44 protein-coding genes and 2 pseudogenes are annotated in these 48,837 nt (G+C 67.5%); 25 read left to right on the top strand and 21 right to left on the bottom strand.

Going from position 1 to position 48,837, the window contains the following annotated elements:
• Nucleotides 1–442 (top strand): annotated as a pseudogene (locus AWC08_RS00815) (PE family protein); the annotation flags it as partial.
• Between the two features lie 53 nt (nucleotides 443–495).
• On the opposite strand, the gene AWC08_RS00810 reads toward AWC08_RS00815, so the two are convergent.
• Genes AWC08_RS00810 through AWC08_RS00800 form a run of 3 tightly spaced genes read right to left on the bottom strand, consistent with a single transcriptional unit; the run spans nucleotide 496 to nucleotide 2,517 of the window.
• On the bottom strand, nucleotides 496–954 hold the full coding sequence (locus tag AWC08_RS00810; RefSeq protein WP_065134227.1) for a nitroreductase family deazaflavin-dependent oxidoreductase: 459 nt from the start codon (nucleotides 952–954) through the stop codon (nucleotides 496–498).
• 8 nt (nucleotides 955–962) lie between these two features.
• Nucleotides 963–1,349, bottom strand: a complete 387-nt coding sequence (locus AWC08_RS00805; protein ID WP_065134226.1) for a DUF8021 domain-containing protein — start codon at nucleotides 1,347–1,349, stop codon at nucleotides 963–965.
• A 4-nt stretch (nucleotides 1,350–1,353) separates the two neighbouring features.
• Entirely contained in the window at nucleotides 1,354–2,517 is a 1,164-nt protein-coding gene (locus tag AWC08_RS00800; RefSeq protein ID WP_069435209.1) for a steroid 3-ketoacyl-CoA thiolase, read from the bottom strand.
• 131 nt (nucleotides 2,518–2,648) lie between these two features.
• Here AWC08_RS00800 and AWC08_RS00795 point away from each other — a divergent pair, with 131 nt between their 5' ends.
• From AWC08_RS00795 to AWC08_RS00750, 10 genes are all read left to right on the top strand, one after another.
• On the top strand, nucleotides 2,649–3,899 hold the full coding sequence (locus tag AWC08_RS00795; RefSeq protein WP_065134224.1) for a cytochrome P450: 1,251 nt from the start codon (nucleotides 2,649–2,651) through the stop codon (nucleotides 3,897–3,899).
• 5 nt (nucleotides 3,900–3,904) lie between these two features.
• A complete protein-coding gene (locus AWC08_RS00790) occupies nucleotides 3,905–4,909 on the top strand; it encodes an acyl-CoA dehydrogenase family protein (RefSeq protein WP_085087292.1) in 1,005 nt (334 codons plus the stop codon).
• Complete coding sequence (fadE29, locus tag AWC08_RS00785) at nucleotides 4,910–6,073, top strand: acyl-CoA dehydrogenase FadE29 (protein WP_069434964.1); 1,164 nt, start codon at nucleotides 4,910–4,912, stop codon at nucleotides 6,071–6,073.
• The gene (locus tag AWC08_RS00780) at nucleotides 6,070–7,023 is read left to right on the top strand and encodes a bifunctional MaoC family dehydratase N-terminal/OB-fold nucleic acid binding domain-containing protein (RefSeq protein ID WP_069434963.1); all 954 of its coding nucleotides are present in this window, start codon (nucleotides 6,070–6,072) and stop codon (nucleotides 7,021–7,023) included. Before fadE29 ends, AWC08_RS00780 begins: the two co-directional genes overlap by 4 nt.
• Entirely contained in the window at nucleotides 7,020–7,421 is a 402-nt protein-coding gene (locus tag AWC08_RS00775; RefSeq protein ID WP_065134220.1) for a MaoC family dehydratase, read from the top strand. Before AWC08_RS00780 ends, AWC08_RS00775 begins: the two co-directional genes overlap by 4 nt.
• The gene (locus AWC08_RS00770; protein ID WP_069434962.1) at nucleotides 7,422–8,579 is read left to right on the top strand and encodes a lipid-transfer protein; all 1,158 of its coding nucleotides are present in this window, start codon (nucleotides 7,422–7,424) and stop codon (nucleotides 8,577–8,579) included.
• Nucleotides 8,580–8,689: 110 nt separating this feature from the next.
• A complete protein-coding gene (locus tag AWC08_RS00765; protein ID WP_065134218.1) occupies nucleotides 8,690–9,529 on the top strand; it encodes a hypothetical protein in 840 nt (279 codons plus the stop codon).
• A 146-nt stretch (nucleotides 9,530–9,675) separates the two neighbouring features.
• Nucleotides 9,676–10,398 carry a FadR/GntR family transcriptional regulator gene (locus tag AWC08_RS00760; RefSeq protein ID WP_065134217.1) on the top strand — a complete coding sequence of 241 codons (723 nt, stop codon included), beginning with the start codon at nucleotides 9,676–9,678 and terminating at the stop codon, nucleotides 10,396–10,398.
• On the top strand, nucleotides 10,395–11,090 hold the full coding sequence (locus tag AWC08_RS00755) for a sterol desaturase family protein (protein ID WP_065134216.1): 696 nt from the start codon (nucleotides 10,395–10,397) through the stop codon (nucleotides 11,088–11,090). Before AWC08_RS00760 ends, AWC08_RS00755 begins: the two co-directional genes overlap by 4 nt.
• 157 nt (nucleotides 11,091–11,247) lie before the next feature.
• Nucleotides 11,248–12,093, top strand: a complete 846-nt coding sequence (locus AWC08_RS00750; RefSeq protein WP_069434961.1) for a hypothetical protein — start codon at nucleotides 11,248–11,250, stop codon at nucleotides 12,091–12,093.
• Nucleotides 12,094–12,151: 58 nt separating this feature from the next.
• Here the strand turns inward: AWC08_RS00750 and AWC08_RS00745 are convergent, their stop codons facing one another.
• Together AWC08_RS00745 and kstD are read right to left on the bottom strand one after the other, a co-directional pair.
• Entirely contained in the window at nucleotides 12,152–13,012 is an 861-nt protein-coding gene (locus AWC08_RS00745) for a MaoC family dehydratase (RefSeq protein WP_069434960.1), read from the bottom strand.
• A gap of 1 nt (nucleotide 13,013) precedes the next feature.
• Nucleotides 13,014–14,696, bottom strand: coding sequence for a 3-oxosteroid 1-dehydrogenase (gene kstD / locus AWC08_RS00740; protein ID WP_065135096.1), 1,683 nt, complete (start codon nucleotides 14,694–14,696; stop codon nucleotides 13,014–13,016).
• A gap of 72 nt (nucleotides 14,697–14,768) precedes the next feature.
• Between kstD and AWC08_RS00735 the strand changes: the two genes are divergently transcribed.
• From AWC08_RS00735 to AWC08_RS36955, 5 genes are all read left to right on the top strand, one after another.
• Nucleotides 14,769–15,554: a 2-keto-4-pentenoate hydratase gene (locus AWC08_RS00735; protein ID WP_069434959.1), complete on the top strand. Its 786-nt coding sequence runs from the start codon at nucleotides 14,769–14,771 to the stop codon at nucleotides 15,552–15,554.
• A gap of 21 nt (nucleotides 15,555–15,575) precedes the next feature.
• Nucleotides 15,576–16,490, top strand: a complete 915-nt coding sequence (locus AWC08_RS00730) for an acetaldehyde dehydrogenase (acetylating) (RefSeq protein WP_065135092.1) — start codon at nucleotides 15,576–15,578, stop codon at nucleotides 16,488–16,490.
• Complete coding sequence (dmpG, locus tag AWC08_RS00725; RefSeq protein ID WP_065135093.1) at nucleotides 16,487–17,542, top strand: 4-hydroxy-2-oxovalerate aldolase; 1,056 nt, start codon at nucleotides 16,487–16,489, stop codon at nucleotides 17,540–17,542. Before AWC08_RS00730 ends, dmpG begins: the two co-directional genes overlap by 4 nt.
• Nucleotides 17,543–17,649: 107 nt before the next feature.
• A complete protein-coding gene (locus AWC08_RS00720) occupies nucleotides 17,650–19,434 on the top strand; it encodes a PPE family protein (protein ID WP_065135094.1) in 1,785 nt (594 codons plus the stop codon).
• A 193-nt stretch (nucleotides 19,435–19,627) separates the two neighbouring features.
• Nucleotides 19,628–20,671 (top strand): hypothetical protein, encoded by a 1,044-nt coding sequence (locus AWC08_RS36955; RefSeq protein ID WP_167544926.1) that lies wholly within the window; start codon nucleotides 19,628–19,630, stop codon nucleotides 20,669–20,671.
• A gap of 8 nt (nucleotides 20,672–20,679) precedes the next feature.
• Here the strand turns inward: AWC08_RS36955 and AWC08_RS00705 are convergent, their stop codons facing one another.
• Nucleotides 20,680–21,306: a hypothetical protein gene (locus AWC08_RS00705; RefSeq protein ID WP_142283336.1), complete on the bottom strand. Its 627-nt coding sequence runs from the start codon at nucleotides 21,304–21,306 to the stop codon at nucleotides 20,680–20,682.
• Nucleotides 21,307–21,364: 58 nt separating this feature from the next.
• On the bottom strand, nucleotides 21,365–21,868 hold the full coding sequence (locus tag AWC08_RS00700) for an MTB12 family secreted protein (protein ID WP_065137313.1): 504 nt from the start codon (nucleotides 21,866–21,868) through the stop codon (nucleotides 21,365–21,367).
• Nucleotides 21,869–22,031: 163 nt separating this feature from the next.
• Here AWC08_RS00700 and AWC08_RS00695 point away from each other — a divergent pair, with 163 nt between their 5' ends.
• From AWC08_RS00695 to AWC08_RS00680, 4 genes are all read left to right on the top strand, one after another.
• A complete protein-coding gene (locus AWC08_RS00695; protein ID WP_069435217.1) occupies nucleotides 22,032–22,331 on the top strand; it encodes a hypothetical protein in 300 nt (99 codons plus the stop codon).
• A 91-nt stretch (nucleotides 22,332–22,422) separates the two neighbouring features.
• Nucleotides 22,423–23,550 (top strand): hypothetical protein, encoded by a 1,128-nt coding sequence (locus AWC08_RS00690; RefSeq protein WP_069435216.1) that lies wholly within the window; start codon nucleotides 22,423–22,425, stop codon nucleotides 23,548–23,550.
• Nucleotides 23,547–24,329 carry an SDR family oxidoreductase gene (locus tag AWC08_RS00685; RefSeq protein ID WP_065137316.1) on the top strand — a complete coding sequence of 261 codons (783 nt, stop codon included), beginning with the start codon at nucleotides 23,547–23,549 and terminating at the stop codon, nucleotides 24,327–24,329. The genes AWC08_RS00690 and AWC08_RS00685 overlap by 4 nt, the downstream gene beginning before the upstream one ends.
• Complete coding sequence (locus AWC08_RS00680; RefSeq protein WP_069435215.1) at nucleotides 24,329–25,474, top strand: sulfotransferase family protein; 1,146 nt, start codon at nucleotides 24,329–24,331, stop codon at nucleotides 25,472–25,474. The genes AWC08_RS00685 and AWC08_RS00680 overlap by 1 nt, the downstream gene beginning before the upstream one ends.
• A 152-nt stretch (nucleotides 25,475–25,626) precedes the next feature.
• On the opposite strand, the gene AWC08_RS00675 is transcribed toward AWC08_RS00680, so the two are convergent.
• Both AWC08_RS00675 and AWC08_RS00670 read right to left on the bottom strand, forming a co-directional pair.
• Nucleotides 25,627–26,079, bottom strand: a complete 453-nt coding sequence (locus AWC08_RS00675; RefSeq protein WP_065137318.1) for a hypothetical protein — start codon at nucleotides 26,077–26,079, stop codon at nucleotides 25,627–25,629.
• Nucleotides 26,080–26,084: 5 nt separating this feature from the next.
• Nucleotides 26,085–27,281 carry a 3-ketosteroid-9-alpha-monooxygenase, oxygenase component gene (locus AWC08_RS00670; RefSeq protein WP_065137319.1) on the bottom strand — a complete coding sequence of 399 codons (1,197 nt, stop codon included), beginning with the start codon at nucleotides 27,279–27,281 and terminating at the stop codon, nucleotides 26,085–26,087.
• Nucleotides 27,282–27,394: 113 nt separating this feature from the next.
• On the opposite strand from AWC08_RS00670, the gene AWC08_RS00665 reads away from it, so the two are divergent.
• Nucleotides 27,395–27,919: a gamma carbonic anhydrase family protein gene (locus AWC08_RS00665; protein ID WP_065137335.1), complete on the top strand. Its 525-nt coding sequence runs from the start codon at nucleotides 27,395–27,397 to the stop codon at nucleotides 27,917–27,919.
• Between the two features lie 7 nt (nucleotides 27,920–27,926).
• On the opposite strand, the gene AWC08_RS00660 is transcribed toward AWC08_RS00665, so the two are convergent.
• Genes AWC08_RS00660 through AWC08_RS00630 form a run of 7 tightly spaced genes read right to left on the bottom strand, consistent with a single transcriptional unit; the run spans nucleotide 27,927 to nucleotide 33,816 of the window.
• The gene (locus tag AWC08_RS00660) at nucleotides 27,927–28,853 is read right to left on the bottom strand and encodes an NHL repeat-containing protein (protein ID WP_069435214.1); all 927 of its coding nucleotides are present in this window, start codon (nucleotides 28,851–28,853) and stop codon (nucleotides 27,927–27,929) included.
• A gap of 7 nt (nucleotides 28,854–28,860) precedes the next feature.
• Nucleotides 28,861–29,232: a hypothetical protein gene (locus tag AWC08_RS00655; RefSeq protein WP_069435213.1), complete on the bottom strand. Its 372-nt coding sequence runs from the start codon at nucleotides 29,230–29,232 to the stop codon at nucleotides 28,861–28,863.
• Between the two features lie 36 nt (nucleotides 29,233–29,268).
• Nucleotides 29,269–29,673 (bottom strand): nuclear transport factor 2 family protein, encoded by a 405-nt coding sequence (locus tag AWC08_RS00650; protein WP_069435212.1) that lies wholly within the window; start codon nucleotides 29,671–29,673, stop codon nucleotides 29,269–29,271.
• Entirely contained in the window at nucleotides 29,670–30,551 is an 882-nt protein-coding gene (locus tag AWC08_RS00645; protein ID WP_069435211.1) for a TIGR03619 family F420-dependent LLM class oxidoreductase, read from the bottom strand. The genes AWC08_RS00650 and AWC08_RS00645 overlap by 4 nt, the downstream gene beginning before the upstream one ends.
• The gene (locus tag AWC08_RS00640; protein WP_065137324.1) at nucleotides 30,548–31,741 is read right to left on the bottom strand and encodes a thiolase domain-containing protein; all 1,194 of its coding nucleotides are present in this window, start codon (nucleotides 31,739–31,741) and stop codon (nucleotides 30,548–30,550) included. The genes AWC08_RS00645 and AWC08_RS00640 overlap by 4 nt, the downstream gene beginning before the upstream one ends.
• Nucleotides 31,741–32,802, bottom strand: coding sequence for a thiolase domain-containing protein (locus tag AWC08_RS00635; RefSeq protein ID WP_065137325.1), 1,062 nt, complete (start codon nucleotides 32,800–32,802; stop codon nucleotides 31,741–31,743). Before AWC08_RS00635 ends, AWC08_RS00640 begins: the two co-directional genes overlap by 1 nt.
• Nucleotides 32,803–32,817: 15 nt before the next feature.
• Entirely contained in the window at nucleotides 32,818–33,816 is a 999-nt protein-coding gene (locus AWC08_RS00630; RefSeq protein WP_065137326.1) for a Zn-ribbon domain-containing OB-fold protein, read from the bottom strand.
• Nucleotides 33,817–33,885: 69 nt separating this feature from the next.
• Here AWC08_RS00630 and AWC08_RS00625 point away from each other — a divergent pair, with 69 nt between their 5' ends.
• Nucleotides 33,886–34,917 carry an LLM class F420-dependent oxidoreductase gene (locus tag AWC08_RS00625; RefSeq protein ID WP_065137327.1) on the top strand — a complete coding sequence of 344 codons (1,032 nt, stop codon included), beginning with the start codon at nucleotides 33,886–33,888 and terminating at the stop codon, nucleotides 34,915–34,917.
• 57 nt (nucleotides 34,918–34,974) lie between these two features.
• On the opposite strand, the gene AWC08_RS00620 is transcribed toward AWC08_RS00625, so the two are convergent.
• Nucleotides 34,975–35,685, bottom strand: coding sequence for an acetoacetate decarboxylase family protein (locus AWC08_RS00620; RefSeq protein WP_065137328.1), 711 nt, complete (start codon nucleotides 35,683–35,685; stop codon nucleotides 34,975–34,977).
• A gap of 45 nt (nucleotides 35,686–35,730) precedes the next feature.
• Between AWC08_RS00620 and AWC08_RS00615 the strand changes: the two genes are divergently transcribed.
• Nucleotides 35,731–36,951, top strand: a complete 1,221-nt coding sequence (locus tag AWC08_RS00615) for a cytochrome P450 (RefSeq protein WP_065137329.1) — start codon at nucleotides 35,731–35,733, stop codon at nucleotides 36,949–36,951.
• Here AWC08_RS00615 and AWC08_RS00610 read toward each other — a convergent pair.
• Complete coding sequence (locus tag AWC08_RS00610) at nucleotides 36,923–37,789, bottom strand: type IV toxin-antitoxin system AbiEi family antitoxin (RefSeq protein WP_065137330.1); 867 nt, start codon at nucleotides 37,787–37,789, stop codon at nucleotides 36,923–36,925. The genes AWC08_RS00615 and AWC08_RS00610 overlap by 29 nt on opposite strands.
• A gap of 103 nt (nucleotides 37,790–37,892) precedes the next feature.
• Nucleotides 37,893–38,702: a crotonase/enoyl-CoA hydratase family protein gene (locus AWC08_RS00605; protein ID WP_065137331.1), complete on the bottom strand. Its 810-nt coding sequence runs from the start codon at nucleotides 38,700–38,702 to the stop codon at nucleotides 37,893–37,895.
• Nucleotides 38,703–38,766: 64 nt separating this feature from the next.
• Between AWC08_RS00605 and AWC08_RS00600 the strand changes: the two genes are divergently transcribed.
• Nucleotides 38,767–40,407, top strand: coding sequence for an acyl-CoA synthetase (locus AWC08_RS00600; RefSeq protein ID WP_065137332.1), 1,641 nt, complete (start codon nucleotides 38,767–38,769; stop codon nucleotides 40,405–40,407).
• A 16-nt stretch (nucleotides 40,408–40,423) separates the two neighbouring features.
• Here AWC08_RS00600 and AWC08_RS37295 read toward each other — a convergent pair whose 3' ends face one another.
• On the bottom strand, nucleotides 40,424–46,363 hold the full coding sequence (locus AWC08_RS37295) for a PE family protein (protein ID WP_159459943.1): 5,940 nt from the start codon (nucleotides 46,361–46,363) through the stop codon (nucleotides 40,424–40,426).
• On the opposite strand from AWC08_RS37295, the gene AWC08_RS00590 reads away from it, so the two are divergent.
• A complete protein-coding gene (locus tag AWC08_RS00590) occupies nucleotides 46,352–47,140 on the top strand; it encodes a hypothetical protein (RefSeq protein WP_085087284.1) in 789 nt (262 codons plus the stop codon). The genes AWC08_RS37295 and AWC08_RS00590 overlap by 12 nt on opposite strands.
• A 308-nt stretch (nucleotides 47,141–47,448) precedes the next feature.
• Here the strand turns inward: AWC08_RS00590 and AWC08_RS36190 are convergent.
• A pseudogene (locus AWC08_RS36190) lies at nucleotides 47,449–48,837 on the bottom strand (hypothetical protein); the annotation flags it as partial.

Below are 48,837 nucleotides of genomic sequence, written 5' to 3'. Positions count from 1 at the left end.
CCGGACGGCTGGAAGCCGAGCTGGCCCAGCGGGCCCAGAACATCGCCGTCACGGCGGCAACGCCGGCCTGCTGTTCTCGAGTGCCGGTGGCGGTGGTGCTGGTGGTAATGGCGTCACCGGCGGCGCCGGGGGTAATGGCGGCGATGCCGGCTGGCTCGGCTGCGGCGGTATCGGTGGCGCCGGCGGGCATGCGGACGTCAGCGCCGGTGCCGGGGGCAAGGGCGGTACGGGCGGGCGGCTGTTGGGTGTCGGTGGCGCCGGCGGTGCCGGCGGGGACAGCGCAACCGCCGGCGGCAAAGGCGGCGACGGCGGCAATGCGGTGTTGTTCGGCAACGGCGGCAACGGCGGCAATGGCGGCCTGGGTCCGACCAAGGGCGCCGCCGGAGCCGGTGGCACCGGCGGGACAGTGCTCGGCGTCGACGGGTTGGCCGGGTTGACCTAGCCGGCGGGTTCGATGCGATAGCGCCGGATTACGTTCCAGCGCTTACGGTGTCGTCAGGCTGGGTCGCAGATGACGATCGGGATCGTGCGATCGGTCCAGGCCTGGTAGTCCTCGTAGCTCGGATACATGTCCACTAGCTGTGGCCAGTACTTGGCGCGTTCCTCGTCGGTGGCGTCGCGGGCGGTGAGGTCGAGCACTTCCTTCTTGATCTGCACCTGCACCTTTGGATTGGCCTTGAGGTTGAGATACCACATCGGGTTCTTGGCCGCCCCTCCCTTGGAGGCCGCAACGATGACCCGGTCGCCGTCGCGCAGGAAGTACAACGGGCTGACGCGGGGTTCACCGGTTTTGCGGCCGGTCGTGGTCAGCAGGGCGACGGGGATCTTCTGGAACGTGCCGCCCAGGCCCTCGCCGCCGTTGCGGCGGTACAACCACGTGTTGAGGCGCGACATCCACTTGATGAGAACGTCGGTGACGGGCGAATCCTGAAAGCGCGGGCGGGGTTTGGGCATAAGGGATCCTAGTGCTTGATGAATGGCGTGAAACTGGCCCTGATGTGGTGTATCTCGGCCTTGCCGGTGACACTTTCGGCCGGAATGACGAAGGTTTCCGTGACCCGCGCGGCAACTCGCCGTCCGCCGAACGCGGCCTTGCTCAGGACGTCGTAGCTGGCATGCACCTCGTCGCCGTCGATGCGGTATTGCGGCGGGGTGGCGTCGGCGATGACGCGGTACTGCAGGCCGCGATTAAGGCCGCGCCGCAGATGATTTCCGGAGAAGCCGTTCTTCAAGCCCAGCTCGATGCGGGTGCAGCCGGCCGCAAACGGAACGGCCTCGGCGTCATGGCTCACCAGCGCGTCAATGTAGCTCTGGGCCGCCGCGATGCGACTTTCCTCGGAGACGTGCACAGGCCTAGATGCGCTCGATGATGGTCCCAGTCGACAGGGCACCGCCGGCGCACATGGTGATCAGCGCGGTGCTCTGGTCCGTGCGCTCCAGCTCGTGGAGCGCGGTGGTGATCAGCCGGGCGCCGGTGGACCCCACCGGATGGCCCAGGGCGATGGCGCCGCCGTTGACGTTGACCCGGTCCATGTCGGGCTCATGCACCCGTGCCCAGGACAACACCACCGACGCGAACGCCTCGTTGATCTCGACGACGTCGATGTCGCCCATCTTCATGCCGGCCTTCTCGAGCACCCTGGCTGTGGACTGGACGGGACCGTCCAGGTGGTAGTACGGCTCGGCGCCGACGTTGGCCTGGCTGACGATGCGCGCCCGTGGCCGCAACCCGAGCGCCTTGGCCTTGTCCTCGTCCATCCAGAGCACCGCAGCCGCGCCGTCGGAAATCTGCGAAGAGGTTCCCGCGGTGTGGATGCCGCCCTCCATCACTGGCTTGAGCTGGCTCAGTCCTTCTAGCGTGGTCTCGCGCAGCCCCTGGTCGCGGGTGACCGGTGCCCGCTCGTCGGTGGGCCGCTTGTTCTCATCGAGCACCGGCGCCACGATCGGGGAGATTTCGCGCTCGAACCGGTTCTCCTCCCAGGCCCGCTTGGCTTTGGCCTGTGAGGCGAAGCCGAACGCGTCGATCTCCTCGCGGGTGATGCCGCGGCGCTTGGCGATGCGCTCGGCAGCCTCGAACTGATTGGGCATGTCGATGTCCCAGGACGCCGCGCGGATCGCCGCACGGTCGGGGCCGGCGTTGGCGCCCAGTCCCACCCGGCTCATCGCCTCGATGCCGCAGGCGATGCCGATGTCGATGGCGCCGGTGGCGATCAACCCGGCGACGAGGTGGTTGGCCTGCTGACTGCTGCCGCACTGGCAGTCGATGGTGGTGGCGCCGACGTGCTCGGGCAGACCGGCCGTCAGCCAGGCCACCCGGGTGATGTTGTTGGACTGCTCACCGAACTGCGTCACGCAGCCGCCGACGAGTTGTTCGACGTCCCCGGCTTCGATACCGGCCTTGTCGACCAGTGCCTTCTGCACCGCCCCGAGCAGTTCGGTGGCGTGCAGTCCTGATAGCCATCCATTGCGCTTGCCGATGGGGCTGCGGGTGGCTTCGACGATTACCGGGTTACCCATGAAGCCAGGCTAGAACACGTTTCATTACTATGACAAGCGAGGACGGTTACCTGCCTTTTATCTGCGGAGGAGCCGTGTTTTACTGGCACTAGAACACGTTGCAATTGGTGTTGCAAAAGGAGCGCATATACATGGCACCCCCCCACATTCCCGCCGACTTCGATTTCCTGGACCCTGACGTCAACCTGGCAGGCTTGCCCGTCGAGGAGCTTGCCGCGCTGCGGAAGGCCGAGCCGGTCCACTGGGTCGACATCCCCGGTGGCGCCGGTGGCTTCGAGGACCACGGATACTGGCTCGTCACCAGGCACGCCGACGTCAAGGAGGTGTCGCGCCGCAGCGATGTGTACTCCAGCTGGATGAACGGCGCCATCCCGACCTGGCCACCGGAGATGAAGCGCGAGCAGGTCGAACTGCAGCGCAGCGTCATGCTCAATATGGACGCGCCGCACCACACCCGGTTGCGCAAGATCATCTCCCGCGGCTTCACGCCACGGGCCATCGGACGGCTGGAAGCCGAGCTGGCCCAGCGGGCCCAGAACATCGCCAAGACGGCGGCGACCGCCGGCAGCGGTGACTTCGTCGAGCAGGTGGCGTGCGAGCTGCCGCTGCAGGCCATCGCCGGCTTGCTCGGCGTGCCGCAGGAGGATCGCGACAAGCTGTTCCGCTGGTCCAACGAGATGACCGGCGGCACCGACCCGGAGTACGCCGACATCGATCCCGCGCAGTCGTCGATGGAACTGATCACCTACGCCATGGCGATGGCCGCGGAGCGAAACCAGAATCCCACCGACGACATCGTCACCACGCTCATCCAGGCCGACATCGACGGCGAGAAGCTTTCCGATGACGAGTTCGGCTTCTTCGTGATCATGCTCGCGGTGGCCGGTAACGAGACTACGCGCAACTCGATCACCCACGGGATGATCGCGATGGCGAACAACCTCGATCAGTGGGAGCTGTTCAAGAAGGAGCGGCCCTCGACCACCGCCGACGAGATCATCCGCTGGGCCACTCCGGTTTCTGCCTTCCAGCGCACCGCGAACGAGGACACCGAGTTGGCCGGCGTGCAGATCAAGAAGGGGCAGCGGGTGGTGATGTCCTACCGCTCGGCCAATTTCGACGAGGACGTGTTCGACGACCCGCACACCTTCAACATCCTGCGCGACCCGAATCCCCATGTCGGTTTCGGCGGCACCGGTGCCCACTACTGCATCGGCGCGAACCTGGCCCGCATGACGATCAACCTGATCTTCAACGCCATCGCCGACCACATGCCGGACCTCACGCCTGTGTCGGAGCCCGAGCGGTTGCGGTCGGGCTGGCTCAACGGGATCAAGCACTGGCAGGTCGACTACGCCGGCAACAGCGCGGCGGCGCACTGATCGCGATGGACTTCAATCTCAGCGCAGAGCAGGAGGCCGTCGCCGACGTCGTCACCTCGGTTCTGGACCGGGAACTGAGCTGGAAAGCGTTGGCGGACGGCGGCGTAACGGCATTGGCGGTGCCGGAGCGGCTTGGCGGCGACGGGGTGGGCCTGGCCGAGGTGGGCACCGTGCTCACCGAAGCCGGCCGGCACGGCGCCATCACGCCGGCACTGGTCACCCTCGGGTACGGCGTGGTGCCACTGCTCGACCTGGCGTCGCAGGAGCAGCAGGACCGTTACCTGGCCGGGGTTGCGGGCGGCGGGGTGCTGACTGCCGCCCTCAACGAACCCGGGTCCGCACTGCCGGACCGACCGGCTGTGTCTTTCGCGGGGGGCGTCCTGTCGGGCGTGAAAGTCGGTGTCGGATACGCGGAGTCGGCTGACTGGATGCTGGTTACGGCGGACAGCGGCGTTGTGGTGGTGTCGCCCAAGGCCGACGGTGTGCGGCTGGTCCGCACTCCGGCGTCCAGCGGATCCGACGAGTACACGGTGACCTTCTCCGACGTCGCCGTCGAAGACGCGGATGTGTTGGCGGGCGCTTCCGCGGAGCGGGTAAACCAGTTGGTGCTGGCGATGATCGGCGCCTATGGCGCCGGATTGGTAGCCGGGGCGCTGCGGTTGACCGCCGACTACGTGGCGAACCGCAAGCAGTTTGGTAAACCGCTGTCGACGTTCCAGACGGTGGCCGCTCAGTTGGCGGAGGTGTACATCGCCTCGCGCACAATCGATCTCGCGTCCAAGGCCGTACTGTGGAAGCTGGCCGAGGGGCGCGACGCCGGCTCCGATCTCGACGTGCTCGGGTACTGGCTGGCTTCGCAGGCACCGCCGGTGATGCAGACCTGCCACCACCTGCACGGCGGCATGGGTATGGACATCACCTACCCGATGCACCGGTACTACTCCACGATCAAGGACCTGACCCGGCTTCTGGGCGGGCCCTCGCACCGTCTCGATTTGGTTGGAGTTTAGATGTTTATCGACCTCACCCCCGAGCAGCGGCAGCTGCAGGCGGAACTACGCGAATACTTCACCAACCTGATTTCGTCCGACGAGGCGAAGGCGATGGAGAAGGACCGCCACAACGAGGCGTATCGGGCGGTAATCCGCCGGATGGGCAAGGACGGCAAGCTCGGCGTGGGCTGGCCAAAAGAATACGGCGGTCTGGGTTTCGGGCCGATCGAGCAGTCGATCTTCGTCAACGAGGCGCACCGGGCCGACGTGCCGCTGCCCGCGGTGACGCTGCAGACGGTGGGTCCAGTGCTGCAGCAGTTCGGCACCGAGGCGCAGAAGAAGAAGTTCCTGCCGGCGATCCTGGCCGGTGAGGTGCACTTCGCGATCGGTTACAGCGAACCGGAGGCCGGCACCGACCTTGCGTCGTTGCGCACTTCCGCGGTGCGCCAGGGCGACGAGTACATCGTCAACGGCCAGAAGATGTGGACCACTGGCGGACACGACGCCGACTACGTCTGGCTGGCCTGCCGGACCGATCCGGAAGCCGTTAAGCACAAAGGCATTTCCATCCTGATCGTGGACACCAAGGATCCTGGTTACTCCTGGACACCGGTGATCCTGTCCGACGGCGCGCACCACACCAACGCCACCTACTACAACGACGTTCGAGTGCCGGTCGACATGCTGGTCGGCGAGGAGAACGGTGGATGGCGGCTGATCACGACCCAGCTCAACAACGAGCGGGTGATGCTCGGGCCGGCGGGTCGCACCGCCGGCATCTATGACCGCCTGCACGCCTGGGCGTCCAAGCCGGGCGGCAACGGCGTCACGCCAATCGATCATCACGACGTCAAGCGGGCGCTCGGTGAGATCTACTCGCTGTGGCGGGCCAACGAACTGCTGAACTGGCAGGTCGCAGCCGCCGGGGAGGACATCAACGTGGCCGACGCTGCGGCGACGAAAGTGTTTGGCACCGAGAAGATTCAGTACATCGGGCGGCTGGCCGAGGAGATCGTCGGCAAGTACGGGAACCCGGCCGAGCCGGAAACCGCGGAGCTGCTCGAGTGGCTGGACTCGCAGACCAAACGCAACCTGGTGATCACCTTCGGAGGCGGTGTCAACGAAGTCATGCGCGAGATGATCGCGGCTTCGGGCCTGAAGGTGCCGAGGGTGCCTCGATGAGCGGACTCCAGGACGCTATCGCGGAGATCGTCGCGGGTGGCGGTGGTAAGCCGCGCGTCGGCCGGGATCCGGTGAACCAGCCGATGATCAACAACTGGGTCGAGGCCATCGGCGACCGCAACCCGATCTACGTGGACGAGGCCGCGGCGCGCGCGGTGGGACACCCCGGACTGGTGGCGCCACCGGCAATGATCCAGGTGTGGACGATGTTCGGACTGAACGGGGCACGGCCGGACGACGACCCCATGGGTCCCATGATGAAGCTGTTCGACGACAACGGGTACATCGGAGTGGTCGCCACCAATTGCGAGCAGACCTACCACCGTTATCTGCGGCCGGGCGAGGAAGTCAGCATCACCTCAGAGATGGGTGATGTGGTGGGCCCGAAGCACACCGCGCTCGGTGAGGGCTTCTTCATCAACCAGCACATCGTGTGGCGGGTCGGCGATGAAGATGTCGCCGAGATGAACTGGCGCATTCTGAAATTCAAGCCGACGGCCGCGGCGTCTACCGAGTCGGCGGTGCCGGATGACTTGGACGCGGACGCCATGATGCGGCCGGCTTCCTCGCGTGACACCGCGTTCTTCTGGGAGGGCGTCAAGGCGCACGAGCTGCGGATCCAAAAGCTCGCCGATGGTTCGTTGCAGCATCCGCCGGTGCCTGCGGTGTGGCAGGACCCGGCCGATCCCGTGGACTATGCAGTGGCCAGCGGGCGCGGCACCGTGTACAGCTTCGTCGTGCATCATGCGCCGAAAGTGCCTGGCCGCACTTTGCCTTTCGTGATCGCGTTGGTGGAGTTGGAGGAAGGCGTCCGGATGCTGGGCGAGTTGCGCGGTGTCGAGCCTGCCGCGGTGGAGATCGGAATGCCGGTGCGCGCAACGTATATCGACTTCCCGGCGGGTGATTCCGGTCCGGAGTGGACGCTGTACGCCTGGGAGTTGGACGCATGAGCGCGCCGGTGATTGAGGTGGGGTTGCAACTGCCCGAGCTCAAGCTGTATGGCGACCCGACGTTCATCATCTCAACGGCATTGGCCACCAGGGACTTTCAAGATGTGCACCACGACCGGGACAAGGCCCAGGCCAAGGGATCCAAGGACATCTTCGTCAACATCCTGACCGACACCGGCCTGGTGCAGCGCTACATCACCGACTGGGCCGGACCGTCGGCGCTGATCAAGTCGATCGGGCTGCGGCTCGGGGTGCCGTGGTACGCCTACGACACGGTGACCTTCTCTGGCGAGGTGACTGCGGTGGAGGACGGGTTGATCACGGTGAAGGTGATCGGCGCGAACAGCCTTGGCAACCATGTCATTGCGACGGTGACCCTGACGATGGGGGACGCATAGATGTTGTCCGGTAAGGCGGCCATCGTCGGGATCGGTGCCACCGACTTCTCCAAGAACTCGGGCCGGTCCGAGCTACGGCTGGCGGCCGAGGCGGTTGGTGATGCGCTTGACGATGCGGGGCTTTCGCCATCAGACGTCGATGGGCTGACGACCTTCACCATGGACACCAACACCGAGGTTGCGGTGGCACGCGCGGCCGGCATCGGCGACCTGAAATTCTTCTCCAAGATCGGTTATGGCGGCGGCGCAGCGTGCGCGACCGTGCAGCAGGCGGCTCTGGCGGTGGCCACCGGGGTGGCCGATGTGGTGGTGGCTTACCGCGCCTTCAATGAACGCTCCGGCATGCGGTTCGGCCAGGTTCAAACGAGGCTCACCGAGAACGCGGATTCAACGGGCGTCGACAACTCCTTCTCCTATCCGCACGGGCTTTCGACACCTGCGGCGCAGGTCGCGATGATTGCCCGGCGCTACATGCACTGGTCCGGCGCCACGAGCCGCGACTTCGGTGCGGTGTCGGTGGCCGATCGCCGACACGCGGCGAAGAACCCGAAGGCCTATTTCTACGAGAAGCCGATAACCATTGAGGATCACCAGAATTCGCGGTGGATCGCCGAGCCGCTGCGGCTGCTGGACTGCTGCCAGGAAACCGACGGCGCGGTGGCCATCGTGGTGACCTCGGTGGAGCGGGCACGCGACCTCAAGCACCGTCCTGCCGTCATCGAGGCGGCGGCGCAAGGATCCAGCCCCGACCAGTACACAATGGTCAGCTACTACCGGCCCGAGATCGGGCTGCCCGAGATGGGCGTGGTGGGTGACCAGATGTGGGCGCAATCCGGGTTGCAGCCTGCTGACATCCAGACCGCGGTACTGTACGACCACTTCACGCCGTTCACGCTGATTCAGTTGGAGGAGTTGGGATTCTGCGGCCGGGGTGAGGCCAAGGACTTCATCGCCGGCGGCGCGATCGAAATCGGCGGGCGACTGCCCATCAACACGCACGGCGGTCAACTCGGTGAGGCCTACATTCACGGGATGAACGGAATCGCCGAGGGCGTGCGGCAATTGCGTGGGACATCGGTGAACCCGGTGCCGGATGTCGAGCATGTGCTCGTCACGGCCGGAACGGGTGTGCCGACGTCGGGTTTGATCTTGGGCTGAGTGGGTTCTCATGCGCCGAGCGTGGACGTACAGTCGCGCTCGGCGTCGAGCGCGACTGTGTGGTCACACTGAAGTGACGAGGCGCGGCGGGCGTGGCACGCTGCCCTGCCGTGGCGGAACCGTTCATCGGCAGCGATGCCGTGAAAGCCGGCACTAAGTCGCATAACCAGTTGCGTCGGCGATACCAAAGGATCTTCCCCGACGTCTACATCAGCAAGGACATCGACCTGACGCCGGTACAGCGTGCCCACGCCGGATGGTTGTGGTCGCGTCGTCGTGGAGTAGTTGCCGGCCTATCAGCCTGCGCTTTGTACGGCAGCAAGTGGATTGACCCGGATCAGCCCGCGGAGCTCATTCACGGCAATCGGAGTCATCCGTCCGGAATGCGGGTTCGCGGTGATCGCCTACGGCCCGACGAGGTGCAAGTCGTCAACGGCTTGCCGGTTACGACCCCAGCCAGAACTGCTCTGGATCTCGGATGCTGGTATCCGCCTACTTTCGCCGTGCCGGCCATTGATGCGTTGGCTCGCGTGTGCGGCCTTGCGGTGAGCGACCTCGGCGTCCTCTTGGAGCGCTATCCAAAGCGCCGCGGGATCCGGCGTGCCCGTATCTCCGTCGAACTGATGGATGCCGGAGCGCAATCCCCGAAGGAGAGCTGGCTGCGGATGATCCTGGTGATGGCCGGCATTCCGAGACCGCAAACGCAGATTCCGGTTCCGGATGAGTGCGGTGTGGTGTTCGCCCATCTCGACATGGGCTGGGAAGAAGTGAAAGTCGCCGCCGAGTACGACGGCGAGCACCACAGAACTGACCGCGAACAGTACGGATGGGATCAACGGCGCAGGGAGAGGCTGGAGCGTCTGGGCTGGCTCGTAGTCCGGGTGATCGCAGGGCAACGGCCGTCGGAGATTATCAGCCGGGTTCGTTCCGCACTTGCCAGCCGGGGGTGACTGTGTCGAAGGCGCGCCTAGTGCGACTGCACAGTCACGTTCGACGGCGGGCGCGACTGTGCATTAGTTCTCGGCCAGCAGACCCGAAGGCCAAGCACTGGTATGACCACTTGACCTCTGGCCGCACCGCAGGCTAAGGTCGTCTTATGCCCTTCCAGCCGGTCAACCGCAAGTCGGTACCCGAAGACGTCTTCGATCAGATCGTGTCTGAAGTGCTCAGTGGGGGGATCCAGCCCGGGCAGACCCTGCCGAGCGAACGGCGCCTCGCCGAGGTGCTCGGGGTTTCTCGACCCGCGGTTCGTGAGGCCCTCAAGCGGGTTGCCGCAACGGGTCTCGTAGAAGTCCGGCAAGGTGACTCCACCACGGTGCGTGACTTCCGCCGGCACGGCGGGTTGGACCTCCTGCCGAGTCTGCTGGTGCGCGCCGGCGAACTCGACTACTCGGTGGTTCGCAGCATCCTCGAGGCCCGTTTGCACATCGGGCCCAAGGTGGCCGAACTGGCGGCCGAGCGTCGGCCGCCGGAGCTGGCCGCGTTACTCGACGAAGCACTTGACGCACTTGAGGGGGAGGCAGATCCGGTCGAGCGTCAACGCAGGGCTCTGGCCTTTTGGGACCACGTCGTCGATGGCGCCGATTCGATCGTGTTTCGGCTGATGTACAACACACTCCGCGCGGCGTACGAACCTGCTCTGTCCGCTCTCGCCGTCGTCATGGCTGCCGAAGTCGGGCGTATTGAGGGCTACCGCGCGATTGTGACGGCGATCGCCTCGGGCGATCAGTCCGCGGCCAAGCAAGCTGCGCACGACCTGCTCGAACCCGCAACCACGGCACTGAACGCCGCTTTCACGAGTCTGGAGGATCAACGATGACCACAGCAACCGCCCGCAAAGGCCTTACGCTCGGCCAAGCGGGTCGCGAATTCTGGAAGCACCCGTCGCCGTGGATGATCGGCACTACGTTCTTCGTAGCGCTGGTGGCGCGCGTGGTGGTCGGTGACTGGCAATGGACTGACGCGCTGCTGCCCGCGCTGATGGTGGCGGCGTTCCCCTTCTACGAGTGGGTCATCCATGTGGTGATACTGCACTGGCGCCCCCGCAGCATCGGCCGACTGAAAATCGATCCCCTGCTTTCGCGCAAACACCGTGAACATCACGCGGATCCACGCAATGCCGCACTCGTCTTCATTCCGTGGAAAGCACTGCTCTGGATCCTGCCGTCCTCGTTGGTATTTGCCATCGCGCTGGCCGAACTCACCCGGCCTGGTCTGGCATTGACTTACCTCACGTGCTACGCCGGCATGGGCATCGTCTACGAGTGGTGCCACTACCTCGTCCACTCCGACTACAAGCCCAAGACCAGGCCGTATCGGGCCATCTACCGCGATCACCGCTTGCATCACTACAAGAACGAGCATTACTGGTTCACCGTGACGACTTCGGGTACGGCCGACCGCGTGTTCGGCACCTATCCCAATCCTGCTGATGTGTCTACGTCACCGACTGCCAAGAATCTGCATGGCGGTTCCCCTGACGCGATGGAGTCGGTGCCCGCGGCGGGTTGAGGCGACCGGGGATCGCCCGGGACGACGCCGAGGCCCGTTACTTTCGGAACGTCACGCCAGCGTGGCTGTGGGAGCCGAGCGTCACGCTGGGGTGACGCTGTGGATAGTTGCCTCATGGTGATGTGACGGCCATCGTGCTCTCTGCGACGCTGCCGTCGTGGGCCAGCCATTTGTCGGTAGTGAAGCCGTTGCCAACGGGGAGCTCACCAAGAGTGCACTCCGGACGCGGTACAGAAGATTGCTTCGTGACGTGTACGTCGCCCAGCATGTGGAGCTGACACCAGACGTGCGGGCCAGAGCGGCATGGCTGTGGTCGAGCCGGCGGGCGATCGTTGCGGGTCTGACCGCCAGTGCGGTGCACGGGGCGAAGTGGGTCGACCCGGACGCACCGTTGGAAATCCTGCACACCAACCGAAACCCATTGCCTGGAATGAAAGTTCGCGGCGATCGCATCGAACACGACGAGATCCTCTGGCTGGACGGCGTGCCGGTGACCACCGCGGCCAGAACCGCGCTCGATCTAGGTTGTTGGTATCCGACGAATGACGCAGTGGCCGCAATCGACGCTCTGCTGTCAGCTACAGATCTGAAGCCTTCCGAGGTGGAGTTGCTCGTTGAGCGGTATCCCGGCCGGCGCGGGATACGGATTGCGAAGATAGCGCTCGAACTGGCCGATGGCGGGTCGCAATCGCCAAGAGAGACCTGGCTTCGACTGCTGCTGATGAGGGCAGGATTCCCTCGCCCGCAAACGCAAATTCCGGTCTGTGACGAGTTTGGTGAGCCTTTCGCATATCTCGACATGGGCTGGGAGGATTTAAAAGTCGGCGCCGAATACGACGGCGAACAACACCGGATTGATAAACGGCGCTACGCCTGGGATCTTCGTCGACAGGAAAAGATCGAAGCTCGCGGTTGGCTAAACGTCCGGGTTGTCGGGACGGATCGGCCCGCAGCGATCATCGGACGTGTGGCGGCCGCCCGAGCCCGCCGAGAGTTGCGCTAGCTTGACGCTCGACTGTGACTGCCACGCTAGCGTGACGCTCGGCGTGAAGGCGAGAGGGCTAGACGGGAATCAACTCGACGCCGCTGAGCACCACCGCATCATCACGGGCGGGCGCGACGACGCCGGCCAGGAAGCGGCCGTCTTCTTTCCAGACGTTGACTTGCAGCGTCTCTCCGGGATAAGCCACACCCGCGAAGCGGGCACCGTAGGCCGCTACGGCGGATGCGTCACCGTCCAGTAGGGCGTCCGTGATCGCCTTGCAGGTCATGCCGTAGGTACACAGGCCGTGCAGGATCGGCTGCGGAAAGCCTGCGGCAGCGGCGAATTCGGGGTCGGAGTGTAGCGGGTTGCGGTCGCCGCACAGCCGGTACAGCAGCGCCTGCTGCGGCAACAGCGGCATGGCGAGCTCCAGGTCGGGCGCGCGGTCAGGTGCGGCGTCGGAACCGGAAGGCCCACGCTCACCGCCGAAGCCGCCTTCGCCGCGCGCGAAAATCGACCGCTTCTGCGTCCACAGCACCGTGCCATCCGGCGCCGTCGCGGTGGTCTCGCTCCAGATGACCGCGGCCTTGCCCTTGTCCCAGATATCGGTGAACCGGGTGACGGCCTTTGCCGAGCCTGAGGGCGGCAGCGGCGCAGGGACTTCCACGCGTTCGCTGGCGTGCAGCACCTTGCTGAGTTCGATGTCGATGCCGGGGAACTGAACGGTGGGCGGAGTGGTCATGTGGAAGGTGGCGGCGACGTTGCCGAAGGTGGGTAGCACCTGCGGGGTGTCGTCGACCAGGTAGCGCAGCTCGCGCGGGTCCATCGGGTCCGCACCCGCGCCCAGGCCGAGGTGGTAAAGCTGGATATCGCTACTGCTCCACGAGAATTCGATGGGATCCAGTTCCGCGGCCAGCGCGGTAGCGACGTCGATCGGCATGTCAGCGTGCTCCTGCGATGTGTAGTGCCGCGAGGTATCCGAACGTCATCGCCGGCCCGATGGTGCCGCCCGGACCCGGGTAGGTGTGTCCCATCACCGGTGCGCTGACATTGCCTGCGGCGTAGAGCCCTTCGATAATGCTGCCGTCGTCGCGCAGGGCCCGCCCGTGTACATCGGTGCGGATGCCGCCCTTGGTGCCCAGGTCGCCGGGCACCATCTTGGCGGCGTAGTAGGGCGCGTGGGTGAGCTCGCCGAGGTTCGGATTCGGTTTGTTGGTGGGGTCGCCGTAGTACTTGTCGTAGGCGCTCTCGCCGCGGTGGAAGTCTTCGTCGACGCCAGAGCGTGCGAACTCGTTGAATCGTGCGACGGTCTTGGTGAATTCGTCGACGGGCAGGCCGGCCTTCCCGGCCAGTTCTTCGAGTGTGTCGGCCTTGATAATGACGCCGGACTCCATCCACTTGCGCGGAATACGCTGTCCGGGCTGCAATCCGGCGAAGATGTAGCGATCCCGATACTGCTGGTCGAACACCAGCCAGGCGGGGATGTTCTCGCCCGGTCCGGGGCCCTGGCCGTACTCGCCGCCGTACATGTGGTGGCACGCCTCGACATACGGCATCGATTCGTTCATAAACCGCTTGCCGGACATGTTGACGATGATCGACCCGGGCGAGTTGCGCTCCGACAGCGCGAACCACGGGGCGCCGACCAGCGGCACCGTCGGACCCCACCAAGCGTCTTCCATCAAATCCAGGGCGGCACCCAACTTTTCGCCCGCGATGATGCCATCTCCGGTATTGGCCTTGGCGCCCACTGTCCATTCGGTGGTGATGGGGGCACGTTGATACTTCACCCGCATCTGCTCGTTGTGCTCGAAACCGCCCGAGGCGAGGATCACGCCGCGTCGGGCCCGGATTAACCGCGACTCAGCGGACTCCGGCGCCCCCGCGTCGCGAACGTAGACGCCGCGCACCACGCCGTCCTCGACGTAGAGGTCGGTGAGAGCGGTGTTCAGCGTGACGGGAACTCCGGCTTGCTGCAAGCCGATTCGCAACGGCGCTATGAGCGCCCGGCCCATGCCGACCAAGTTCTTGCCGGTCGACTTCGCCCACATGGTCCGCGCGCCGACCTTGAGGCTGCGCAGCACGCCGCGGGGGTGACGCTTGAGCATGTTCAGCCGCACGTAGTCCTGTTGCATCACAACCACATTGAGCGGCACCTTGCCGTAAGCCGGTTCCAGCCCGGCCTCGTCCGGACCGAGCTTGCGGGCGTTGAACGGCTTCGGCTCGATCGACCGGCCGCCGGCCCGCCCGCCCGGCGCCTCCGGGTAATAGTCGGAGTAGCGCGGTACCCAGCACATCTTCAGGGGCGTGTGCTTGAGCACGAACGAGAGCATCTCGGGCCCGCGCTGCAAGTAGGTGTCGATGCGCTCCGGCTCCACGACGTCGCCGATGATGCCGTGCAGGTACGTGCGGGCCGCTTCGGGGGTGTCCTTCACTTTGTCGCGCCGCAGGACCTCGTTGTTCGGGATCCACACTCCGCCGCCCGAGCGTGCGGTCGATCCGCCATAGTGCGGCGCCTTCTCGATGACTACTGTCGAGAGGCCGCGGTGCGCGGCGGTGAGGGCAGCCACCATACCGGCGCCGCCGCTTCCCACCACGACGACGTCGTACTCCTGTGCTGTCATGTAGAACACGTTATAGAATCGCCCGGGTCGGGCGCTACTGGCCCGGTCACGCGGACGAAGGAACTTCGGTAAATGCTCAGTGATGCGACCCGGGAACAGCTCGCCGCCGACCTGGCGCAGGCCGAGCGCAGCCGTGAGGGAATCGCTCCGTTGACTCCGGCCTACGCGGATATCGACGTCGTCGACGCCTATGAGATCCAGCTGATCAACATCCGCCGGCGGGTTGCCGAAGGGGCCCGGATAGTGGGGCACAAAGTCGGCCTGTCGTCGCCGGTGATGCAGCAGATGATGGGCGTCGACGAGCCCGACTACGGGCATCTGCTCGACGACATGCAGGTCTTCGAAGACGTGCCGGTGCCGCCGTCGCGGTATCTGCTGCCGCGGGTGGAGGTGGAGGTCGGCTTCATCCTGTCCGACGACCTGCCGGGTGCGGAGTGCACCGAGGACGACGTGCTGGCCGCCACCGAGGCGCTGGTGCCCTCGATCGAGCTGATCGACACGCGGATCAAGGACTGGCAGATCAAGATCTGCGACACCATCGCCGACAACGCCTCGTCGGCGGGCTTCGTGCTGGGTGCGGCCCGGGTATCGCCGGCTGACGTCGACGTCAAGGCGATCGATGCGAAGCTGACCCGCAACGGCGAGCTGATCGCCGAGGGTCGCAGTGACGCCGTCCTGGGTAATCCCGTCACCGCCGTTGCCTGGCTGTCCCGCAAGGTGGAAAGTTTTGGGGTGCGGCTGAAGAAGGGTGACATCGTGTTACCCGGGTCCTGCACCTTCGCTGTGGACGCGCGGGCCGGCGACGAATTTGTCGCCGACTTCGCGGGCCTGGGTGCCGTTCGTCTGTCGTTTGAATAGTCTTGATAAGGGAGTCTTCACATGCCGGCTAAGGCAAGCGTCGCCATCGTCGGATCGGGGAACATCAGCACCGATCTGCTCTACAAGCTACTCAGATCCGACTGGCTGGAACCCCGCTGGATGGTGGGCATCGACCCGGAGAGCGAAGGCCTGGCGCGGGCCCGCAAACTTGGGCTGGAGACCAGCCACAAGGGCGCCGACTGGCTCCTGGAACAGGACGAGAAGCCCGACCTGGTGTTCGAGGCGACCAGCGCCTACGTGCACAAGGCGGCAGCGCCCAAATACGAGGCGGCCGGCATCCGGGCCATCGACCTGACCCCGGCGGCCGTCGGCCCGGCGGTCATTCCCCCGGCAAATCTGCGCGCGCACCTGGACGCCCCGAACGTCAACATGATCACCTGCGGTGGACAGGCGACGATCCCGATCGTGTACGCGGTCTCACGGGTCGTCGGGGTCCCGTACGCCGAGATCGTGGCGTCGGTGGCGTCGGTGTCCGCGGGACCGGGCACCCGAGCCAATATCGACGAATTCACCAAGACCACCTCGCGCGGTGTGCAGACGATCGGCGGCGCCGCCCGTGGCAAAGCGATCATCATTCTGAACCCGGCCGACCCGCCGATGATCATGCGCGACACCATCTTCTGCGCGATTCCGGAGGACGCCGACCGGGACGCGATCGCGCAGTCCATCAAGGACGTGGTGGCCGAGGTGCAGACCTATGTGCCGGGCTACCGGCTGCTCAACGAACCACAATTCGACGAACCATCGGTGGTCAACGGCGGCAATCACGTGGTGACGACGTTTGTGGAGGTCGAGGGCGCCGGAGATTACCTGCCGCCGTATGCCGGCAACCTGGACATCATGACCGCGGCCGCGACCAAGGTCGGCGAGGAGATCGCCAAGGAGACGCTTGCTGTGACGGGAGGCGCACGATGACCGGCCACATTCTCGAAGGCGCATGGGATGTTCGCATCACGGACACGTCGCTGCGCGACGGCTCCCATCACAAGCGGCACCAGTTCACCAAGGACGAGGTGCGCTCGATTGTGACGGCGCTGGACGCGGCGGGCGTGCCGGTGATCGAGGTGACGCACGGCGACGGCCTGGGCGGCTCGTCGTTCAACTACGGGTTCTCGAAGACGCCCGAGCAGGAGCTGATCAAGCTCGCCGCCGAGACGGCGCGGGAAGCGAAGATCGCCTTTCTGATGCTGCCCGGTGTCGGCACCAAAGAGGACATCAAAGAAGCGCAGGACAATGGCGGTTCGATTTGCCGCATCGCCACCCACTGCACCGAAGCTGACGTCTCCATTCAGCACTTCGGCCTGGCGCGGGAATTGGGGCTGGAAACCGTCGGATTCCTGATGATGTCGCACACCATTGCGCCGGAGAAACTGGCCGCGCAGGCCCGCATCATGGCCGATGCCGGCTGCCAGTGCGTCTACGTCGTGGACTCCGCCGGCGCCCTGGTGCTCGACGGCGTCGCCGATCGGGTGGCGGCGCTGGTGGCCGAACTCGGCGAGGACGCGCAGGTGGGCTTCCACGGGCACGAGAACCTCGGCCTCGGGGTGGCCAACTCGGTGGAGGCCGTGCGCGCCGGGGCCAAGCAGATCGACGGCAGCGTGCGGCGATTTGGTGCGGGCGCGGGGAACGCGCCGGTGGAGGCGCTGATCGGGGTATTCGACAAGATCGGCGTCAAGACCGGCATCGACTTCTTCGACATCGCCGACGCCGCCGAGGACGTGGTGCGCCCGGCGATGCCGGCCGAATGCCTGCTGGACCGCAACGCCCTGATCATGGGCTACTCGGGCGTGTACTCGAGCTTCCTCAAGCATGCGGTGCGCCAGTCCGAGCGCTACGGCGTGCCGGCTCACCAGCTATTGCACCGGGCGGGCCAGCGCAAGCTCATCGGCGGGCAGGAAGACCAGCTGATCGACATCGCGCTGGAGATCAAGCGCGAGCAGGAAAGTGGTGCCGGCGCGGCCCGGTAGCGGTGTCGCGTAGCGAATCCGGCAAAAGCCGGAAGCTCGGCCGGGGGATCCCCTAGGTTCTGTTGTGTTCGGCGGTTGCGGGGCCGCCACCGAAAGGACCGAGTGCCATGAACTTTGCCGTCTTGCCGCCGGAAATTAATTCTCTGCGGATGTTTGTCGGGGCGGGCGCCGCGCCGATGCTGCAGGCCGCGGTGGCATGGGAGGGCCTGGCCGACGAGCTGGGATCGGCCGCGACTTCGTTCTCGTCAGTGACATCAGGGCTGGTGGGTCACGCTTGGCTGGGACCGGCGGCGTCGGCGATGGCGGCCGCGGCGGCTCCTTATGCGGGATTCTTGAATGCGGCTTCCGTCCAGGCTGCGGAAGCGTCCGGCCAGGCCAAAACCGTGGCCGCCGCGTTCGAGACTGCCCGATCGGCGATGGTCCATCCAGTCGCCGTGGCGGCCAACCGCAGCGCCTTTGTGCAGCTGGTCCGGTCGAATTGGTTCGGGCTGAATGCACCGGCCATCGCGGCAGCGGAGAGTCTTTATGAGGAGATGTGGGCGACAGACGTCGCTGCGATGTCCGGCTATCACTCCGGTGCGTCGCTGGCGGCCGCCGCGTTGTCGCCTCTTGAGCAACTACAGCAGGCCTTGCAGACGTTGCCCAATCTGGGGCTGGGGAATATAGGTAATGGAAACTTCGGCAGCGGCAACACCGGCGATGGCAACGTCGGCAGCGCCAATCACGGTAGTTTTAACTTTGGCAGTGGCAACGGCACGTATTTCGGCACCGACCCCAGCGACAATAACTTCGGCAGCGGCAACTTAGGCAGTAACAATATCGGCAGTGGGAACTTCGGAAACGCCAACATCGGCTTCGGCAACGGGTCTTTCGCCGCCGACAAGGGCAACGGCAACATCGGCAACGGCAACTACGGTAGCAACAACTTCGGAAGTGGTAACACGGGTAGCTTCAACAACGGCTTCGGCAATACGGGAAACAGCAATATCGGCAACGCCAACAGCGGAAACGGTAACGTAGGCAGCGGAAATACTGGCAACAACAACTGGGGGTTCGGTAACAGCGGATCCGGAAACAGGGGCTTTGGGAATACCGGAAACAACAATTTCGGTATTGGTCTGACCGGTGACAATCAGATCGGCATTGGAGGGTTGAACTCTGGCAATGGAAACATCGGACTGTTCAACTCTGGAAATGGTAACATCGGGTTCTTTAATTCCGGCAACGGTAATCTTGGGATAGGAAATTCCAGTAACGCAAACTTCGGCTTCGGCAACTCCGGTGCCGATGCGGGCACATCTCTTCCCGCTGGTCACAATGTCGGGTTCTGGAATTCCGGTTCGCTCAATACAGGATTTGGCAATGCGGGTCAGCTGAACACTGGTGGCGGGAACGCCGGATTAGCCAATTTCGGTTACGGCAATGCGGGTGAACTGAACGCGGGCAGCTTCAATGCCGGCATCCTGAACACCGGGAACTTCAGCGCGGGCGGATACAACACCGGCGACTTCAACTCGGGCGTATTCAATACCGGCTGGGCAAACTCTGGCGCGACAAACACGGGCGTCTTCAACGCCGGTAATCTCAATACGGGCGTCGGAATGATCGGCACCGGCTCCGGTCCGAACTCGGGTATCGGTAACACCGGATCGGGAAGCTCAGGCTTCTTCAATTCAGGCAACGGAACTTCCGGCATTCAGAACGGAGGCGACAACGTCACCGGTTATCTGAATGGAGAGACTGCGCAAGCCTCGGCGGGAATCGGTAACCGTGGCCCGAACGTCGCGGGTATTCGCAACGCGGGCGAGCTGGTGACCGGGATCTTCCACGCGGGTATGAAGGGCTCGGGATTCTTCAACACGGGCGACTTCCAGTCCGGCTTCTTCCACTAGGGCATGTCGCCGCGTCGATGACTCGATGGCGTCGAGGGTCGATGTTGTGCGGCGCGGAGTAAAATCGCACGCAAGGGTCGGGGGACTCTAGCGATAGAGGTTTCCCGTGGGGCGGAAGATGAAGATGAAACAGCTGACAGCCGGTTTCGCGATAGCTGCCGCGTTATCCGTTCTTGCCGTTAATCCCCTCGGCGTGCCAACCGTTGGTCTCGACCTGCCGGTCGCCAGCGCCAAGCCAGGTGGCGGCGGCGGTGGCGGCCCTGGCGGTGACGGGCCTGGGGGCGGTGGCGGCCCTGGCGGCGGTGGCGGCGGTGGACCGGCGTCGCCAGGTAATGGCGGCGGTGGTGGTCCGGCGCCGCAGGGTGGTGGTGGCCCTGGTGGTGGTGGCCCGGCGCCGCAAGCTGGCGGTGGCCCCGCGCCGCAGGGTGGTGGTGGCCCCGGTCGTGGTGGCCCGCCCGGTCAAGGTGGCGGTCCTGGCGGACAGCAAGGGCGTAATTCAGGGCCCACGGCCACGCAGCTGCGTGGGGGCCTGCAGGGCCCGGGTCGAGCGGGCGCCGGTGTCAACGGCAGCTTGCGAGGTCCCGGAGGCCCGGGCGCCGACTTCCGCGGCGCGATGCGCGGTTGGAAAGCCCCGGCGGCCGACTTCCGCGGCGCATTTCGCGGACCGAACGGGCCCCGCGCGGACTTCCGAGGGGGATTCCATCTCAAAGGCACACCACCCGGGAACTTCCGAGCGGCCTTCCGCGGTCTGGCGGCGCCGCCCTTTGCCCGGTGGTGGGGCCCCCGCGGAGACCTGGGCATCAAAGTGCGGGGATTCGACTGGCCGCGTTTCAATCTGAATTGGCGGCTTGGCTGGCGGGGTGGCCCGGCCTGGCTGTTGCGCGGCGCGTTCCGCGGATACGGTGCGCCGCGAGGCGACCTGCGCTGGGATGTCGCTTTCCGCAGTCCGGGTCTGCACCTGCTGCCGCCGCCATGGCACGGCGGTGTTGCGCCCTGGGGCTGGGGACGGGCGCCGTGGGGTTGGGGCCCACCGCCTGCGCCCCCGCGCGGCTGGGGTGCACCGCTGCGGGATTCGCTGCTCCCGTTCGGAGGATGGGGACCGTGGCCGCCACCGGCGGGCTGGGTGGCGCCGACGCTGAACTACCTGGGCTATTCGGTGTTGCCGCTCTGGGATCCCTACTACCAGCAATGGGGCTTCTGGCTATATGGGGTCTGGGTTCCCCTGCAGCCCTACTGACCCTGGATCTACCAGCCAATTCCGATCTGCTGGCAGGTGGACAACACCCCTCCGTAAGCGACAATGCTGTCGGTCCATGCGGCTTCGTCGTACTGAGTTCCTGCGCCGGGACGCACGCTGGCGACGAACAACTGCATGTCATCGACGTAGCGCTGCAGCGCGCGGGTGGCCAGCCGCGGTGGGGTGTTATGTCCGTCAAGGGCCTGTTGGGTGCGGCGCGCCCAGTCCTGAGTGTCGGCGACGAACTTCGGCAGGGCGGCATCTCGCTCCGGCGAACCCGCCTCGCCTGTGGCGAGGAACGCGTTGCTGCGGTCGTCGTTCTCCTTCATCAACGGCCCTATCGCCTGGCATAACGCCTTGTCCGCGTCCGCCACCGGCGGCTTCGCCGTACTCGCCGCCGGTGCGGGCGCGGGATCGGTCATCAGCGCGATCAGGGACATCACCAGTGCCGCCACTGCCAGCACAATTGCCAGACCTACGCCCAGAGTCGTCAAGGAAGGGCGGCGGCGTTGCCGGGGATCGAGAGTGAAATCGGGTGCCGGGGTCTCACGCGGCAACGGATCGGTCTGCGGGCCGGCCGGAAAAGGGCCGCCCGTCCGACGACCGCCACCAAAGTCCCCACCGCGCGTACTCATGTGGAACCAGCTTAGTCGGCGCGCATTCGGGCGCTAGCCGCTCTGCGCGAACAACGGCTCAGAGGTAGTTGTCCGTCAAGCCATACAGTCCGTACAGCAAGTCCCCGGCAGACGCACTCGAGATCTTCCAGCCGTCGTCATTCACAAACGTGAGGGAACGCGTCGTTGCCCCGGAATGAGGACCCCAGGTGGCGACGTCGGCCGACGCGGTATTAGGACCGGCGGGCTGAATATTCGTTACATCGAAAGAAAACGGCACCAGACCCCAGAATTCAGCCTTACCCATCGCGAGATCTGCCTGATAGATCTGCCACCCGGACAGACCCCCTTGCACCAGGTCGCTCTTACCGGAGAAATTGGTGGGGCTGGCAAAGGCGTTGAGCAGGCCAAGGATCTGTTCCTGGGTGGGCACCGCCGGCACCGGAGCAAGCGGAAGTGGGGCCTGGAACGCGGCCGGGCTGATCGTGGGGCGCGCCGGCTGAGCGGGCGCGAGCAGCGTGCCTGCGGCGGCTATCGCGCCGATCGCGGCGACGGCTGTCAGGTTTTTAATTGCGATTTCCACTTCGGTTCATCCTTTCCGGTAATCCAAGTAAAAAGAGTTGCCTGCCATTAGTCGATCGCAATTTCGCATTCATCGATAACTGACCGCTATTGATCCGTCGCCGTAGCGACAAGGCGCGCGTAGTCTCGGTGGGGATGCATCTCGCAAGCAAAGGAGCGATCCGATGACTGTGACTTCCAAGATCCGCCGCGGCCTCTGCGGTGGCCTGCTGGGCGCCCTCGCCGCGGGACTTGTCGCGGTGCCCGTGGCCTCCGCCGATCCAGGCCAGCAGTGCAACACCACGTTCGGGCAGACGGCGTCCGAGCAGGTTCAGGGCTACCTGGACCGCCACCCTGACGTGAAAGCAGAGATCACGGCACGCTCGCAAGCCTCGGGTTCCGGCACCAACCTGGTCGACTACCTGAATCGGCATCCGGATGTCCGGCAGGCGTTGATCACGCTGGCCAACCAGTGCACCTCCTGAGGTGATCGGGCTTCGTCGGTGAGCGTCGCGCTCGACACGCGCATATGTTCACGGTTGACTCAAAATAGGAACACGTTCTAGCGTCGAAGACGTGTTTTCTGATCCGCTCACCGAAGCGATCGCGGAAGCTGAGCAACTGGTGGCTGCCGCTCCGCATATCGAGACCGAAGCCGACCTCCTCGAGGGGCTGCAGTATCTGGCCGGCTGTGTGGCCGGCTGCATGCATTTGGCCTTCGACTACGAACGTGACCATCCTTTCCTGCAGTCCGGTACCGGGCCGTTCACCAAGATGGGACTGGACAACCCGGACACCCTCTACTTCGGCACGCGCGTGCACGCCGACCGCGACTACGTGGTCCGCGGGGTACGCGGTACCACCACCGACCTCAGTTTCCAACTGCTCGGAGGCGAATACACCGGCGACAACGTGCCCGCCAGCCAGGCCGCGTTCGACGACCGGGAACTCGACATCGCCCCCGACGGCAGCTTCGAGTGGCGGTTGCGGCCGACCAGCGCCGGGCAGCTGGTCATGCGTGAGGTCTACGGCGACTGGTCGGCGACCCGCGGCACGTTGACCATCGAGCGGCTCGATACGGCGGGTACCGCGCCGCCGCCACTGACCCGTGGGTTGATCGAAAAGCGTTACGCCACAGCGGGTAAACAGCTCGTCAACCGCGTGAAGACGTGGCTGCAGTTCCCACAGTGGTTCTATCTCAAGATCCCCGTCAACACCATGGTGCCGCCGCGATTGACTCCCGGCGGCCTGGCGACCCAGTACTCGTCGGTCGGGCACTTCGAACTGCGCCCGGATCAGGCGCTGGTCATCACCGTGCCGGTGAGCGACGCCCCGTATGTGGGCTTCCAGCTGGGCAGCATGTGGTACATCTCGCTGGACTACATCAACCACCAGACGTCGCTGAATAACACTCAGGCACAAGCAGATCCCGACGGCAAGGTCCGCATTGTGGTCAGCGACCAGAATCCCGGGGTGACCAACTGGGTTGAGACGCTGGGCCATCGCCGTGGTTTTCTGCAGTTCCGGTGGCAGCGGGTGTCCCGGGAGCTCACCGAGGCCGACGGCCCGACCGTCGAGTTGGTCGACGCCGACGCGGTACCGGCTTCGCTGCCGTACTTCGAGCACAACAAGATCTCCGAAGACGACTGGCGGGCTCGTATCGCGCTGCGCCAGTTGCAGATTGCGGCAAGGATGCTGGGATGACCGAATTGCTCGACGGCAAGGTGGTGGTGATCAGCGGCGTCGGCCCGGGTCTGGGTACCACGCTGGCGCGCCGGTGCGCACTCGAAGGGGCCGATCTGGTGCTGGCGGCGCGCAGTGCCGACCGGCTGGACGACGTCGCCAAGAAGGTCGTCGACCTGGGGCGCAAGGCGGTCGCGGTGCCCACCGACATCACCGACGACGACCAGGTGAGCAACCTGGTCAGCGCTGCCCAGGAGGCCTACGGCAAGGTCGACGTGCTGGTGAACAACGCGTTCCGCGTGCCGTCGATGAAGCCGTTGGCGGGCACCACGTTTCAGCACATCCGCGACGCGATCGAACTCAGCGCGCTGGGAGCGTTGCGGCTGATCCAGGGCTTCACACCGGCACTGGCCGCATCCAAGGGCTCCGTCGTCAACGTCAACTCCATGGTGATCCGGCACTCCCAAGCCAAGTACGGCGCCTACAAGATGGCGAAGTCGGCGTTGTTGTCCATGTCGCAGTCGCTGGCGACCGAGCTTGGCGAACAGGGTATCCGCGTCAATTCCGTTGCACCCGGTTATATCTGGGGTGACACACTGCAGGGCTACTTCAACCACCAGGCCGGCAAGTACGGCACCACCGCCGAGCAGATCTACCAGGCCACCGCCGCGAATTCGGACCTGAAGCGGCTGCCCACCGAGGACGAGGTGGCGTCGGCGATTCTGTTCATGGCAAGCGATCTGTCCAGTGGGATCACCGGGCAGACGCTCGACGTCAACTGCGGGGAGTACCACAACTGATGGCCGAGCGAACTGATGTCGGCACCGTCGACGACCTGCACGCGTCGGCGACCAAACTGACCGGGCTGGACGACTTCGGCACCGACGACGACAACTACCGCGAAGCGCTGAGCGTGCTGCTCGACTCGTACAAGCGCGAGGCGGGCCTGACGGCGTTGGGCAGCAAGATGAATCGATTCTTCCTGCGCGGCGCGTTGGTGGCCAGGCTGCTGTCGGAGTCGGCATGGAAGCAGTACCCCGAATACGCCGGCGTGGCCATCGAGCAGCCCATCTTCGTGACCGGGCTGCCACGCACCGGAACAACGGTCCTGCACCGGCTGCTGGGCGCCGACCCGGCCCATCAGGGTCTGCACCTGTGGCTCGCCGAGTTCCCGCAGCCGCGTCCGCCCCGGGACACCTGGGAATCGAATCCCTGGTACAGCCAGCTGAACGCGCAATTCGATAAGGCCCATGCGGAGAACCCGGAATACACCGGCCTGCATTTCATGGCGGCATACGAGCTGGAGGAGTGCTGGCAGCTGCTGCGTCAGTCACTGCATTCTGTGTCCTACGAGACGTTGGCGCACATCCCCAGTTATGCGCAGTGGTTGGCGCAGCAGGACTGGACGCCGTCATACCGGCGGCACCGCCGCAACCTGCAGCTGATCGGAGTCAACGACGCCGACAAGCGTTGGGTGCTCAAGAATCCCAGCCACTTGTTCGCCCTTGACGCGTTGCTGGCGACCTATCCCGATGCGCTGGTGATACAGACGCACCGGCCGGTGGAGACGATCATGGCGTCGATGTGCTCATTGGCCCAGCACACCGCCGAGGGCTGGTCGACGACGTTTACCGCTGACCAGATCGGTGCGGACGCAATGGAAACCTGGTCGCGCGGGCTCGAGCGGTTCAATACCGTTCGTGCCAAGCATGATCCGGCCCAGTTCTGCGATGTGGATTACCAGGACCTGATCGCCGACCCGCTGGGCACGGTCGCTGGGGTGTATCGGCATTTCGGCTTGACCATGACCGACGAGGCGCGAAAGGCGATGGAGGACAGCCACGCCGAAAGCCAGACCGGTGCGCGGGCGCCCAAGCACAAGTACTCGCTGGCCGATTACGGGTTGACCGCCGAAGCGGTGAAGGAGCGGTTCGCGGGGCTGTGACCCGTGATTTGTCGCTCGGAGGCGGGCAGTCGGGTATCGAAGTCAGCTGCGGGCCAATGGGACTGGTGCGACCGGAGTTACCGCTGCCGTCACAGCAGCCACAGGCGCCCCTAGGATCGGCGGCGCCGTCTTTGCCCGCATCGCAGCGACAACTACTCGGCTTCCGCCGGCTCCCGCTCCAGAATGCCTTCGGCCACCGCATGTTCGATGCTGTCGGAAAGCCGGGGACAGGACTTGGTTCGTGCTGTATTACCACCGCACGCGCGCACCTCGGCGAAATGCGCACAGCGTTGCGACGCCTCGGTATTCCATTGCACCGCAGTGTGACCCGGCCCGAGCCTGCGCACGGCCACGGTCACGTGGCAGAACCGGCAGTCCACCGGCCGTAGGCCCGCCTTCAGGTAGCGTTCGCGGTCTGCACGGCTGGCTTCGGCCACCGCGGCGGCGCGCTGCGGGTCGTTGGCGAAATCCCTTGACTTGGACCACGAACCGGACCCGCCGTGGGTGGTGTGCGGCTCGTCGTGATCAGGGTGATCACCATGCAGCATCAGCATCGACCGGGCGAGCCGATCGACGTCGGGAACGGCCGGCTGCTCCTCAGGCATGATCGTCAGTGCTGCTCGGCGGGTACTTCATCCGAAACCGCGTCATCCGAAACCGCTTCAGCGTCCCTGGCTTTCAGGTTCTCGGCGACCTCGGCGTTCCAGAACTCGTTGGCGCGGGCGGTGTCGACTTCCATTTCGAAGCGCTCCACCATCTCCGGAGTGATGTCGGCGACGTCGACGTAGAACTGCTGATACCAACGGCGCATCTGGTAGACGGCGCCGTCTTCCTCGACCAGCAACGGATTGTCGATGCGGGTCTTGTGCTTCCAGATCTCGACGTCCTGCATGAAGCCCTTGCTGACGCCTTCGGTGAACACCCGGGACAGCTTGTCGCTCATCTTTTCGTCCAGGCCCTTGGGCTTTTCGACGATCACACCCCACTGCAGCACGAATGAGTCCTGCGTGACCGGGTAGTGGCAGTTGATCAGGATCGACTCGGACTTGTAGCCGCTGTAGCTGTTGTGCAGCCAGTTGATCATGAACGACGGCCCGAAGTACGAAGCCTCCGAGTCCAACTCCGCTTCACCGTAGGAGGTTCCCAGATCGCTGACGTCGGGCCGGCCCACGTTGTGCAGGTACTGCGACGCGATGTGGCCTTCGAAGACGTTCTTGAAGTACGTCGGCAACCCGAAGTGGATGTAGAAGAAGTGCGCCATATCGGTGACGTTGTCGATGATGTCGCGGCAGTTCGATCCTTCGATGAGGATGCGATTCCAGCGCCAATTGGTCCAGTCGTCGCTCTGCGCTTCCGGGATCTCGGGGATCCGGACGGCGGGGTCCGGGGGGTTGCCTTCGTGGTCGTGCCAGACGAACAGCAGGCCGCCCCGAACATCGGTGGTCCACGCCCGGGTGCGCGCCGTCTTCGGGGTGCGCTTGGCGTACGGGACCAGCTTGCAGCGGCCGTCGCCGCCCCAGCGCCAGTCGTGGAAGGGGCAGGCGACCTCGTCACCCTTGATGGTGCCCTCGGACAGGTCGCCGCCCATGTGCCGGCAATAGCCGTCGAGGATTTTGATGTCGCCGTTGGAGTCGGCGAAGACCACCAACTTGGTGCCGAAAGCCTGCACGGAGTGCGGCTTGCCGTCCCGGAAGTCCTCGGCTACGCCCAGGCAGTGCCAGCCCCGGGCATATCTGGTCGGCAACGCGCCGGCGTCGATCTCCCGGACGCCTTCCCGACCGACAACGCCACTTGTGTCGGTACTCACCTGTCACCTCCAGATCGCGGGTACTAACTAGAACACGTTACAGTTTTGGGGCGGGTGAGCGCAACGACGGCGAGTCTGGCCACGGCATATGCACATTGCGGTATATGTATTTGATGCCGCTGTTCTCTTTCGAAGGCCGTTCGCCGAAGGTCGATCCGACCGCGTTCGTGGCCCCGACCGCCACCCTGATCGGCGACGTCACCGTCGAGGCCGGGGCCTCGGTCTGGTACAACGCCGTGCTCCGCGGCGACTACGCGCCGGTGGTGATCCGAGAGGGCGCCAACGTGCAGGACGGGTCGGTATTGCACGCCCCGCCGGGCATCCCGGTCGACGTCGGGCCCGGCGCCACGGTGGCCCACCTGTGCGTCATTCACGGGGCCCACATCGGCTCCGAGGCGCTGATCGCCAACCATGCGACGGTGCTCGACGGCGCCGTGATCGGCGCGCGCTGCATGGTTGCGGCCGGCGCCGTGGTGGTCGGTGGCACGCAGATTCCGGCCGGCATGCTGGTGACCGGCGCGCCGGCGAAGGTGAAGGGCCCGATCGAGGGCACCGGCGCCGAGATGTGGGTCAACGTCAACCCGCAGGCCTACCGGGATTTGGCGCAGCGGCACATCGCGGGGGTGGAACCGATTTAGCTGCCGATCAGCCCGTCGTCAATTTCACGATCCGGTTGTGGAAGTCGGCGACGTATACGTTGCCGTGATCGTCGACGGCAACGCCGTAGGGGAAGTTCAGATCGGTGAAGGGCAGTGTTGCTGGTGCCGGTGAGCCGGCCGCCAGCTCGAGCACCCGATTGTTGTTCAGATCGGTGACGAAGAGGTCGCCGCGGCGGTCCACCGCGACCCCGTGGGGAAAGTTCAAGCCGGCCAGCGGCAGGTCGAGGGGTGTAGCTGCCCCCGGAGCGAGCTTGACGATCCGATTGTTGTCGCTGTCAGCGACGTAGACCGCGCCGGCCTGGTCCACGGCGGTGCCCAGCGGGTGCTTCAGGCCGGTGAATGGCAGCTCGGTAGGGCTGTCCGAGCCGACGGCCAACTCGAGTACCCGGCTGTTGCCGGAGTCGACGATATAGACGTCGCCATTGCGGTCCACGGCGACGCCGTGTGGGGTATTGAGGCCCGGGAACGGCAGCTCAACCAGGTTGTCGGCACCCGCCGGCAGGGTCAGAACCCGGTTGTTGGTCGCGTCGACGACATAGATGCCGCCCTTGTCGTCGACCGCGATGCCGGCTGGACGGTTGAGTCCCGGAAACGGCAACACGGTCTGATTCACTGCCCCGGGCGCCAGCTTCACTACCTGGTTACGGGTGGAGTCCGCGACGTAGACATTGCCCGCCCGATCCACCGCGACGCCGTCCGGGTCCCCCACGTCGAACGGGAGCACCGCCTGCTTAGGCCCGGTTGCGGTGGCCGGCGCGGCAGTCTGACTCTGTGTGCCGTGACTTGCGGGTGCACGCTTGAAGAACAGGTATCCGGCGAGTCCCGCGACGGCGAGGACGGCCACGGCGCCGACGGCAATGGCGACCGAGCGCCGTTTGTGCGGCGCGGCGCTTGCGGGCTCGTCCTCCGCCACGAGTCCCTCAGGCCTTCACCGTGACGGCTTTGATCAGCGCATCGGGATCGGTCACGCTGACATACAACTGCTTCAGCTTGGTAGGCATACCCATGACGCGTGCCCGGGCCGGTGGGTTGATCGTCATCTCGACGATCCCCTTGGAGGAGCCGTTGACCAGCCAGCGCCCACGGAATCCGTGGGCGCCCCAGGACAAGACCCGCTCGCTGCTCGGTTTCGCGTCGGTGATCGACGAGACCGGAATCGCGGCGTCGAAACCCCAGCCGAACTTGACGGACAAAGTTCCGTCCTGGACCCGAACCACGCTGTGCTTCGGCCCCAGTCCAAGCGGAACCGATAGCGGCAGGAACCAGCGGTCATAACGCAACTCAGTAGCCACGCGTGAGAGTGTAAGCGCGACCAGGCCCGGGCCGGGCTACTTTTTCTTGGTGCTCGCGGCCGCTTTCTCGAGCTCCCAGTACGCGCGCAGGGCCACCATCCGCCCGTCGTCGTCGGCCTTATAGGTGAAGACGCCTTCGGCGGTGGTCTGGAAGTCGCCGGTGGTGATCAGAATGTGCCCGACGTTGGCTTCCTCGTTGCCGCACTGGTAGGTGTCGCGGAAGAAGAACTCAATGCTGGTGGTCGGCGCAATCGCCTTGTCCCAGAACGCCGATATGGCATCACGCCCGCGGTGACCCTTGCCTTCCGGGTCGAAAGGCGAGGGGCCGATGGGATCTTCGACGATCGCGTCGTCGGCGAAGACGGCCAGCCAGGCGTCCTTGTCGCGGGCGGCCACCGCCTCGCGGGAGCGCCGGCCCGCCTCGTGCGCCGGGTTGGTCACTTGTCCTGCCAGCCCGAATGAATGTAAGTGTCGGCGAAGCGCTTCATCGAGTCCTGCTTCTTGTCCAGCGGCGCGTCGAAGGCCAGCCCGTCGAACACCCACGGGATGGTGATGTAGTCGGTCACCCCGATCTCGGCCAGCTCTCGATGCCCGTCGACACCGAATTTGTCCATGCAGACGGCCTGATATTCGAACGGGTCGTCCGTGCGACCGTTTTCGGCAAGGAGCGTCTTGAGCTTGCGGATGGTCTCGTCCAGTTCGGCGTGGGTCATCATCGCGCTGGTCCAGCCGTCACTGACCCGGGCGGCTCGCTTGAGAGCGACGTCGGTGTGGCCGCCGACGTAGAAGGGCACCGGCTCGCTGGGGGCGGGACTCATCTGCAACCGGTCGAAATCGTAGAACTCGCCGTGGAACTCGACCATCCCACCGGCCAGCACCAGCTTGATCACTTCGATCATCTCGTCGACTCGCTTGCCGCGACGGGCATACGGAACCCCGCACCACTCGAATTCCTCGGGCGCCCAGCCGATTCCGACGCCGAAGCCGAAGCGGTTATTGGTCAGGTTGGCCACCGAGCCGACCTGTCGGGCCAGCAGCAGCGGGTTGCGCGAACCCAGCTTCAGGACGTTGGTGTAGAACCGCAGCTTCGAGGTGACCGCACCCATCGTGCCCGCCAAGATCAACGGATCGACCCAGGGGGCGTTCTCGTCGAACATCCGCTTTCCGTCGGCGGTGTAGGGATAGTCGACGGACTGCTTCTCGAAGTAGAAAATCGAATCCGGTAGCGCGATGGAGTCGAACCCGACTTCCTCTGCGGTCTTGGCCAGCTCGATCAGCTGGTCGATCGGGCTGAACGCAATGCTGAGCGTGTACTTCATTTGGCGTCTTGCCCAGGCTTGTCGCTGCCGACTACCCACATGGAGTAGTACTGCGATCCACCGCCGTAAGCGTGGCCCAGCGCTTTTCGGGCGTTCGGCACCTGGTGGTCGCCGCCCTTGCCCATCACCTGAATGGCCGCTTCGGCGAACCGGATCAGGCCGGAGGCGCCGATCGGGTTGGACGAGAGCACGCCGCCGGACGGGTTGACCGGGATTCGTCCGCCGATCGCCGTCTCGCCGGCTTCGGTCAGTTTCCAGCCTTCACCCTCGGGAGCAAAGCCGAGGCTTTCCAGCCACATCGGCTCGAACCAGGAGAACGGCACGTAGATCTCGGCGGCGTCGATCTCGTCGATGGGGCTGGTGATGCCGGCCGCCTTCCATAGCGCCGCGGCGGCGTCGCGGCTGGCCTGGGGGCTGACCTGGTCGCGCCCGGAGAACTGCAGCGGCTCGGTGCGCAGCGCGGTGGCGTGGATCCAGGCGACCGGATGTCCTTGCGCCACGCGGGTATCGGCTGCTTCCTCGTTGCCGATCACGACGGCGGCGGCGCCGTCGGAGGACGGGCACGTCTCGTCGTAGCGGATCGGGTCCCACAGCATCGGGGACTCCATCACCTTCTCCATGGTGATGTCGGGCTGGTGCAGGTGCGCCAACGGGTTACGCACGCCGTTGAGCCGGTCTTTGACCGCGACCATGGCACCGATGTGCGTTGGCGCTCCCGAGCGGCGGATGTAGGACCGAACGTGCGGGGCGAAGTATCCGCCCGCACCCGCACCGACCGGCTTGATGAACGGGATCGGAATTGAAAGTGCCCACATGGCATTGGATTCCGACTGCTTTTCCCACGCCATCGCCAGCACCCGGCGGTACTTGCCGGATTGGACCAGGCTGGCCGCCACCACCCCGGTAGAACCACCCACCGAACCCGCGGTGTGCACTCGGATCAGTGGCTTGCCGGTGGCGCCGATCGCGTCGGCCATGAACAGCTCCGGCATCATGACGCCCTCGAAGAAGTCCGGCGCTTTGCCGACGACGACCGCGTCGATGTCGTCGAAGGTGGAGCCGGAGTCTTCCAGTGCCCGGTCGATGGCCTCGCGGACCATGCCGTTCATCGAAACGTCTTTGCGCTTAGCCACATACTTGGTCTGCCCGGTACCAAGTACCGCGGCGAGGTACGCCCCTGCGCCGGCCATCAGTTCTGTCCTTCCATGACCGCGACCAGATTCTGTTGCAGCGCAGGCCCGCTGGTGGCGTGCGCGAGCACCCGCTGTGCCGATCCGTTCCAGATGTGTTGTGCCGCCAGACCGATGCGTTCCAGCCCGGCGACGAACATCGGGTTGGCCGCCAGTGCGCCGCCGGACGGATTGACCTTGGTCTTGTCGGTCAATCCGATGGCCTCGGCCAGGATCAGGTGCTGGTGGGTGAACGGCGCGTGGATTTCCGCGACGTCGATACCGGTGTCACCTTTGGTGGCCGCTTGGGCTGACACCGCGGTGGACGGCGAGGCGGTGAGGTCGCGGGCGCCCAGCACCGGGGTTTCGATGCGGTGCTCGATTCCCGTTATCCAGGCCGGGTTTTCCCGTAGCTCACGGGCTTTGCCGTCGGCGGCGAGCACGATGGCGGCCGCACCGTCGGTGATCGGCGCGATGTCGTGCCGGCGCAGTGGGTCGTTGAAGAACGGGCGGGCCAGCAGTTCGTCAATGCTCTTGGCCGGCTTCTCGGAATCATTGCGCTCGGACTGGGCGAACGAGTCAAGCGCGACCTGAGCCATCTGCTCGGGCGTCCACTTGCCCGCGTCCAGGCCGACCCGTGCCTGCAAGCCCGCCATCGACACCGAGTCCGGCCACAGCGGCGCAACCGTGTAAGGGTCGGTCTGCCGGGTCAGGATCTGGCGCAGAATGCCCGCCGAGGACTTTCCGAAGCCGTACACCAGCGCCGTCTCGACCTCACCGGTGAGGATTTTGATGTAGGCCTCGTACAGCGCCCAGGCGGCGTCCATCTCGACGTGGGACTCGTTGATCGGCGGCACGGCGCCGATCGAGTCGATCGCCGAAATGAACGAAAAGGCCCTTCCAGCAAGGTAATCCGATGACCCTGAGCACCAGAATCCGATGTCGGACTTGTTGATACCCAGGTCCTGGTAGAGCTGCGCGAAGCACGGCATCAGCATTTCGACGCCATTGGTGGTGCCGTCGGTACGGCGAACGTGCGGCGCGTGGGCGAAGCCGACCACCGCGACATTGCGATCACTCATGTGTAGCTCGGCCCTTTACAGGTGGTGTTTGTAGGTGTCGTATTCGGCGTCCGGTTCGCCGGTAGGCCGGAAGAATTCGATGTTGTCGATCCCGAATCCCCACTCCTCGCGGGGTTTCCACACCGCTTCGACGCGCATGCCCATGCGCACCTCGTGCGCGTCGACGTCGGCGACCAGGTGCAGGAACGGAATGTCGGCGCCGTCGAGCAGGACGTACGCCGCCACATACGGTGGCTTGATGCGCTGACCCTGGAACGGGATGTTGATGATCGCGAACGTCGTCACCGTGCCCTTGTCCGGCAGTTCGACGAATTCGGTGGTCGGCAGGCCGGTCGCCGGATCGGCGCCATGAGGCGGGAAGTAAACCTTCCCGGTTTCACCTGTCCTGGCGCCCAACAGCTTTCCTTCGGCGATCGCCCGCAGGTAGGCGCTCTCCTCGTGAGACGCGGTGTGCTGGATGGTCAGCGAGACAGGGGTGACGATCATCGTGACCGGGTCCAGGCCGGCTTGCGGCTCCGGAACGTCTTCAACCTCGTCGCCAAGTGCGAAGTAGGCGATGTCGGTGATGGCGCCGACGGTGTCGTCGGCCCAGTGCACGTGCACCCGGTCGCCGGTCTTGATGCCCGAAGGACCGGCGGCTCCAACGTCCACGGCGTGAATCAGTGGGGTGTCGGCGCCGTCGAGCTTGATCAGCGCCCACGCGAACGGCCGGTCCAGCGGTTCCCCACCGATCGGCGCCGGCTGCCACGTCCAGGACACGACCGTGCCGGCGCTTTCCACCGGTACCATCTCGCCCAACGGTTCGTAGGTAACCGGGTCGTATTCCGGCGGCGGAACATGTACCCGGCCATCGGAACCGCGCACTCCCAGAACGCGGCGCTCACGCAGGGCGGTGAAAAACTTGCTCAGCGTGGGACCCACCGAACGGGTGTAGTCGAAGGCCAACGTCAACGGTGCAGAGAGGGGCGGCTCAGGGTGATCGATCAGGGCCGGGCCGCTTGAACTGGCTGTCACGCCTTCGAGTAGAACAGGTTCTAAGAATGGTTTCAACTAGGCCATTGGAAGGTCTTAGGAAGGCGCGTTATGAAGCTTGGACTGCAACTCGGGTATTGGGGCGCGCAGCCGCCGGAGAACCACGCGGAACTCGTCGCCGCCGCCGAGGAAGCCGGCTTCGACGCCGTATTCACCGCCGAGGCGTGGGGTTCGGATGCCTACACGCCGCTGGCCTGGTGGGGCCGGGAGACCCAACGCGTGCGACTGGGCACGTCGGTGGTGCAGTTGTCCGCGCGCACTCCGACCGCCTGCGCGATGGCCGCTCTGACGCTGGACCATCTGTCCGGCGGGCGGCACATCCTGGGGCTGGGCGTGTCGGGCCCGCAGGTCGTCGAGGGCTGGTACGGGCAGCGCTTCCCTAAGCCGCTGGCCCGCACCCGCGAATACGTCGACATCGTGCGCCAGGTGTGGGCCCGCGAGAAACCGGTGACCAGCGACGGGCCGCACTATCCGTTGCCGTTGAACGGTGAGGGCACAACGGGTTTGGGCAAGGCTCTGAAGCCGATCACGCATCCGCTGCGTGCCGACATCCCAATCATGCTGGGGGCCGAGGGGCCGAAGAACGTGGCGCTGGCCGCCGAGATCTGTGACGGGTGGCTGCCCATCTTCTATTCGCCGCGGATGGCCGACACCTACAACGAATGGCTGGACGAGGGATTCGCCCGGCCCGGCGCCCGGCGCAGCCGTGAGGACTTCGAAGTCTGCGCGACGGCGCAGGTGGTGGTGACCGAGGACCGTGCTGGGACTTTCGAGGCGGTGAAGCCGTTCTTGGCGCTTTACATGGGCGGCATGGGCGCCGAGGACACCAACTTCCACGCCGACGTCTACCGCCGGATGGGCTACTCCGAGGTGGTCGACGAGGTGACCAAGCTGTTCCGGTCGGGCCGCAAGGACGAGGCGGCCAAAGTAATCCCGGACGAACTCGTCGACGACGCGATGATCGTCGGCGACCTGGACTACGTGCGTAAGCAAATCGTGGCCTGGGAGGCGTCCGGCGTCACCATGATGGTGGTGGGCGCCCGCACCGTTGAGCAGGTACGTGACCTCGCGGGGCTGACCTGAGGCAGCGGCTTGCGAGGGCGTTAGAACACGTTCTAGATTGACCGGATGGGGACAGGCTCAGACGGCACGTGCGTCGCCGAAAGACATCTCCACGTTGGCCACCGACTGGGTCATCAGGGCCCGCTTGGGCAGTCCCAGCGTCGCCAGTTCCTTGGCGTAGGGGTGGTCGCCGAGGCGGATCTTGGCGCCGCCGAGCCGGGTCCGCACGCCCGTCGTCTGCATGGTCGATTCGATTTCCCGGGTCACCCCGTCCAGGTGCGAGTAGGTGGTGATGTGCTGCAGTTTCGGAGCCGGGTGCGGCAGGCCGGGGCTGAACTCGATGCCGGCGATCAGGTGCCCGTCGGCGCTGACGTCGAATCCGAACTTGCGGCCGTCCCGGACGTTGAAGTCCGCCATGATCTTTGGATAACCCCAGATGGTGCGGCCGGCTTCCAGAGTGAACTCCTGGTCGACCGGGAGGTGGTGGATGAAGTTGGCCGCTTGGGCCATCGCGCGGATGCCCGCCGCGTGGGTGCCGGGCTTGTTGACCAGGAACGCGGTGCCGTATTCGTGGTACTTGCCCAGGTCGCCGTCGATGTAGCGGACCAGCAATTGGGCCAGGATCGCCCGGCCGGGCAGGTATTCAAAGACCTGCAGCCCGCTGTAGTCGATGAGGCGCTGCGCCGCTTTAGCGTCCACCGAGAACATCGCGGCATGCTGGTCGGCTTTGCGGATGACCACCGGCATGGTGAGAACGGTTCCGGCGATGGTGTGTTGCGAGACAGGCATGGGGCTTACTGTAATGGGCTCGAGGCAGAAAACTGGAGGCTGTAGATGACGTCAACGATTCCGGACACGATCCTGAACATCGATCTGGCGGACGGCAATTTCTATGCCGACGGTGTGGCGGCGCGGGAGGCCTATCGCTGGATGCGGGCCAATCAGCCGGTGTTCCGGGACCGTAATGGGCTCGCCGCTGCGACCACGTATCAGGCCATCCTGGACGCCGAGCGGAATCCGGAACTGTTCTCCAGCACCGGCGGCATCCGTCCCGACCAGCCCGGTATGCCGTACATGATCGACATGGACGATCCCGCACATCTGGTGCGGCGCAAGTTGGTCAACGCCGGCTTCACGCGCAAGCGGGTGAAGGACAAGGAGGCCTCGATCGGGGAGCTGTGCGACACCCTGATCGACGCGGTCTGTGAACGAGGGGAGTGCGACTTCGTCCGCGACATCGCCGCGCCGCTGCCCATGGCGGTGATCGGCGACATGCTGGGCGTGCTGCCGTCCGAGCGGGGGATGTTGCTGAAGTGGTCGGACGACCTGGTGTGCGGGCTGTCGTCGCACATCGACCCGACCTCGGTGGAGTTCCAGACGGTGATGGAGGCGTTCGCCGGATACACGGCGTTCACCATGGACCTGATCGGCAAGCGTCGTGCCGAGCCGACCGACGACCTGTATTCGATCCTGATCAACGCCGAGGTCGAGGGTCAGCGGATGTCGGATGAAGAGATCGTCATGGAGACGCTGCTGATCTTGATCGGCGGTGACGAGACCACCCGGCACACGTTGAGCGGGGGCACCGAGCAGCTGCTGCGGCATCAGGACCAGTTCTCCGATATGGTGGGCGACCCTTCGTTGTTGCCCGGTGCCATCGAAGAGATGCTGCGCTGGACATCGCCGGTCAAGAACATGTGCCGGACTTTGACCGCGGACACCGAGTTCCACGGCACGGCCTTGAGTGCGGGTGAGAAGATCATGCTGCTGTTCGAGGCGGCGAACTTCGACGAGTCGGTCTTCGACCAGCCGGAGAACTTCGACATTCGGCGAAACCCGAACAGTCACTTGGCTTTCGGCTTCGGCACCCACTTCTGCATGGGTAACCAGCTGGCTCGTCTGGAGTTGTCGTTGATGACGGCGCGGGTGTTGCAGCGGTTGCCTGATCTGCGGTTGGCCGACGAGTCGGCGTTGCCGCTTCGGCCGGCGAACTTCGTGTCCGGCCTGGAGTCGATGCCGGTGGTGTTCACGCCGAGCGCGCCGGTTCTGGGGTAGGGGCTCTTTGCGTCCAGGCGGTCGCGAGTCGGCCGAGGATGCCGCCGGGTGTGTCCCGGCTGGTGACCCTGATGACGATCCAATGTAGGTCATTGGTCATCGTTTCGTAGCGGGCGATGTCTTTCGCGAACTGGTCTGGTGTCCGGTGATGCGCGCCCTCATATTCGAGCGCGAGTCTCATGTCCTCCCAACCTATATCCGCAATTCCGACCAGCTCGCCGTACAAGCCATGAATCGGGATCTGGGTCTGAGGTCGAGGGTAGCCGGCCTCGATGATGAGCAGTCGTAGCCAGGTTTCCTTCGGTGATTGTGCCCCGGCGTCGACGAGTGATAGGGCTTTGCGGGCTTGCCGGATGTTGCGGTGCCCTTTGTGCCGTGCGAACAGGGCGTTGACGTCGGCCCGTTGGAGTTTCGTGGCACGCGCGAGGGCGTCGATCGCTGCGACCGCTCTGCCGATCGGATAGCGAGTCGCCAGATCAAACGCTGTGCGCGCGGGTGTGGTTACTGGAACGCCCGCGACAATCTGCGTTTCGTCCGCAGCTGGCCGGTCTGACCACGTGATGATGCCCGAGGGCGGGCGGCGGTGTTGGTATATGAGTTCAGCGGGCGCTCGAGCGTCGACCCATTGCGCGCGGTGCAGTGCGGACGCGGAGTGTCCTGCGACGACTCCGCGCCGTTTCGACCAGAGCCAGGCCGCATAGGCGCGCTCTGTTGCGGTCAGGTTCGTCTTCATCGGAATGTAGACGTCGTGATGAATCGCTTCGTAGCGGCTACGCAGCTGATAGGGAGTCAGTACTCCGTTCGCTAACGCTTCGCTGCCGATAAATGGACCGGTCACGGCTCTGCAGTCTGTCTTGCCGGTCCGACAACGACGCCGAACGTGAGCTGGCTGCGAAAATCAAGCCCGATTTTCGCAGTGGTTTCACACTCGGCGGCGGGGGCTACTTGTTTTTGAACGCCGGCTTGCGCTTCTCGGCGAACGCCCGTGGGCCTTCCTTCGCGTCGTCGGACAAGAAGACCTGGATGCCGATCTGGGTGTCGATTTTGAACGCGTCGTTCTCGTGCATGCCTTCGGTCTCACGGATCGTCCGCAGGATCGCCTGCACGGCCAGCGGGCCGTTGTTCTCGATGATCTCCGCGAGCTCGAGCGCCTTGGTCAGCGCTTGACCGTCTGGGACGACATGCCCGATCAGGCCCATCTCGAGGGCCTCGGCAGCGGTGATGTGCCGTCCGGTCAGCAGCAGGTCGCAGGCCACCGTGTAGGGGATCTGCCGCACCAGCCGGACTGCCGAGCCGCCCATCGGGTACAGGCTCCACTTCGCCTCGGAGATGCCGAACTTGGCACTCTCCCCGGCCACCCGGATGTCGGTGCCTTGCAGGATCTCGGTGCCACCGGCGATCGCCGGTCCTTCGACGGCCGCGATCAACGGTTTGGTGAGCCGGCGACCCTTGAGTAGCGCGTCGATGCGCGACGGGTCGTAGCTGCCGTCCTTGAAGGAGTCGCCCGGTGGCTTCTTGGTCGCGGTCTTGAGATCCATGCCGGCACAAAAGTAGCCACCGGCGCCGGTGAGGATGCAGCAACGGATGTCGGGATCGTTGTCGACACGATCCCAGGCCTCGACCATGATCTGCATCATTTGGGTGCTCAGAGCGTTGCGAGCCTGCGGCCGGTTCAGCGTGACGATCAGCGTGTGACCGCGCTGCTCCACCAGTGCGTCCGGCCCGGATTCGTTTGCTGGCTGCTCCGCCACGGCTACCGCCTCTTCCTCGACATCGGGTGTGAGCTTGTCAAGAAATGTAACACGTTCTAATTTGGTGGCCGTGGCCCTGAATATTGCTGACCTTGCCGAGCACGCCATCGACGCAGTGCCGGACCGTGTAGCGCTCATCTGCGGTGATGAGCAGTTGACCTACGCCCAACTGGAAGAGAAGGCCAACCGCTTCGCGCATTACCTGATGGATCAGGGGGTGCGCGAGGGCGACAAGGTGGGCCTCTACTGCCGCAACCGCATCGAGATCGTCATTGCGATGCTCGGGATCATCAAGGCGGGCGCGATTCTGGTCAATGTCAACTTCCGCTATGTCGAAGGCGAGCTGCGCTACCTGTTCGACAACTCGGACATGGTCGCGTTGGTGCACGAGCGGCAGTACTCCGACCGGGTCGCCAACGTGTTGCCGGACACCCCGAACGTCAAGACGGTGCTGGTCGTCGAGGACGGCAGCGATCTGGACTACACGCGCTACGGCGGCGTCGAGTTCTACTCCGCGATCGCTGACAGCTCGCCCGAGCGCGACTTCGGGGAGCGCAGCGCGGACGCCATCTACCTGCTCTACACCGGCGGCACCACCGGCTTCCCGAAGGGTGTGATGTGGCGCCACGAAGACATCTACCGCGTGCTACTCGGCGGAACCGACTTCGCCACAGGGGAATTCGTCAAGGACGAGTACGACCTGGCGAAGGCTGCCGCCGCGAACCCCCCGATGGTCCGGTACCCGATACCGCCGATGATCCACGGGGCCACCCAATCGGCCACCTGGATGTCGATCTTCTCCGGCCAAACCACCGTCCTGTCACCGGAATTCAATGCCGAGCAGGTTTGGCAGACCATCCACAAGCACAAAGTGAACTTGCTGTTCTTCACCGGTGACGCGATGGCCCGTCCGCTGCTGGACGCCCTGCAGAAAGACAACGATTACGACCTGTCGTCGCTGTTCCTGCTGGCGAGCACCGCTGCGCTGTTCTCGCCGAGTATCAAGGAGAAATTCCTTGAGCTGCTGCCGAATCGAGTCATCACCGACTCAATCGGATCGTCGGAGACCGGCTTTGGCGGCACGAGCATCGTCGCGAAGGACGCGCCGCACAGCGGTGGCCCGCGGGTGACCATCGACCACCGCACCGTCGTCCTCGACGAAGAAGGCAACGAGGTCAAGCCGGGCTCGGGTGTCCGCGGGTTCATCGCCAAGAAGGGCAACATCCCGGTCGGCTACTACAAGGACGAGAAGAAAACGGCCGAGACGTTCAAGACCATTAACGGTGTGCGCTATGCGATTCCGGGTGACTACGCGATGGTCGAAGAGGACGGCACGGTCACGATGCTGGGCCGCGGCTCGGTGTCGATCAACAGCGGCGGCGAGAAGATCTACCCCGAAGAGGTTGAGGCGGCGTTGAAGGGACACCCCGATGTGTTCGACGCGCTGGTGGTCGGTGTGCCGGACCCGCGCTACGGACAGCACGTCGCGGCCGTGGTGCAGGCCCGGGAAGGGGCTCGGCCGTCGCTGGCCGAACTGGACCGTTTCGTACGCTCGGAAATCGCGGGATACAAAGTGCCGCGCAGCCTTTGGTTCGTCGACGAGGTGAAGCGCTCGCCGGCCGGCAAGCCGGACTATCGCTGGGCCAAGGACCAGACCGAGGCGCGGCCGGCTGACGACGTGCACGCCGCGCACGTGACCGCTTGACTCGGCTGACGTCGCCCTAGGCTGCGCCGCCGGCGCCGCCCGCGCCGCCGACGTTGCCGGCCAGGCCGCCGTTCCCGCCCTTGCCGCCGTTGCCGCCGCTCGGCATCAGACCGATGCCGCCCACGCCTCCGGCTTGGCCCGCGCTACCCCCCTTGCCGAGATTGCCGCTGCCGCTGGCGCCACCGTTGCCGCCGGTGCCACTGGCACCCCCAGCCGCGCCGTTGCCGCCCTTACCGCCGATGCCGCCGACGCCAGAAGCGGTGCCTCCGGCGCCGCCGTTGCCGATGGTCGAGGTGCTGCTGGAGCTGCCGCCACCGGCCTGCCCGCCCGCCCCTCCGGCGCCTCCGGCGCCGGCCTTGGAGCCGCCGGTGCCGCCCGTGCCGCCGGTGCCGCCGGTACCGCCGGTGCCGTTGAATCCGCCGTTTCCGCCGTTGCCTGCCTTGCCGCCGGCGACGAAGTTGTCGCCGCCTGCGCCGCCATTTCCACCGTTGGCGCCGCCGAGGTTGTTGCCGCCCTGGCCGCCCACGCCGCCGGCCCCACCGACGCCCACGGTGGAGGCGCCGCCGTTACCACCCTGGCCGCCGGCCCCGGCGCTGGCGGCGGCGCCACCCGCGCCGCCGTTGCCGCTGGCCACACCGGCGCTGAGACTGATCGCGCCGGCGCCACCGTTACCGCCGTTTCCGCCGTCGCCGCCGATTCCGCCAGTGCCGCCGGTGCCTCCGGTGCCGACGACCGCGGTGCCGCCGTTGCCGCCCCTGCCGCCCTGGCCGCCCACCTGGCCGGACCCGCCTGCGCTGCTCGTGCCGGGAGTCAGGCCCTGACCGCCCTGGCCGCCGTTACCGCCGATCTGGTCGGTGGCCCCGCTGATGTTGCCGCCGTTTCCGCCGGTACCGCCCTTACCCCCGTTGTTGTTTCCTGTCGCGTTGCCGCCGTTGCCGCCGTTGCCGCCGTTGCCGTTGGTGCCCGCGTTGCCGGCGAGGCCGGCGTTGCCGCCGGTGCCGTTGAAGGCGTTTCCGCCGTTGCCGGCGTTTCCGCCGTTGCCGCCCTGGCCGCCACTGCCGCCGGTGCCGCCGGTGGCGCCGGCGGCAGTGGCGTTACCGCCATTACCGCCGTTGCCGGCGGCCCCGCCGGTACCTCCGCTGCCGCCGACGCCGCCTGTGCCTCCGGTTCCGCCGGTCCCTGTAGCCCCGCCTGCGCCGGCGTTGCCCCCGTTGCCGCCGTTCGCCCCGGCGCCACCGGCACCGGTACCGGTGTTGGTTGCGCCGCTGCTGCCGGTACCGCCGTTGCCGCCGTTGCCGCCGGCGCCGCCGTTGCCGTTGATGCCGGTGCTGGTCAAACCGGCCCCACCTTGTCCGCCGGCGCCGCCCGCGCCACCGTTCCCGCCTGCTTTGCCGGCCACGCCCGAGGCGGTGACAGTTCCGCCGTTGCCGCCGATTCCGCCGTTGCCGCCGGCGCCGCCGGTGCCGCCGGTGCCCCTGTTCGCGCCCGTACCGCCGGCGCCTGAGGCTCCACCGGTGCCGCCCGCACCGCCGTTGCCAGCATTGCCGCCCGCGACAACGGCGGAGCCCGAACCGCCATTGCCGCCTGCGCCGCCGGCTCCGCCCTGGCCGCCGTTACCGCCGATGCCGGCTCCGCCGGTGCCGATCGGATTTCCGCCGCTGCCGCCCTGGCCACCGTTACCGCCCTGGCCGCCGGTAGTACCCGCGGCCCCGCTGCCGGCGGTCCCAGACGTCCCTGCCGTGCCGGCACCGCCGTTGCCGCCGGTTCCGCCGCTACCGGCATCGCCCGCGGTGCCGCCCGTGCCACCGGTGCCCGCGATACCCGCCGTGCCGCCCTTGCCGCCGACGCCGCCGTTACCGCCGTTGCCGCCGGCTGACGTGCTGACGCCGCCCTGACCGCCGGTGCCTCCTGCGCCGCCGTCACCGCCACTGCCGTTGACGCCATTGGTGAGGCCGGTGCCGGCGTTCCCGCCCTGGCCGCCGTTGCCGCCGGTGCCACCCGGGGTGCCGCTGCCGGCTGCGGCCGCGTTGGCGCCCGCCCGCCCGGTTCCACCCTGGCCGCCAGTGCCGCCCTGGCCGCCGTTGCCGCCGTTACCTTGGGTGCCTAGGGTCGAGCCGGTTCCTGCGGCGCCGCCTGCACCGCCGCTGCCACCAAGACCGCCGTTGCCTCCGGTACCCGCACCGCTTCCGGTGTCGGTGACGCCGATGCCGCCGGTGCCGCCCTGGCCGCCGGTGCCGCCGTTTCCACCCTGGCCGCCGGCGCCCTGAATGCCCGCCTTGCCGCCGTTGGTCGCACCCGCGGCGCCGCCGGAGCCGCCCTGACCACCTTGGCCGCCGGAGCCGCCGATGCCGCCGGTGGCGCCAGTCGGACCGGTGGTGCCCTGACCGCCGTTGCCACCGTTTCCGGCCAGACCGCCTGAGCCACCGTTGCCGGCGGTGCCTGCCGTGCCGTTGCTGGAGCCCGTCCCGGCAGTCCCGGCGTCGCCGCCGGTACCGCCGGTGCCGCCTTGGCCGCCGACGCCGCCGGCGACGCCGGGGTTGCTGCTGTTATCAGTGCCCATGCCGCCGGTGCCACCCTTACCGCCGGTGCCGCCGTTACCGCCCTGACCACCGGCGCCCTGGGTGCCCGCAGTTCCGCCGTTGGTGTCGCCCGCCGCGCCGCCAGTACCGCCTTGGCCACCGGCACCGCCGGTTCCGCCTTGGGCGCCTTGCTGCCCGGTGCTCGCTGTTGTGATGTTGTCGGCGCCTTTGCCGCCGTTGCCGCCCAGGCCGCCGGTGCCGCCGTTGCCGGCGGTGCCTGCGGCACCCGTGGAGGAGCCGTTGCCGCCCTTGCCGGCTGCGCCCCCGGTCCCCCCGGCGCCACCCTGGCCGCCGGCTTGACCGGCCGTGCTCGGGTTGGTGCTGTCGCTGCCGTTGCCGCCGGTGCCGCCCTGGCCGCCGGTGCCGCCGACGCCGCCTTGGCCACCGGCGCCCTGGGCGCCGTTGAAGCCGCCGTGAGCTTTGCCGGCGGCGCCGCCCGTACCGCCTTGGCCGCCGTCTCCGCCGGCGCCACCCTGGGCGCCTTGCTGTCCGGCGGTTGCGACGGTGGCGTTGTCGGCCCCGTTGCCGCCATTGCCGCCTAAGCCGCCGGTGCCGCCGTTGCCGGCGCCGCCTGCGGCACCCGCGGTGGAGCCGTTGCCGCCCTTACCGGCGTCTCCGCCGGTTCCGCCGGTGCCGCCCTGGCCGCCCGCTTGACCGGCCGCATTCGGATTGGCGCTGTTAGTGCCGTTGCCGCCGGTTCCGCCCTGGCCCCCGGTGCCGCCAAACCCGCCCTGGCCACCGGCACCCTGGGCGCCGTTGAAGCCGCCGTTGGCGTTCCCGGCTGCGCCGCCGGTGCCGCCTTGTCCGCCGTCGCCTCCGGTCGCGCCTTGGCCGCCGGTGCCGCCACCGGAGGCGCCGGTGTTGCCTTGTCCGCCGGTTCCGCCGGTTCCGCCGGTGCCGCCGGTGCCGCCGTCGCCGGCGCTGCCGGCCGCACCGGTGGTCGAGCCGGTGCCACCCTTGCCCGCGGCGCCGCCGGTACCGCCGGTTCCGCCCTGGCCGCCTGCGCCGCCGGCAATGCCGGGGTTAAAGCTGTTGTCGGTGCCGATGCCGCCTTGGCCGCCCTGACCGCCCTTGCCGCCGAAGCCGCCCTGGCCGCCGGCGCCCTGGGAGCCGTTGAAGCCGCCGTTGGCGTTGCCTGCTGCGCCGCCTTGGCCGCCTTGTCCGCCGTCACCGCCAGCGGCGCCGATGCCGCCGGTGCCGCCACCAACCACGCCGATGCTGCCTTGCCCGCCCATGCCGCCGGTTCCGCCGGTGCCGCCGACGCCGCCGTTGCCGGCGCTGCCGGCCGCGCCGGTGGTCGAGCCGGTGCCTCCGAGGCCAGCCGCGCCGCCGGTGCCGCCGGTGCCACCCGTGCCACCGGACCCGCCGGCAATTCCGGGGTTGAAGCTGTTGTCGGTGCCGATGCCGCCCTGGCCGCCCTGACCGCCCTTGCCGCCGAAGCCGCCCTGCCCGCCGGCGCCCTGGGAGCCGTTGAAGCCGCCGTTGGCGTTGCCTGCTGCGCCGCCTTGGCCGCCTTGTCCGCCATCCCCGCCGGCGGCGCCTTGGCCGCCGGTGCCGCCACCGGTGGCGCCGGTGTTGCCTTGTCCGCCCATCCCGCCGGTTCCGCCGGTGCCGCCGACGCCGCCGTTGCCGGCGCTGCCGGCCGCGCCGGTGGTCGAGCCGGTGCCTCCGAGGCCGGCCGCGCCGCCGGTGCCGCCGGTTCCGCCCTGGCCGCCTGCGCCGCCGGCAATTCCGGGGTTGAAGCTGTTGTCGGTGCCGATGCCGCCCTGGCCGCCCTGACCGCCCTTGCCGCCGAAGCCGCCCTGCCCGCCGGCGCCCTGGGCGCCGTTGAACCCGCCGTTAGCTTTGCCGGCTGCGCCGCCTTGGCCGCCTTGGCCGCCATCCCCGCCGGCGGCGCCTTGGCCGCCGGTGCCGCCACCGACCACGCCGATGCTGCCCTGTCCGCCTTGGCCGCCGGTGCCGCCGGTGCCGCCGATACCGCCGTTGCCGGCGCTGCCCGCGGCTCCTGTCGTCGAGCCGGTGCCGCCCTTGCCGGCAGCGCCGCCGGTGCCGCCGGTGCCGCCAGCGCCGCCCGCTCCGCCGACGACACCCGACTTTGTGCTGTTGTCGGTGCCGAATCCGCCTTGGCCGCCCTGGCCGCCGGTGCCGCCGAAGCCGCCCTGGCCGCCGGCGCCCTGGGCGCCGTTGAAGCCGCCGTTGGCGTTGCCGGCTGCGCCGCCTTGGCCGCCTTGTCCGCCGTCACCACCTGCCGCGCCCTCGCCGCCGGTGCCGCCTCCGATTGTGCCGGTGTTGCCCTGCCCGCCTTGGCCGCCGGTGCCGCCGGTGCCGCCGACACCGCCGTTGCCGGCCGTGCCCGCGGCTCCTGTCGTCGAACCGGTGCCGCCCTTGCCGGCAGCGCCGCCGGTGCCGCCGGTACCGCCCTGGCCGCCTGCGCCACCGGCAATTCCGGGATTGAAGCTGTTGTCGGTGCCGATGCCGCCTTGGCCGCCCTGGCCGCCGGTGCCGCCGAAGCCGCCCTGGCCGCCGGCGCCCTGGACGCCGTTGAACCCGCCGTTGGCCTTGCCGGCGGCGCCGCCAGCGCCGCCCTGGCCGCCGTCACCGCCGGCGGCGCCGATGCCGCCGGTGCCGCCACCGATCACGCCGGTTTTGCCTTGCCCACCCATGCCACCGGTGCCGCCGGTGCCGCCGACGCCGCCGTTGCCGGCGCTGCCGGCCGCACCGGTGGTCGAGCCGGTGCCTCCGAGGCCGGCCGCGCCGCCGGTACCGCCGGTGCCACCGTTGCCGCCCGTTCCACCGGCCATGCCGGCGTTGGCGCTGTTGTCGGTGCCGATCCCTCCAGTGCCGCCCTGGCCGCCGGTGCCGCCGAAGCCGCCCTGGCCGCCGGCGCCCTGGACGCCGTTGAACCCGCCGTTAGCCTTGCCGGCCGCGCCGCCTTGGCCGCCTTGTCCGCCATCACCGCCGGCGGCGCCGGTGCCGCCGGTACCGCCACCGATTGCGCCGGTGTTGCCTTGCCCGCCCTGCCCGCCGGTTCCGCCGGTGCCACCGACGCCGCCGTTACCCGCTGTGCCGGCCGCACCGGTGGTCGAGCCCGTGCCGCCCTTTCCTGCAGCGCCGCCGGTGCCGCCGGTGCCGCCCGTGCCGCCCGCGCCACCGGTGACACCGGGGTTGGTGCTGTTGTCGGTGCCGATGCCGCCGGTGCCGCCCTGTCCGCCCTTGCCGCCGAAGCCGCCCTGGCCGCCGATGCCTTGAGTGCCGGCGGTGCCGCCGTTGGTGGCGCCGGCCGCGCCGCCGGCGCCGCCCTGGCCGCCGTCACCACCGGCCGCTCCCTGGCCGCCGGTCCCGCCACCGATTGCGCCGGTGCTCCCTTGTCCACCCATGCCACCGGTTCCGCCGGTGCCACCGACGCCGCCGTTACCCGCTGTGCCGGCCGCACCGGTGGTCGAGCCCGTGCCGCCCTTTCCTGCAGCGCCGCCGGTGCCGCCGGTGCCGCCCGTGCCGCCCGCTCCACCGACGACACCCGACTTGGTGCTGTTGTCGATGCCGAATCCGCCTTGGCCGCCTTGGCCGCCGACTCCACCGAGGCCACCCTGGCCGCCGGCACCCTGGGTTCCGGCGGTGCCGCCGTTGGTCGCGCCGGCGGCGCCGCCAGCGCCACCTTGGCCGCCGTCACCGCCGGCGGCGCCTTGGCCGCCGGTGCCGCCAATAGCGCCGATAGTGCCAGTACCGCCCTTGCCGCCGGTGCCGCCCGCACCACCGGCGCCGCCGTTACCTGCGGCGCCGGCCGCACCGGTGGTCGATCCCGTGCCGCCCTTGCCGGCTGCGCCGCCGGTGCCGCCGACGCCGCCGGTGCCACCGGCACCGCCGGCGATGCCAGGGTTGGTGCTGTTGTCGGTGCCGGTTCCGCCGGTGCCGCCTTGGCCGCCTGTCCCGCCGATGCCGCCCTGGCCGCCAGCGCCTTGGGTTCCGGCGGTGCCGCCGTTGGTAGCTCCGGCTGCGCCGCCGGCGCCGCCCTGGCCGCCGTCCCCGCCGGCCGCGCCTTGGCCGCCGGCGCCGCCGCCGCTGGCGCCGGTGCTGCCGGTGCCGCCCTGGCCACCGGTCCCACCCGCACCGCCAACTCCGCCGTCACCCGCGCTGCCCGAGGCGCCGGTGCTTGACCCCGAGCCGCCGAGGCCGGCTGCGCCGCCGGTGCCGCCGACTCCGCCGGTGCCACCAGCACCGCCGGCGACGCCGGGGTTGGCGCTGTTGTCGACGCCGCCGCCGCCTTGGCCGCCGACGCCGCCGGTGCCGCCTATCCCGCCTTGGCCGCCAGCGCCTTGGGTTCCGGCGGTGCCGCCGTTGGTAGCTCCGGCTGCGCCGCCGGCGCCGCCCTGGCCGCCGTCCCCGCCGGCCGCGCCTTGGCCGCCGGTCCCGCCGCCGCCGGCGCCGCTGCTGCCTTGTCCGCCGTGCCGCCGGTCCCGCCGCCGCCACCGGCGCCGCCGTCGCCCGCCGTGCCGGAGGCTCCGGTGCTGGATCCGGAGCCGCCCTTGCCGGCTGCGCCGCCGGTGCCGCCGATTCCGCCGATGCCGCCCGCGCCTCCGGTGATCCCTGGGTTGGTGCTGTTGTCGGTGCCGGTTCCGCCGGTGCCGCCGATGCCGCCGGTTCCGCCGATGCCGCCCTGGCCGCCCACGCCCTGGGTTCCGGCGGTGCCGCCGTTAGTGGCTCCGGCCGCGCCACCGGCGCCGCCCTGGCCGCCGTCCCCGCCGGCCGCGCCTTGGCCGCCGGTGCCGCCGCCGCTGGCGCCGGTGCTGCCTTGTCCGCCGTGCCGCCGGTTCCGCCGCCGCCACCGGCGCCGCCGTCGCCCGCGGTGCCCGCCGCACCGACAGTGGAACCCGAGCCGCCGAGGCCGGCCCCGCCGCCCGTGCCCCCGACTCCGCCGATGCCGCCCGCGCCGCCGGCGACGCCGGGGTTGGTGCTGTTGTCGGTGCCGGTTCCGCCCTGGCCGCCTTGGCCGCCTGTTCCGCCGATGCCGCCTTGGCCGCCCGCGCCCTGGATTCCGGCGGTGCCGCCGTTGATGGCTCCGGCTGCGCCGCCGGCGCCGCCTTGACCGCCGTCACCGCCGGCCGCGCCCTGGCCGCCGGTCCCGCCGCCGCTGGTGCCGCTGCTGCCTTGTCCGCCCTTGCCGCCGGTCCCGCCAATGCCACCGGTGCCGCCGTCACCGGCCGTGCCGGCCGCGCCGGTGGTCGATCCGGTGCCGCCCTTGCCGGCTGCGCCGCCGGTACCACCGACTCCGCCGGCTCCTCCGTCGCCGCCGGCGATGCCGGGGTTGGTGCTGTTGTCGGTGCCAGTTCCGCCCGTGCCGCCGGTGCCGCCTTGGCCGCCTATGCCGCCCTGGCCGCCGGTGCCCTGCTGGCCGCCGCCACCGGATCCGGCTGCGCCGCCGGCGCCGCCCTGGCCGCCGTCACCGCCGGCAGCGCCTTGCCCGCCGGTCCCGCCGCCGCTGGTGCCGGTGTTGCCTTGTCCGCCTTGGCCACCGGTGCCGCCGCCACCACCTACGCCGCCGTCACCGGCCGCGCCGGCGGCTCCGGTGGTCGACCCGGAGCCGCCCAAGCCGGCTGCGCCGCCCGTTCCGCCGACACCCCCGATGCCGCCCGCGCCTCCGGCGATGCCGGGGTTGGTGCTGTTGTCGACGCCGGTTCCGCCCTGGCCGCCGACGCCGCCGGTTCCGCCGATGCCGCCCTGACCGCCGGCGCCTTGGGTTCCGGCGGTGCCGCCGTTGGTGGCTCCGGCTGCGCCGCCGGTGCCGCCCTGGCCGCCGTCCCCACCGGCCGCGCCCTGGCCGCCGGTCCCGCCGCCGCTGGTGCCGGTGGTGCCT

The sequence above is a fragment of the Mycobacterium gordonae genome (genome assembly GCF_002101675.1).
Taxonomy (GTDB): domain Bacteria; phylum Actinomycetota; class Actinomycetes; order Mycobacteriales; family Mycobacteriaceae; genus Mycobacterium; species Mycobacterium gordonae.
Note: the sequence above shows the minus strand (reverse complement) of the source record. Positions and strands in the feature narration are given on the sequence as shown.

What these genes read in the sequence shown, in the direction of transcription:
- AWC08_RS00810 (WP_065134227.1), bottom strand. Translation starts at nt 954, where the DNA reads ATGCCCAAACCCCGCCCGCGCTTTCAGGATTCGCCCGTCACCGACGTT.
- AWC08_RS00800 (WP_069435209.1), bottom strand. Translation starts at nt 2,517, where the DNA reads ATGGGTAACCCGGTAATCGTCGAAGCCACCCGCAGCCCCATCGGCAAG.
- AWC08_RS00795 (WP_065134224.1), top strand. Translation starts at nt 2,649, where the DNA reads ATGGCACCCCCCCACATTCCCGCCGACTTCGATTTCCTGGACCCTGAC.
- AWC08_RS00790 (WP_085087292.1), top strand. Translation starts at nt 3,905, where the DNA reads ATGGACTTCAATCTCAGCGCAGAGCAGGAGGCCGTCGCCGACGTCGTC.
- fadE29 (WP_069434964.1), top strand. Translation starts at nt 4,910, where the DNA reads ATGTTTATCGACCTCACCCCCGAGCAGCGGCAGCTGCAGGCGGAACTA.
- AWC08_RS00780 (WP_069434963.1), top strand. Translation starts at nt 6,070, where the DNA reads ATGAGCGGACTCCAGGACGCTATCGCGGAGATCGTCGCGGGTGGCGGT.
- AWC08_RS00775 (WP_065134220.1), top strand. Translation starts at nt 7,020, where the DNA reads ATGAGCGCGCCGGTGATTGAGGTGGGGTTGCAACTGCCCGAGCTCAAG.
- AWC08_RS00770 (WP_069434962.1), top strand. Translation starts at nt 7,422, where the DNA reads ATGTTGTCCGGTAAGGCGGCCATCGTCGGGATCGGTGCCACCGACTTC.
- AWC08_RS00760 (WP_065134217.1), top strand. Translation starts at nt 9,676, where the DNA reads ATGCCCTTCCAGCCGGTCAACCGCAAGTCGGTACCCGAAGACGTCTTC.
- AWC08_RS00755 (WP_065134216.1), top strand. Translation starts at nt 10,395, where the DNA reads ATGACCACAGCAACCGCCCGCAAAGGCCTTACGCTCGGCCAAGCGGGT.
- AWC08_RS00745 (WP_069434960.1), bottom strand. Translation starts at nt 13,012, where the DNA reads ATGCCGATCGACGTCGCTACCGCGCTGGCCGCGGAACTGGATCCCATC.
- kstD (WP_065135096.1), bottom strand. Translation starts at nt 14,696, where the DNA reads ATGACAGCACAGGAGTACGACGTCGTCGTGGTGGGAAGCGGCGGCGCC.
- AWC08_RS00735 (WP_069434959.1), top strand. Translation starts at nt 14,769, where the DNA reads ATGCTCAGTGATGCGACCCGGGAACAGCTCGCCGCCGACCTGGCGCAG.
- AWC08_RS00730 (WP_065135092.1), top strand. Translation starts at nt 15,576, where the DNA reads ATGCCGGCTAAGGCAAGCGTCGCCATCGTCGGATCGGGGAACATCAGC.
- dmpG (WP_065135093.1), top strand. Translation starts at nt 16,487, where the DNA reads ATGACCGGCCACATTCTCGAAGGCGCATGGGATGTTCGCATCACGGAC.
- AWC08_RS00720 (WP_065135094.1), top strand. Translation starts at nt 17,650, where the DNA reads ATGAACTTTGCCGTCTTGCCGCCGGAAATTAATTCTCTGCGGATGTTT.
- AWC08_RS00705 (WP_142283336.1), bottom strand. Translation starts at nt 21,306, where the DNA reads ATGAGTACGCGCGGTGGGGACTTTGGTGGCGGTCGTCGGACGGGCGGC.
- AWC08_RS00695 (WP_069435217.1), top strand. Translation starts at nt 22,032, where the DNA reads ATGACTGTGACTTCCAAGATCCGCCGCGGCCTCTGCGGTGGCCTGCTG.
- AWC08_RS00685 (WP_065137316.1), top strand. Translation starts at nt 23,547, where the DNA reads ATGACCGAATTGCTCGACGGCAAGGTGGTGGTGATCAGCGGCGTCGGC.
- AWC08_RS00680 (WP_069435215.1), top strand. Translation starts at nt 24,329, where the DNA reads ATGGCCGAGCGAACTGATGTCGGCACCGTCGACGACCTGCACGCGTCG.
- AWC08_RS00675 (WP_065137318.1), bottom strand. Translation starts at nt 26,079, where the DNA reads ATGCCTGAGGAGCAGCCGGCCGTTCCCGACGTCGATCGGCTCGCCCGG.
- AWC08_RS00665 (WP_065137335.1), top strand. Translation starts at nt 27,395, where the DNA reads ATGCCGCTGTTCTCTTTCGAAGGCCGTTCGCCGAAGGTCGATCCGACC.
- AWC08_RS00645 (WP_069435211.1), bottom strand. Translation starts at nt 30,551, where the DNA reads ATGAAGTACACGCTCAGCATTGCGTTCAGCCCGATCGACCAGCTGATC.
- AWC08_RS00640 (WP_065137324.1), bottom strand. Translation starts at nt 31,741, where the DNA reads ATGGCCGGCGCAGGGGCGTACCTCGCCGCGGTACTTGGTACCGGGCAG.
- AWC08_RS00635 (WP_065137325.1), bottom strand. Translation starts at nt 32,802, where the DNA reads ATGAGTGATCGCAATGTCGCGGTGGTCGGCTTCGCCCACGCGCCGCAC.
- AWC08_RS00625 (WP_065137327.1), top strand. Translation starts at nt 33,886, where the DNA reads ATGAAGCTTGGACTGCAACTCGGGTATTGGGGCGCGCAGCCGCCGGAG.
- AWC08_RS00620 (WP_065137328.1), bottom strand. Translation starts at nt 35,685, where the DNA reads ATGCCTGTCTCGCAACACACCATCGCCGGAACCGTTCTCACCATGCCG.
- AWC08_RS00615 (WP_065137329.1), top strand. Translation starts at nt 35,731, where the DNA reads ATGACGTCAACGATTCCGGACACGATCCTGAACATCGATCTGGCGGAC.
- AWC08_RS37295 (WP_159459943.1), bottom strand. Translation starts at nt 46,363, where the DNA reads ATGGGTGGACAAGGGAGCACCGGCGCAATCGGTGGCGGGACCGGCGGC.